This is a genomic window from Hymenobacter koreensis, assembly GCF_039541855.1.
In the GTDB taxonomy this organism is placed as follows: domain Bacteria; phylum Bacteroidota; class Bacteroidia; order Cytophagales; family Hymenobacteraceae; genus Solirubrum; species Solirubrum koreensis.
Map to the genome: position 1 here is coordinate 56644 of NZ_BAABHA010000007.1, position 57671 is coordinate 114314.

The 57671-nt window shown below is 60.2% G+C and carries 48 protein-coding genes, 1 tRNA gene and 1 pseudogene (2 of these 50 only partly in view); 34 read left to right on the forward strand and 16 right to left on the reverse strand.

Features of this window, described 5'->3' with window-relative positions; translation table 11 throughout:
* Positions 1-367 carry the 5' portion of a double zinc ribbon domain-containing protein gene (locus ABD903_RS11915; RefSeq protein ID WP_345224481.1) on the reverse strand. It extends 284 nt beyond the left edge of the window, so the window shows 367 of its 651 coding nt (coding positions 1-367); it begins with the start codon at positions 365-367; the stop codon falls past the left edge of the window.
* Positions 368-637: 270 nt separating this feature from the next.
* The gene (locus ABD903_RS11920) at positions 638-2029 is read right to left on the reverse strand and encodes an amidohydrolase family protein (RefSeq protein WP_345224483.1); all 1392 of its coding nucleotides are present in this window, start codon (positions 2027-2029) and stop codon (positions 638-640) included.
* Positions 2030-2303: 274 nt separating this feature from the next.
* On the opposite strand from ABD903_RS11920, the pseudogene ABD903_RS23265 reads away from it, so the two are divergent.
* Both ABD903_RS23265 and ABD903_RS11925 read left to right on the forward strand, forming a co-directional pair.
* Positions 2304-2465 (forward strand): annotated as a pseudogene (locus ABD903_RS23265) (transposase); the annotation flags it as partial.
* 283 nt (positions 2466-2748) lie between these two features.
* Entirely contained in the window at positions 2749-2880 is a 132-nt protein-coding gene (locus ABD903_RS11925) for a hypothetical protein (protein ID WP_345224485.1), read from the forward strand.
* Positions 2881-3241: 361 nt separating this feature from the next.
* Here the strand turns inward: ABD903_RS11925 and ABD903_RS11930 are convergent, their stop codons facing one another.
* Entirely contained in the window at positions 3242-4666 is a 1425-nt protein-coding gene (locus ABD903_RS11930; protein WP_345224486.1) for a serine hydrolase domain-containing protein, read from the reverse strand.
* Positions 4667-4907: 241 nt separating this feature from the next.
* Here ABD903_RS11930 and ABD903_RS11935 point away from each other — a divergent pair, with 241 nt between their 5' ends.
* The 4 genes from ABD903_RS11935 (at position 4908) to ABD903_RS11950 (ending at position 7823) form a co-directional block, all read left to right on the forward strand.
* The gene (locus tag ABD903_RS11935; RefSeq protein ID WP_345224488.1) at positions 4908-5453 is read left to right on the forward strand and encodes an RNA polymerase sigma factor; all 546 of its coding nucleotides are present in this window, start codon (positions 4908-4910) and stop codon (positions 5451-5453) included.
* A 30-nt stretch (positions 5454-5483) separates the two neighbouring features.
* Positions 5484-5963 (forward strand): hypothetical protein, encoded by a 480-nt coding sequence (locus ABD903_RS11940; RefSeq protein ID WP_345224489.1) that lies wholly within the window; start codon positions 5484-5486, stop codon positions 5961-5963.
* A gap of 18 nt (positions 5964-5981) precedes the next feature.
* Positions 5982-6491 (forward strand): hypothetical protein, encoded by a 510-nt coding sequence (locus ABD903_RS11945; RefSeq protein ID WP_345224491.1) that lies wholly within the window; start codon positions 5982-5984, stop codon positions 6489-6491.
* 126 nt (positions 6492-6617) lie between these two features.
* Positions 6618-7823 carry an aspartate aminotransferase family protein gene (locus ABD903_RS11950; protein WP_345224493.1) on the forward strand — a complete coding sequence of 402 codons (1206 nt, stop codon included), beginning with the start codon at positions 6618-6620 and terminating at the stop codon, positions 7821-7823.
* Positions 7824-7899: 76 nt separating this feature from the next.
* Here ABD903_RS11950 and ABD903_RS11955 read toward each other — a convergent pair whose 3' ends face one another.
* From ABD903_RS11955 to ABD903_RS11965, 3 genes are all read right to left on the reverse strand, one after another.
* Positions 7900-8364, reverse strand: coding sequence for a tellurite resistance TerB family protein (locus ABD903_RS11955; protein WP_345224495.1), 465 nt, complete (start codon positions 8362-8364; stop codon positions 7900-7902).
* Positions 8365-8714: 350 nt separating this feature from the next.
* Positions 8715-9623: a tRNA (adenosine(37)-N6)-dimethylallyltransferase MiaA gene (gene miaA / locus ABD903_RS11960; protein WP_345224497.1), complete on the reverse strand. Its 909-nt coding sequence runs from the start codon at positions 9621-9623 to the stop codon at positions 8715-8717.
* Complete coding sequence (locus tag ABD903_RS11965) at positions 9620-10750, reverse strand: glycosyltransferase family 4 protein (RefSeq protein WP_345224498.1); 1131 nt, start codon at positions 10748-10750, stop codon at positions 9620-9622. The genes miaA and ABD903_RS11965 overlap by 4 nt, the downstream gene beginning before the upstream one ends.
* A gap of 146 nt (positions 10751-10896) precedes the next feature.
* Here ABD903_RS11965 and ABD903_RS11970 point away from each other — a divergent pair, with 146 nt between their 5' ends.
* The 3 genes from ABD903_RS11970 (at position 10897) to ABD903_RS11980 (ending at position 16328) form a co-directional block, all read left to right on the forward strand.
* Positions 10897-14994, forward strand: a complete 4098-nt coding sequence (locus ABD903_RS11970) for a PAS domain S-box protein (RefSeq protein ID WP_345224500.1) — start codon at positions 10897-10899, stop codon at positions 14992-14994.
* A 71-nt stretch (positions 14995-15065) separates the two neighbouring features.
* Positions 15066-15443: a response regulator gene (locus ABD903_RS11975; protein ID WP_345224502.1), complete on the forward strand. Its 378-nt coding sequence runs from the start codon at positions 15066-15068 to the stop codon at positions 15441-15443.
* Between the two features lie 117 nt (positions 15444-15560).
* Entirely contained in the window at positions 15561-16328 is a 768-nt protein-coding gene (locus tag ABD903_RS11980) for an MBL fold metallo-hydrolase (RefSeq protein WP_345224504.1), read from the forward strand.
* 5 nt (positions 16329-16333) lie between these two features.
* Here ABD903_RS11980 and ABD903_RS11985 read toward each other — a convergent pair whose 3' ends face one another.
* Positions 16334-16813: a hypothetical protein gene (locus ABD903_RS11985; protein WP_345224506.1), complete on the reverse strand. Its 480-nt coding sequence runs from the start codon at positions 16811-16813 to the stop codon at positions 16334-16336.
* Positions 16814-16965: 152 nt separating this feature from the next.
* Between ABD903_RS11985 and ABD903_RS11990 the strand changes: the two genes are divergently transcribed.
* Positions 16966-18534, forward strand: coding sequence for an NFACT RNA binding domain-containing protein (locus tag ABD903_RS11990; RefSeq protein ID WP_345224507.1), 1569 nt, complete (start codon positions 16966-16968; stop codon positions 18532-18534).
* A 339-nt stretch (positions 18535-18873) separates the two neighbouring features.
* Here the strand turns inward: ABD903_RS11990 and ABD903_RS11995 are convergent.
* Positions 18874-18955 (reverse strand) — tRNA-Leu (locus ABD903_RS11995).
* 228 nt (positions 18956-19183) lie between these two features.
* On the opposite strand from ABD903_RS11995, the gene ABD903_RS12000 reads away from it, so the two are divergent.
* Positions 19184-19669: a low affinity iron permease family protein gene (locus ABD903_RS12000; protein WP_345224509.1), complete on the forward strand. Its 486-nt coding sequence runs from the start codon at positions 19184-19186 to the stop codon at positions 19667-19669.
* 122 nt (positions 19670-19791) lie between these two features.
* Here ABD903_RS12000 and ABD903_RS12005 read toward each other — a convergent pair whose 3' ends face one another.
* Positions 19792-20523 carry a Dps family protein gene (locus tag ABD903_RS12005; RefSeq protein WP_345224511.1) on the reverse strand — a complete coding sequence of 244 codons (732 nt, stop codon included), beginning with the start codon at positions 20521-20523 and terminating at the stop codon, positions 19792-19794.
* Positions 20524-20668: 145 nt separating this feature from the next.
* Here ABD903_RS12005 and ABD903_RS12010 point away from each other — a divergent pair, with 145 nt between their 5' ends.
* From ABD903_RS12010 to ABD903_RS12060, 11 genes are all read left to right on the forward strand, one after another.
* Positions 20669-21376 (forward strand): VIT1/CCC1 transporter family protein, encoded by a 708-nt coding sequence (locus ABD903_RS12010; RefSeq protein ID WP_345224513.1) that lies wholly within the window; start codon positions 20669-20671, stop codon positions 21374-21376.
* Positions 21377-21733: 357 nt separating this feature from the next.
* Positions 21734-22288 carry an MOSC domain-containing protein gene (locus tag ABD903_RS12015; protein WP_345224515.1) on the forward strand — a complete coding sequence of 185 codons (555 nt, stop codon included), beginning with the start codon at positions 21734-21736 and terminating at the stop codon, positions 22286-22288.
* Positions 22289-22446: 158 nt separating this feature from the next.
* Complete coding sequence (locus ABD903_RS12020) at positions 22447-23640, forward strand: PAS domain-containing sensor histidine kinase (protein WP_345224516.1); 1194 nt, start codon at positions 22447-22449, stop codon at positions 23638-23640.
* A gap of 404 nt (positions 23641-24044) precedes the next feature.
* Positions 24045-24191 (forward strand): hypothetical protein, encoded by a 147-nt coding sequence (locus ABD903_RS12025; protein ID WP_345224518.1) that lies wholly within the window; start codon positions 24045-24047, stop codon positions 24189-24191.
* Positions 24192-27512, forward strand: a complete 3321-nt coding sequence (locus ABD903_RS12030) for a class I SAM-dependent DNA methyltransferase (RefSeq protein ID WP_345224520.1) — start codon at positions 24192-24194, stop codon at positions 27510-27512.
* Between the two features lie 118 nt (positions 27513-27630).
* Positions 27631-29292, forward strand: coding sequence for a T9SS type A sorting domain-containing protein (locus tag ABD903_RS12035; protein WP_345224522.1), 1662 nt, complete (start codon positions 27631-27633; stop codon positions 29290-29292).
* Positions 29293-29498: 206 nt separating this feature from the next.
* Positions 29499-30038, forward strand: a complete 540-nt coding sequence (locus tag ABD903_RS12040; RefSeq protein ID WP_345224523.1) for a hypothetical protein — start codon at positions 29499-29501, stop codon at positions 30036-30038.
* A gap of 508 nt (positions 30039-30546) precedes the next feature.
* Positions 30547-30954 carry a hypothetical protein gene (locus tag ABD903_RS12045; protein WP_345224525.1) on the forward strand — a complete coding sequence of 136 codons (408 nt, stop codon included), beginning with the start codon at positions 30547-30549 and terminating at the stop codon, positions 30952-30954.
* A gap of 169 nt (positions 30955-31123) precedes the next feature.
* Positions 31124-32311, forward strand: a complete 1188-nt coding sequence (locus tag ABD903_RS12050; protein WP_345224527.1) for a tail fiber domain-containing protein — start codon at positions 31124-31126, stop codon at positions 32309-32311.
* A 402-nt stretch (positions 32312-32713) separates the two neighbouring features.
* Positions 32714-37150 (forward strand): DUF4394 domain-containing protein, encoded by a 4437-nt coding sequence (locus ABD903_RS12055; RefSeq protein ID WP_345224528.1) that lies wholly within the window; start codon positions 32714-32716, stop codon positions 37148-37150.
* 80 nt (positions 37151-37230) lie between these two features.
* The gene (locus tag ABD903_RS12060; RefSeq protein WP_345224529.1) at positions 37231-37449 is read left to right on the forward strand and encodes a PID-CTERM protein-sorting domain-containing protein; all 219 of its coding nucleotides are present in this window, start codon (positions 37231-37233) and stop codon (positions 37447-37449) included.
* Positions 37450-37588: 139 nt separating this feature from the next.
* On the opposite strand, the gene ABD903_RS12065 is transcribed toward ABD903_RS12060, so the two are convergent.
* The 3 genes from ABD903_RS12065 to ABD903_RS12075 form a co-directional block, all read right to left on the reverse strand.
* On the reverse strand, positions 37589-39031 hold the full coding sequence (locus ABD903_RS12065; protein WP_345224531.1) for an RtcB family protein: 1443 nt from the start codon (positions 39029-39031) through the stop codon (positions 37589-37591).
* 365 nt (positions 39032-39396) lie between these two features.
* Positions 39397-40800 carry an RtcB family protein gene (locus ABD903_RS12070; RefSeq protein WP_345224533.1) on the reverse strand — a complete coding sequence of 468 codons (1404 nt, stop codon included), beginning with the start codon at positions 40798-40800 and terminating at the stop codon, positions 39397-39399.
* A gap of 1288 nt (positions 40801-42088) precedes the next feature.
* Entirely contained in the window at positions 42089-43618 is a 1530-nt protein-coding gene (locus ABD903_RS12075) for a TROVE domain-containing protein (RefSeq protein ID WP_345224535.1), read from the reverse strand.
* Between the two features lie 1010 nt (positions 43619-44628).
* Here ABD903_RS12075 and ABD903_RS12080 point away from each other — a divergent pair.
* Complete coding sequence (locus ABD903_RS12080; RefSeq protein WP_345224537.1) at positions 44629-45594, forward strand: histone deacetylase family protein; 966 nt, start codon at positions 44629-44631, stop codon at positions 45592-45594.
* Positions 45575-46597, forward strand: coding sequence for a J domain-containing protein (locus ABD903_RS12085; RefSeq protein ID WP_345224539.1), 1023 nt, complete (start codon positions 45575-45577; stop codon positions 46595-46597). Before ABD903_RS12080 ends, ABD903_RS12085 begins: the two co-directional genes overlap by 20 nt.
* A 51-nt stretch (positions 46598-46648) precedes the next feature.
* Here ABD903_RS12085 and ABD903_RS12090 read toward each other — a convergent pair whose 3' ends face one another.
* On the reverse strand, positions 46649-47581 hold the full coding sequence (locus tag ABD903_RS12090; protein ID WP_345224541.1) for an alpha/beta fold hydrolase: 933 nt from the start codon (positions 47579-47581) through the stop codon (positions 46649-46651).
* Between the two features lie 70 nt (positions 47582-47651).
* The gene (locus tag ABD903_RS12095) at positions 47652-48245 is read right to left on the reverse strand and encodes a TetR/AcrR family transcriptional regulator (RefSeq protein WP_345224543.1); all 594 of its coding nucleotides are present in this window, start codon (positions 48243-48245) and stop codon (positions 47652-47654) included.
* Positions 48246-48355: 110 nt separating this feature from the next.
* Here ABD903_RS12095 and ABD903_RS12100 point away from each other — a divergent pair, with 110 nt between their 5' ends.
* Positions 48356-48775, forward strand: coding sequence for a DUF3592 domain-containing protein (locus ABD903_RS12100; RefSeq protein WP_345224545.1), 420 nt, complete (start codon positions 48356-48358; stop codon positions 48773-48775).
* Between the two features lie 26 nt (positions 48776-48801).
* Here the strand turns inward: ABD903_RS12100 and ABD903_RS12105 are convergent, their stop codons facing one another.
* Together ABD903_RS12105 and ABD903_RS12110 are read right to left on the reverse strand one after the other, a co-directional pair.
* Positions 48802-49269 carry a MaoC family dehydratase gene (locus ABD903_RS12105; protein ID WP_345224547.1) on the reverse strand — a complete coding sequence of 156 codons (468 nt, stop codon included), beginning with the start codon at positions 49267-49269 and terminating at the stop codon, positions 48802-48804.
* Between the two features lie 68 nt (positions 49270-49337).
* Positions 49338-50108, reverse strand: coding sequence for a helix-turn-helix domain-containing protein (locus ABD903_RS12110; RefSeq protein WP_345224549.1), 771 nt, complete (start codon positions 50106-50108; stop codon positions 49338-49340).
* 175 nt (positions 50109-50283) lie between these two features.
* Here ABD903_RS12110 and ABD903_RS12115 point away from each other — a divergent pair, with 175 nt between their 5' ends.
* From ABD903_RS12115 to ABD903_RS12155, 9 genes are all read left to right on the forward strand, one after another.
* Positions 50284-50682 (forward strand): YbjN domain-containing protein, encoded by a 399-nt coding sequence (locus ABD903_RS12115; RefSeq protein ID WP_345224550.1) that lies wholly within the window; start codon positions 50284-50286, stop codon positions 50680-50682.
* Positions 50683-50726: 44 nt separating this feature from the next.
* On the forward strand, positions 50727-51446 hold the full coding sequence (locus tag ABD903_RS12120) for a PspA/IM30 family protein (RefSeq protein ID WP_345224552.1): 720 nt from the start codon (positions 50727-50729) through the stop codon (positions 51444-51446).
* 52 nt (positions 51447-51498) lie between these two features.
* Positions 51499-51744: a PEP-CTERM sorting domain-containing protein gene (locus tag ABD903_RS12125; protein ID WP_345224554.1), complete on the forward strand. Its 246-nt coding sequence runs from the start codon at positions 51499-51501 to the stop codon at positions 51742-51744.
* 74 nt (positions 51745-51818) lie between these two features.
* Positions 51819-52445 (forward strand): hypothetical protein, encoded by a 627-nt coding sequence (locus tag ABD903_RS12130; protein WP_345224556.1) that lies wholly within the window; start codon positions 51819-51821, stop codon positions 52443-52445.
* A gap of 23 nt (positions 52446-52468) precedes the next feature.
* Positions 52469-52873 (forward strand): PH domain-containing protein, encoded by a 405-nt coding sequence (locus ABD903_RS12135; protein ID WP_345224558.1) that lies wholly within the window; start codon positions 52469-52471, stop codon positions 52871-52873.
* A gap of 1 nt (position 52874) precedes the next feature.
* Positions 52875-53012 carry a hypothetical protein gene (locus ABD903_RS12140; protein WP_345224560.1) on the forward strand — a complete coding sequence of 46 codons (138 nt, stop codon included), beginning with the start codon at positions 52875-52877 and terminating at the stop codon, positions 53010-53012.
* A 64-nt stretch (positions 53013-53076) separates the two neighbouring features.
* Positions 53077-55242, forward strand: coding sequence for a flotillin family protein (locus ABD903_RS12145; RefSeq protein WP_345224562.1), 2166 nt, complete (start codon positions 53077-53079; stop codon positions 55240-55242).
* Between the two features lie 146 nt (positions 55243-55388).
* The gene (locus tag ABD903_RS12150) at positions 55389-55817 is read left to right on the forward strand and encodes an endonuclease domain-containing protein (RefSeq protein ID WP_345224565.1); all 429 of its coding nucleotides are present in this window, start codon (positions 55389-55391) and stop codon (positions 55815-55817) included.
* Between the two features lie 84 nt (positions 55818-55901).
* A protein-coding gene (locus tag ABD903_RS12155) for a DNA repair ATPase (protein ID WP_345224567.1) crosses the window boundary here: on the forward strand, positions 55902-57671 show its start. 3261 nt of this gene lie beyond the right edge of the window; 1770 of the gene's 5031 nt are visible here — the first part of the coding sequence; it begins with the start codon at positions 55902-55904; the stop codon falls past the right edge of the window.

The following is a 57671-nucleotide window of genomic DNA, read 5'->3' on the forward strand; positions in this document are numbered from 1 at the left end:
CGGGGGCGCAGGTTTCGCAGAGGCCGGCTTTGCTGTTCCAGCACACATCGGGGCACACCCACTGGCCGCAGCGGTTGCACTGGTTAAAGTGCTGCTTGCCCTCAGCCACGGCTTTTTCCAGGGCTTCGTCGTGGGCTTTGCCACCAATAGCGCGCTGCACGTGGTAGGCCGCGTTACCGGCCTGCGAAAAGTAACCGCCGAACAAGCTGCCGGCCGCACGCACCAACTCGCTGGCAATGCCCACGGCATTCGGCTGAAACCGCGACATGTGGCCGTTGCGGCATTTGTCGCAGTAAAACTTAAACTGAAAGCCTTTGTCGGTGGAGAGGTCGTCGTGGTTAGCTACGAACTGGATCAGGTTGCTCACGGTAGTTGGGCAGATGAATTTGGGTGTAAATATCACATTCTGCCGCTTCTAGGCGCAATAGCACATAGATGTGAGGCAAATCAGCATGCAGACCTAATAACACGCATGATTACAATTTCTAAATTAATTATCACCTAACATTGTTAAACTATATGCAGCAATAATATTTACCGTTATAAAGTATACCATTGCAAATAATACCATTAACCATATTTTTGTTTAAATCCATTTTCAAAGTCGTTAGTGCATAAAAATAATTTACTACAATGATTATTTACTTTTTCTCGCCTTTTCTCTTGCTTCTATCAATAAACTATCCAAATCATTGCGTTTCAATAGTCTTCCATTTACAACAACCATATTTATTTTTCTTGTGTTGGAAATATTCTCTAATGGATTTGCATCCAGCAAAACCAGATCTGCAAGCTTGCGTTCTTCTACTGTCCCCAAATCCTTATGTTTCTTCAAAAAAGTTGCTGGATTAATTGTAGCAGTACGCAATGCTTCTGCGGGTGATAAGCCACCTTCAACGAACCAATAAAGCTCATCGTGTAACGACATCCCCGGTGTGCCTATGTCTTCAAATTGGGTTCCTGCAAGAAGCGGCACACCTCTTTTGCTTCCTTGCAGAGCAAAGTATACTTGTGGCGAGGCTGCTTTTGACCTTGCAGCTGATATTTGGCTCATTTCCTGCTGCATGAGGGCAAGCTGCTTTTTTTGGGCAGGTAATCGGAACTGGTTTCTTGAAGAATCCCCTATTTCAAATTTTACCTTTGAAGGCATGTGACCAGCAAAATTAGTGCAGATCCAGGTGTTGTTATTTTTTAGCGTATTTACAAGAGTATAGAAGTAAGCAGTATCTACTGCACCTAAGGATGGTAGAACACGGTTATAAAATTCAGGTACTGAAACAAAGCGCATACTATCCGCTTCTGAGAACTGAAAGAGCTTTTTTCTTCCTTTTGAAGCTACCCGCCACAGGTCGGATGGATGTGTAAAACCATCGACTCCATCCTCTGAGGCTTGGATCCAGTCACCTGAAAAACGTGCAAGCACTTTTATCCCTTTTTGATGAGCTCTATTCGTAATAGCTTGCAAAATAGACCGGTTTAATATAGTCCGTATATCAATTACATCTGCTCCATAAAAAATCATTGAATCAACTGCGTGCTCTGCCTCAACTATAGAGTTAACCAACAGAGATTTTGCCATGTTTTCCGATTGAAACGGAATACGGTCTATTAGTGTTTTACCCGACAGATATATTCTGGGTGCAAGGCTATTTTCTTTTATCAGGTTATATCTAAAAGCAAATATTTCCTTCAGCGTTTGTGTTGGCTTCAAGTCACGTACGGAAGTAACTCCGTTGGCAAGTAATAAATTAAACGCGGGGGCACCTGCATATTCATAATTTAAAACTTCTGCATTAAAGTCGCATAAGCCTGGCATCATAAACTTCCCAGTGGCATCTATTACCACAGCCTCAGGATGGGTTATAGACTTTGTACTTATCTTTTTTATTCGCTGGCCTACAATGAGTAAGTGTCGGTTTTTTAATGCTGTACCTTTTTTCACATCTATTATCGTCAGATTCTTAAAAACTATCGGACGTTGTTGGGCAAAGAGTTGCAAGGGCAATAGCAACATGAACAAGTACTTCATAAGCGTCTTAAGTTTTTATGCTGTGCGACTAGTTACCGTTAACATCTGCATTAGCGCTACTCTGGGCCTGCGCGAATTAGCACCTCCCCTTAGTGTACAGAGGTTGGTAATGACAATCTAACTACGTCGACTACATTGTCGCTACATAGAGCGTGTTGGGGATTGAGGGGAACACAAAAACGAGCACGTGAGGTGAATAGGGTTGTCCAGGCCTTATCAATAAGGTTGAGTGCTTCCAACCGCTCACGGACGCGCAGTGGCAAGGTAAGCGCCCGTGGCTGCGGGGCCACGCAAACGGCGCCTGTGCTTGCGCCAGGTCGTCAATGCCTTGCGCTACATCTGCCGCACGGGTTGCCGGTGGCGCGGCCTGCCGGCCGGTTTCCCGACGTGGACGGCGGTGCACTATTACTACCGCCGTTGGCAGCAAGACGGCACGCTGCCGCGCCTGAACCGGGCCCTGACGCAAGACGACCGCATCCGGCACGGGGGCGCCCCGACGCCGGCCGTGCTGTGCCTCGACAGCCGGAGCGTCAAGCTCGCCCCGCGCATCTCCGAGGCCCGCGGGCTCGACGCGCCCAAACGGGTGAACGGGCGCAAGCGGCAGCTGCCGGTGGACACCGGCGGCCGGGTGTGGGCGTGCCGCGCACCCGGCCGCGCACTAGCACGAGGGCAGCGGCGCCGCCCCGCTGCTGGTCGAACGCCGGCCGTGGGGGCCGCGCTTGCAGGCGATTGTGACCGACCAAGCCTACCGCGGCCGCTTCACCGAAGGGCTGCTGGCGCGCGGGCTGCGACACGAGCTGGCCAGCCGCCCGCCGTCTACCTGGGGCTTCGCGCCCGTGGCCCGGCGCTAGGTCGTCGAGCGGACCTTCGCCTGGCTCACCTGCTGCCGACGCCTCGTCGTCGACTACGAGCACCTGCCCGACAGCCATGCTACCTGGACGTTGTGGGCTAACGTCTCACTCTGCTTGAATCACATCACCTAATTTCCCAACACGTTCTTAAAGGGGCAATAACATGATTATGTGATGGGGCTTAAACCAATTTGACATCACGGTCCTGCTTTAATAATAAAAGCTACGCTTGTCAATAGATTTAGATGATACATAACTAAGGCTTAAGAATATTATTCATTAAATTTTAACATAATATATTTGCGTCCAGAAACTTTTTTTTAATAAATCATGAATATTTAAGAATATTTCAATGCAAATTCTATTGTATCGAAAGTTCGTTTATAACACCTTTTTTATCGAAGATAAAATTATAGAACAAAGTGCCATTCTTAAAATCTACCATAAATGTATGCCTGACACCAGATTTTTCTCTTACAGTATAAACACATTCGATATTATTAACACCCCCGTAGTAACTAATTTTTCTCTTATAATCAGTCAAAGCAAGTGTCAATTTCTGAAAAAAATGCGTCTCAAACAACGAACCATCAGGTTTACCCTCCTCAAGCTGCATAAGAATTGATGTCACACTCGAGTCGTCACAAGGCTTATTAATCATACTAGAACTATTTGTTTCCTCACCCAAGTAAAAAGACGCAATCTGTTTTGCAAATGCATTCGGACTAAAAACAGGACGATAAGTAAGGTTAGTAAGCAGCAATACACTTAATTTATCATCTGGAAACTTTGTAATGGAAGTCCCTGTAAAACCACTATGATAAACAACATTCCTTCCCCGAAAGCGACCAAGCTCCCAGCCGTATCCATACGAAGCATCCGCGTTAAACAATGTTCGTTCATCAACCAATGAGGAGACAACCCTATTATCTTTAACAGTAGCTGGCGTCCACATCAATTGATATGTTTTTCTCTTTAACAATTTATTATTATTAATAGCCACATCGTACTTTACCATGTCTTCAATTGTTGTTCCTATGTCTCCAAAGTGCGGACCCATGCTAATTTGACGAAAATTATTGATCAAAATTCTCCCTTCTTTGCTTTTATAATAACTCACTGAACGACCTTCCACCACTTCTACGGGATTTAATATCCTTGTTTTACTCATCCCGAGTGGAACAAAAATATTTTCATTAATAAAATCCGGATAATAATATCCTGAAGCTTTTTCAAAAATTCTTTGCAAAATAAAAAATCCAGCATCACTATATAAGAACTGCTGCGAAACAGGATTAATTAATTCTTGTTTTCTAATATATTTATAAATATTTTCACTGGTATATCGATCAAATCCCCTGCCGTTAACATTCTCCAATGGATCATCCCCTAAACCGGATGTATGGGATAAAAGGTGTTTGATTTTAACATTCTTCCATGAAGCAGGAATAGAGTCCAAATATTTATATACAGGATCTTCAAGACTTAACTTACTTTGCTCATGCAGCATCATGATACATGTAGCAATAATTTGTTTGTCAATCGATGCTAGTGGAAAAACAGTTTTTGTCGTAACCGGCACAGCATGATCAAGGCTTGCGTAACCATAGGCTTTCATCTGTATTACCTCGTTATTCTTAATAACCGCAAATACCAAACCAGGAATACCCTTCTGCTTCATTTCTTTCTCTACAAATGCCTCCACTCTCTCAGCACGCCCGGTTTGGGCCCACACCGGACGCCAAAGGCATATCATACTAATCGCACAAATAATTAAATGTTTCATTTTACAAGGACATTATCGTTGATCCAAACATTATGTTCAATTTCACCTTATCCGCTGCTAAAATTTTCATGTACCGACAAAATTTAATGTTAATATACATTTTTCCAGTACACATATATCATAAACACTATTAATTTCATACACCCGAACTACAAACAAATTTCGGCCCCGTATTAAACTCTGCCCCTCCGCCAGCGTCTAACCTTCACGCCATCCGCCTCCACCTACTCCCCTAGCCTGCTTGGAAGACCAGGAGATACTCGCCCTGTTCGGCGACCCCAGCTCACGCAACCTCGCCTTTAACCAACTGGTGCGCAAGTACCAGAGCAAGGTGTATTGGCACGTGCGCAAAATGGTGGTCGACCACGACGACGCCGACGACCTAGTGCAGGAAGTCTTCATAAAGGTGTGGAAGCACCTGGAAAACTTTCGGCAGGACGCTTCGCTTTACACCTGGATCTACCGCATTGCCACCAACGAGTGCCTGAACTTCCTGCAAAGCAAGCGGCGCAAGTTTTTCCTGCCCATTAACGACGTAAGCGCCGAGCTGGCCGAAAAGCTGGAAGCCGATGAGAACCTGGCCGGCGACGCCGTGGAGCTGAAGCTGCAGCAAGCCATACTGCGCCTGCCCGACAAGCAGCGCCTGGTGTTTAACCTGCGCTACTACGACGAGATGCCCTACGAGCAGATGGCGGAAGTAACCGGTACCAGCGTGGGCGCTCTGAAAGCTTCCTACCATCACGCTGCCAAGAAGATAGAACAGTACGTAAACGAAGCCACCGATTAAACTTCGCGGCCCCAGCCGCCTCTAATGGATATGAAAACACCTTTTCGTTTGGACGACCACCCACGGCGCCCCCAGCCGCTGGCCCCGCCGCCCGACGCGTACTTCGATAAGCTCCCGCTGCGCATTATGCAGCGCGTGCAGCCCGCCGAAACCACTCCCGCCTTCGGGTGGCTGCTGGCTTTATCGGCACCGCTACGCACGGCCCTGGCTTCGGTGGTGCTCCTGCTGGGTTTTGTGGGCGCGTTCTGGCTTACGGGCGCCCCCCAACGGGTGTCTCGTCCGGTGGCTGAGGCTGCCCCCGCAGCTTCGGCGTCGCAGGTGCTGGCGCAGGTTCCGCAGGCCGAAGTGGCGCAGTATCTGCTTTCCGACGCCGCTCCCCAACTCGCCCTCCTCGACCTGGCCGAAACCTCCGTGGCCGACCAGGATCTGACCCACGCGTTTCTTCCGGGCTCGGCCGACGATATTCGCGCCGCCCTTGAAGACCAGCCCACCGAGGATATTTACCTATAAGTTTTCCTGCTCTTTCCCATGGCAATCCTTCCCATAAACAAACGTTTTTCCCCGGCTCATTTTGCGTGGGTATTCTTGCTCACGTTGCTGAGCCTGGGCCAGTCCGCTCAGGCCCAACGCCCCGCTGGCGGCGGGCACGGCGGCCCTCGCTCCGAGCGGCTGGAAGCGGCTCGCGTGGCGTACATCACCGAGAAGCTGGCCTTATCAACCGAACAGTCGCAGCGCTTCTGGCCGTTGTACAACGAATTCACCGACAAGCGTCGGGACCTGCGCAAGCAGGTGCGGGGTGAAATGCGCAATCAGGACATTACCGCCATGAGCGACAAAGAGCTGCGGGAATCCATGAACAAGCAGTTTACCATGCGCCAGAACGAGCTGAACCTGGAGAAAGACTACCTCGACAAGTTCCAGAAAGTAATTACCCTGCGCCAGGTGGCCCTGCTGTATCAGGCCGAGCGCGACTTTACCAAGGAGCTGCTTAAGCGCCTTAACGGCCGCCCGGCCCCAAACCCGACGGTAGAGCAGTAAGCCTTGTGTTCAACACTTAAAAAGCCCGCCTTCCGGCGGGCTTTTTTGTGAGTTATGCCGAGGCTTCGGCCCGGATGCCGGCAATTAGCGCCTGACTCTTTCAGCCGGCGGCGGTACTTTTGCCCCATGCTTACGCCCCGTCAACTCTTCCTCCGTCATCAGGCCCAAACTTCCGACACCCCGTTGCTGCTGGAAGTGGAGCGGGCCGAAGGCGTGTGGATGTACGGCCCCGAAGGACAGCGGTACCTCGACCTGATTTCGGGCATTGGCGTGAGTAACGTGGGCCACCGCCACCCGCGCGTGCTGGCCGCCATTCAAAACCAGCTCGATAAATACCTGCACCTGATGGTGTACGGTGAGCTGGTGCAGGCCCCTCCGGCCGAACTGGCCCACGCCCTGCACCAAACCTTACCTCCGCACCTCGACAGCGTTTATTTGGTGAATTCGGGTACCGAAGCGGTAGAAGGCGCGCTGAAACTGGCTAAGCGCCATACCGGCCGCACCGAACTCATCAGCTGCCACAATGCCTACCACGGCTCTACGCACGGCGCCTTGTCGGTAACGGGCTCCGAGAACTTCAAGCGCAGCTACCGCCCCTTGCTGCCCGACGTGCGCCACATCCACTACAACAATGTGGCGGACCTAAACCAGATAACCGAGCGCACGGCCGCCGTTATTGTGGAAACGGTGCAGGGCGAAGCCGGTATTCGGGTGCCCGAAAACGACTACCTGCGCCACCTGCGCCGCCGCTGCGACGAAGTGGGCGCGTTGCTTATCCTCGACGAAATTCAGTGTGGTTTCGGGCGCACCGGTACTTTCTGGGCTTTCGAGCAATTTGGCATTACGCCCGACATTCTACTGTGTGCCAAGGGCATGGGCGGCGGCATGCCCATCGGCGCTTTCATTGCGCGGCAGGAAATGATGCACGGGTTTAAATCGGCGCCCATGCTGGGGCACCTCACTACGTTTGGCGGGCACCCGGTATCGTGCGCGGCGTCGTTGGCTACGCTGCGCGTTATTCAGGAAGAAGGGTTATTGGCAGGGGTGGCGGCAAAAGCGGCGCGTTTCCGGCGGCAGTTGGTACATCCCGCCATTCGGGCCGTACGGGGCCTGGGCCTACTCATGGCCGTGGAATTCGATTCTTACGCCGTCCTGAAACCCATCATCGACCGCGCATTAGCCCACGAAGGAGTGCTGACGGACTGGTTTCTGTTCTGCGACAACTCCCTGCGGCTGGCGCCGCCACTTACCATCAGCGAATTGGAAATTGACTGGGCCTGCGCGGCTTTGCTGCGCGCCATTGAACACGAAACCGGGCTTAAACAACAATAGCGCGGTCTGAAAAGGCGGCGCTATCGTTACAATGTCAGCCGGCGAAGGAACACACCGGCGGGCTGGCGTATGGAACTTACAAACCGGCGCCGTGGGCGGGGTAGCTAGTGTTCTGGTAGTTTAGGAAAGACTCCGATTCGGTTTTGATTTGCTCGCGGGGAAGTCCATCGCGCACGCCAATCGAAATTTTGCGAACGAGCACGCCCACAATGGCTTTGCGGAAACCCAGCTTCTCGGCCATGTCGATGCAAAAGTCCATTTCGTTGTCGTCCACCACGCCGTCGGCCAGCATCATGTCCACCAGGTCGAAAATCTGATCGAACCGCTCGGAGTCGTTGTCGGGCACCGTTAACACGGCTTGGCTGGAGTTGGCCACCACACCGCGTACATCGTTGGCATTCAGTCCGTTTTTCTTGCCCACTGCTACCAGAAAGTTCATTTCGCGCTCGTCGATGTGGCCATCGACGCGGGCCAGGGAAGCCAGGTTCTGGATGTGGCTACGAACTTTTTTACTTTGCTCGCTTTCGAAGAAACCAAACATAGATCGGGCGGGGAAAAACGGTGAAGAGGAAGGATGCAGGACGATACCGGGGTAGCACGGGTTGTTAAGCCGCTAAAGGCCCCGGCAGACGATGTTAAGATATCTTTTCGCCCACGAGTTTCAATACGCGATTCGCAAAAAAACTGCCAGCTTATCGACCATATTTCCACGGAATGAGCTTGCTCACCCGGTTTTACCGATAACAAAATACCGGTCTAATCAGCCTGAGCCGTTGCATTAGCCTAAGAATGTATAAAACGACTGGGGTACTGTTAAGGGCATTGTGCTACCACTTGACTTAGCAGCAAGCTTAAGCTGCTACCGCGGGCAGCGCATTCATTTTGCCGCCTCTACCGCTCGTTGATGATTTGTTGGAACGCAGCCTCGGGATGCAGCCACTCGTAAGCTGGGTCACGACGCAGCCAGGTGAGTTGCCGCTTGGCATAGCGGCGAGTATTGCGCTTGAGTAGACGCACAGCCTCGGGATAATCATATGCACCGTCGAGATACCCGAATAGCTCCTGGTACCCTACGGTTTGCAAGGCCTGGGCTTGGCGGTAGGGCAGCAGACGGCGTACTTCCTCCAATAAGCCCTGCTCCAGCATCAGGTCTACTCGCCTATCGATGCGTTGGTACAGCTCTTCTCTTTCGCGGCTTAGGGCAATTTTACGTACCTGAAAGGGCCGGGCTGCCTTGGGCACGCTGCCATGAAAGCTGCTGAAAGGTTGGCCGGTACTCATTGTTACCTCCAAAGCCCGGAGCACCCGCACGTGATTCTGCCGGTCGATGCGGGCATAGCTCACCGGATCTAGATCAGCCAATTGGGTCAATAAGGCAGGCAAACCCTGCTCTTCGAGTTGCTGCTGCAAGGCGGCGCGCACGGCAGCATCGGCGGGCGGCAGTTCGTCGAACCCATCGGTAACAGCCTGCAGGTATAGCCCCGAGCCGCCGGTTAATATCACCACGCGGTGTCGTTGGAAAAGTTGATTCAGCAACGCCAGGCAATCGGCTTCGTAACGGCCGGCGCTGTAATCATCTGTTACCGAGTGGGAATCGACGAAGTGGTGCGGAACGCCCTCCATTTCGGCGGGCGTGGGCTTGGCCGTGCCAATGCTCATCTCCCGAAAAAACTGCCGTGCATCGGCCGATACCACTTCGGTTTTGAAGTGCTGAGCCAGCTGCACACAGAGTGCAGTTTTGCCCACGGCCGTGGGGCCGGCTACGGTAAGCAGCAGCGGTTGGTCGGAAGAAAGGCTCATGGGGAAACGGGTTCAGCGGATACAGGCCACAGGCTGGCGTACAGGCGCAGCAGCTCGGTTTCTTCGTGCTGCCAGTTTAGCTCGGTGCGCGCCCGGAGGCAATTGGCGGCCAGCTCGGCGTAGCGCGCCCGGTCGTCGCGCAGGAGGCGATTGAGGGCGGTGGCCAAGGCAGCGGGCGTTAACTCGGGCACTACTTCGGCTACGTGGTAGGTATTGTTGAGGTGGCGGTATTCGGGAAAGTCGGAAATCAGCTGCGGCACGCCCGCGTGCAGGTAGTCGAAAAACTTATTAGCCAGGGAGTAATAGTAACTCAGTCCCAGGTTTTCGAGCACGCTGATGCCCACAGCGGCGCCCTGAGTTACCCGACGCAGCTCGGCCGGCAATACAAATCCGCGGAATTCCACCTTCCCGCTTTCCAGCAGCCCCAGTTCTGCGGCCCGGCTCCGCAACGCCTCCGACAGGTCGCCTTCGCCGCAGAGCACCAACCGACCCGCCACCGCGGGCATGGCCTCCAGTAATGCCTCAAGGCCCCGGCCGGCGTTAAGGGCTCCTTGGTAAAGAATGTAGCCGGTGCCGGTCACTGCGGCGTTCGGGGTTTCGTGCTGCAGCACGCTAATGTTGCGCACGGTGCCAAACGACCGGCCGTAGCGCTGCTCAAACAACTGAGCCAGTGCCGGGCCCACCGTATACGCCAGCGTGGCGCGCGGCACTATAAACCGCTCCACGGCCAGCCACAACCGCCTGATGGCAGGCCGCGCCGCCACCTCGGGCACTTCGGTAAACAATTCGTGGGCATCGTACACGAAGGGCCGCCCGGCCAGGCGGGCGCGCAGCCAGGTGGGCAAGGCCGCATCGAGGTCGGCGCAGCCGTAAGCGTCCCAGCCGCGCTGGCCCAGCAGGTACAGCAGCAGGCGCAGGTTAAACTCGAGGTAAAACAGCTTGCCCTTGCTAAACCAGCAGCGCAGCCGGTGTTGTTCGAAGGCTTGCGACGTGAGCGGCCGGGAGCTGGGCCATTCCCGCCCCACCAGCCGCACGCGGTAGCCCCGGCGCGCCAACGACCCGCAAATGCGCTGCATGCGCTGGTCGTAATTCAGGTCGGTGGTAACGGCGAAAAGGAGGCGGCGCACGTAGTAAGAGAAGTCGTTTTGTTGGCAATGCCGAACGCAACGTTGTTTTCGGGTTATTTTTGACAAATTTAGACGTAAAACCTGCCGCCGCGTTTGGTTGGCAGATCCTGGCCGGCACCGCACCCCCCGGACAGCTAATGCTGCGCATGGCTACCCCAACTGCACTGGAACCTGCGGCTACCGAAGCCGCTACCTACCGCGCCTTGTTCGACAACGCGTACGACGCCCTGCTGCTCTACGACGAGCGCGGCCACCTGGTCGATTGCAACCACACGGCCGTTCAGCTGTTGGGCACCACCCGCCCCTTGCTGCTGGCGGCCGGCTTAATGGGCTTTGTTCGGCCCGATGCTGCCGCCCGCAAGCAACCCACCTGGCTAACCGAAAATGATTTGCTGGAAGCCGTGGTGCACACGGCGCACACCGGCGAATCGTCGGCCTGCTGGTGGTACGGGCAGCGCGCCAACCGCACGGTGGTAGACGGCTGGCTGACGCTGCACCGATTTGAGTCGCCGGCCGGGCGCCGCGTGCAGCTTACCCTACGCGACGTAACCCAGCACCCGCAAGCCGGAACCTCGCCAAACGAAGCCGTGCAGCTGCAGGCCCAGGTACAGGAGCACACCTCGCGGCAGCTGCGCGACGTGCTCAGCCGGGCCAACCTCTGCTATCTGCTGCTCGACGAGGAAGCCCGGGTGGTGGATTTCAACGACTACTTCGCCCACCTCACCGGCTACTCCCGCGACGAGCTGTTAGGCATGGATTATTTCGAGGTATTTGCGCCTCCCATGGAGCGTGAGCCGCGGCGCTATTCCTTTAAAAAAGCGTGGCAGGAAGGTCGGCTGCAGGATTTCTTCGAGCGTTCCTTGCACTCCCGCGGGGGCAAGCAGCACACGCTGTACTGGTACTCCGAATTCGACCGCGACGCCTCCGGTGCGCCTACCGGCGTGCTGTTTGTGGGCCGCGACCTGAGCGAAGGCCAGGTGGTGCAGCGCGTGATTACCGACAACCGCACCCGCCTGCAGGACTTCCTCGACAATGCCCACGACCTGATTCAGAACCTGAGCATCGACAACCACTTCCTGTTCGTGAACAAGGCGTGGAAAGAGAAGCTGGGTTACGACGACGACGAGGTGCCCAACCTCACCCTTTCCGACGTAGTGCACCCCTACTACAAGGCCAAGCTGATGTACCAGCTGCGCAACTTGTACAAGGGCGAAAAGGTGAACAAGCTGGAAACGGTGTTTCTTACCAAAACCGGCAAGCCGGTGCACCTGATCGGCTCTATCAACTGCTCCTGGGACGACGGCGAACCGGTGAGCACCCGCGCCATACTGCACGACATCACGGACCGCATCAAGGCCGAGCGTTTGCAGAAGGTGTACTACAGCATTGCCAACCTGGCCATCAGCTCCAAGGACCTGCATTCCTTGTACGGCGCCATTCACCGGGAGCTGAGCAAGATCATCGAAACCAACAACTTCTACATTGCCCTGACCGACGAGAACCGCACGCAGCTGCAGTTCGTGTATTTCATCGATCAGAATACGCAATACGAGAAGGGCACCACCGCCCGGCCGTTTTCCACGGGTGTCTCGGAGTACATCATTCGCACGGGCAAGCCGCAGTTCCTACTTAAGCCCGACCTGCAGGCCCTCATTGCCGACGGTACCATTACGGCGTACGGACTGATGCCGGAAGTCATGCTCTGCTCCCCGCTGAGCGTGGGTGACCGGATCATCGGCGTTATCACGGTGCAGGATTACGCCCGCCCCGATGTGTACGCCCCCGGCGACCTGGAAATCCTGCACTTCATTTCGAACCAGGTGGCGCTGGCTATTGAGCGGAAGCGCAACGAGGTGCAGATTAACAAGCAGAACGCGCGCCTGAACGCCATTTTCGAAAGCGGCACCCACTTGATGTGGTCCGTGGACATGAAGTCGCGCCTCACCTCGTTTAACCGCAACTACGCCGCCTATTTCCTGCGCCGCAACGGCGTACACCCTTCGCTGAACGTGAACCTCTGGCAAGCCGACCTGGCCATGATGGAGGAAGACGCGCGTCAGCTGTTCGTGGAAAATTACAGCAAGGCGTTTGAGGGCGTACCGCAGCGCTTTGAGGTGCGCCTGCGCGACGTGCGGGGGCAAGACACCTGGCGCGAAATCTACCTGAACCCGATTTACCTCGACGACGGTACGTTCGAGGAAATTTCCGGCATTGCCCACGACATCACCGACAAAAAACGCGGGCAGTTGGAGCTGGCGGCGCAGGAGGAGAAATTCCGCGCCATTTTCGAGTCGTTCCAGGACGTGTACTACCGCACCGATGGCAAAGGCGTGCTGACCCTGGTGAGCCCCTCCGTGCTGGATATGTTGGGCTACACGCCCGATGAGGTAACCGGCACCCCCATTGCCAACTTTTACCTTAACCCCGCCGAGCGCGAAGGCCTGCTGAGCGCCGTACGGGAACACGGCGAAGCGCGTAACTACGAAGTAGCCATGCGCCACAAAGACGGCCACGCCGTGAGCGTGCTGGTAAACGCGCGCATGGTGCAGGACGGCCCTGCGGGCACTGAGGGCATTGGGCGCGACATTACCGAGCTCAAGAAAATGCAGGACGATTTGCGCCGCGCCAAAGACGAGGCCGAAGCCGCTCTGCACGCCAAAACGCAGTTTTTGGCCAACATGAGTCACGAGCTACGCACGCCCATGAACGGCATCATTGGCATGATCGACCTGCTTCACCAAACGGTGGCCTCGGAAGAGCAGGAAGAATATGTGGACACCCTGCGCAAATCCTCGGACGCGCTGCTGGCCATCCTGAACGACATTCTGGACCTCTCGAAAATCCAAGCCGGCAAAATGGCGCTCAGCGTGGAAGGCATGGACCTGCACTACACGCTGGAGAAAATCCACTCGCTGTTTGCCAACCGCGCTACCCAGAAAAACCTGCGTTTTACCTACCGCGTGGCCGAAAACGTGCCGCGGTTTATTCTGATGGACGAAATGCGCCTGCTGCAGGTGCTTTCCAACCTTACCTCTAACGCCATTAAGTTCACGGCGCAGGGCACGGTAAGCATCATCGTATCAGGTACTCCCGACGACCACGGCAACTGGATCATCCGCTTCGCGGTGCAGGACTCGGGCATTGGTATTTCGGAGGAAAACGAAAAGCTGCTCTTCACCAACTTCACCCAGCTCGACACCACTCCCACCAAGTCGTTTGGTGGTACAGGACTGGGACTGGCCATCAGCAAGCAGCTCACCGAACTCATGGGCGGCACCATCGGGCTGTACTCGAACACCGGTGAAGGGTCCACGTTCTGGTTTACCATCAGCTGCCAGGTAGCCCACAACAAGGAGGACATTCTGCGCGAGCGGCAAGCCTCGCGCGACCGGGCCCCGGAAATCCTACGGTTCGAAGACGCGCCCAAAGTCCTGCTCGTCGACGACAACCCCATTAACCAGAAGGTCGCCATTCGCCTGCTCGACAAGCTGGGCTGCGAAACCGACCTGGCCAGCGACGGTTTCGAGGCCATTGGCAAAGCCACCAGCGGCAAGCACTACGACCTCATCTTCATGGACATTCAGATGCCCGAAATGGATGGCATCACGGCCATGCGCGAAATCCGCCGCCGTTTGGGCCCAGTATGCCCGCCGGTGGTAGCCATGACGGCCTATTCCATGAAGGAAGACGCCGAGCGGTTCGTGAACGAGGGCATGGACGACTACGTGGCCAAACCGGTAAAAAGTGCCGACCTGTTTGCCGTGCTGCGTCGTTGGCGGCCCACCCCGCGCTTGGTTACCACTGGCCCGGCGGTTGCCGAGCCGCATGAGCTACAACCCGCTCCAGCGGCGGCCGGTACCCCCGCACCCACCGAGGCCGAGGCTACCGAGCAAGACACCCGGCCCATTATCGATACCGAAACCATGGAGCAGCTGCGTCAGCTCGGCGGGGCCGACTTTGCCGCCGGATTATATGCCGATTTCGAACAGGAAGCCACCCCGCTGCTGCAAGAGGCCGAGGAATTGGTAAACAACAGCAAGTTCACCGATATTCTGCCTCACCTCCACCAACTGAAGGGAACCGGCTTTACCTTAGGCCTAACGCGCCTGGCCGAGCAGGCCAAGCACCTCGAACACGAACTCAAACAGGGCCGTATCGAGGACACGCCGCGGGACTTTCAGGTGCTAATGCGTTATTTCGCACAATTCAAGGCCGAATATCCCGGCTTTACCAACGCTTCCTAACCGAAGCTTTTCCTTCGTCATACTCCGCGCACTCTCCTCCTTCTCCAAACCCTAATAACTGGCCTTCAGACATGTCCGATTCTAAAACCATTCTGATTGCGGAGGATAGCTCCGTAATTCTGAACCTTACCAAGAAAATTCTGGAGCTCCAGAAGTACCGCATTGTGTCGGCCAAAAACGGCGGGGAAGTGGTAAAACAGCTCGAAGCCCAGCCCATCGACTGCATTTTGCTCGACATCAACATTCCGATTAAAGACGGCATGACGGTAGCCCGCGAAATTCGTCAGCACGACACCGAGAGCATCCGCAAGGTGCCCATCATTGCCATTACCGGCAACGCCAACAACTACTCGATGGACGATTTCCGCGAGGCCGGCATTACCGACTATCTGCCCAAGCCGCTCGATTTCGACGCCCTCGTGCGCACCGTGAAGCAGCACATTGGGTAAGTTATAATTATGAATTAATAATTATGAATTCTGAATTACGCACCCAGCTGGTAAACCGGCCGACGTGTGCATTTTAGAATTCATAATTATTAATTCATAATTCATAATTCCAACGAAGTGGTAATCACCTTCCTCGGCACGGGCACGTCGCAGGGCGTACCCGTAATCGGGTGCGCCTGTCCGGTGTGCAGTTCGCTCGATTTCCGCGACCAGCGCCTGCGCGTGTCGGTGCACCTGCAGGTGCAGGGCCGCAGCATCATCATCGACTCGGGTCCCGATTTCCGGCAGCAAGTGCTTCGCGCCCGCATCGACCACCTCGATGCCCTCGTGTTTACCCACGAGCACAAGGACCACACGGCCGGCATGGACGACATTCGGGCCTACAACTTCAAGCAGCAGCAGGATATGCCCGTGTACGCCGAGCCGCGGGTGCTGGAGCAGCTTAAGCGCGAGTACGCCTACATTTTCGCCGAGAAACGCTACCCGGGCGTGCCCCAGGTGCAAACCTTTCCCATTCTCAGCGACACTGCCAGCTTCGAGGTAGAAGGCATCGAGTTCCAGCCCATTCGGGCGCTGCACTACAAGCTGCCGGTGCTGGGCTTTCGGGTGGGCAATTTCAGCTACGTAACCGACGCCAACCACCTCTCGCCCGAGTCGCGGGAGCGGCTGCGCGGCTCCGAAGTCTTGGTGCTGAACGCCCTGCGCCACGAGCCCCATATTTCGCATTTTTCCCTCGCCGAAGCGTTAGAGGTTATTGCCGATGTACAGCCCAAACGAGCCTACCTAACGCACATCAGCCACTTGCTGGGCAAGCACCGCGAGGTGGAAGCCACGCTGCCGCATAACGTGTTCTTGGGCTACGACGGACTGCGGCTGGAGGTGTAAATTCTCTACCGATTGGTCTTGGCTACCCGAAAGCGGAGGGCAAAATCGGCGCGGTGTGGCATTTCCCGAACGGCCAGTTTCCGCGTTACCGACCACCCGGCATAGGTAAGCAAATACCGACGGCCGTTGGCAACCACACTGGTGGTATCGAGCCACGCGGGCGTGTACTCGCGCACCCGGTTAGCGGGCAGCTTCACGCGCCGGGTTTGGCCTTGAGCATCGGTTACATCGAGGCTGGGCCATGCCATGCTGGGCGCAAAACAAGTCACGCCTTCGGGGCAGAAGCTGCAGTCGAGTTCGGCTACCCGCAGCGTCAGCTCGGGCTGCTGGGCGGAGGTTAAGAACGCCTGTTGCCGGTAATGCAGCGTGAAGTCCTGGTCGAAAGGAGCCTCAATGGCTTTGGGTGTTGCATTGGGGTCGGCGGTAGTTTTTTGGCACGATACGAGGCCCATACCAATGGCCATAAACAGTAGCAATGACTTCATAAAGGGCGTGCTAACGTGACGATTACTGCTTTTCGGAGCATGCTTAGGTAGCTGTGAGAGTTCGGCGTGATGCGCAGAAGTTGCATCGGCCAATCGTAATTATTTTGGCAGCTTAGCCATTCTCTCCGTACGCTGCGTTTCTGCTCCCGCTTATGCATAACAACTACTACTTCCTGCGCCAGCTGGCCCCGGCCCTCACCCGCCAGCTGCAAGGCTACCGCGTGGTCACGTGCTTTTCGCAGGAAAAAGACGAGCTGGTTATTGGCCTCACGAACGGCCAGGCCGAGTTCTGGCTGAAGGCCCAGCTGGCCGGGAGCCAGCCGTTGCTGTCGTTGCCCGAAAGCTTCCACCGCGCCCGCCAGAATTCAGTGGATTTACTGCCCGATTTGCTGGGCCGCACCATCGCCACCGTGGGTGTGCTCCCGCACGACCGCGTGCTGCGGTTCCTGTTTCTCGACGGCGCCGGGCTCTGGCTGAAGCTGTTCGGGCCGCGCCCGAACGCCGTGTTCCGCCCCCGCCCCGAGGCGCCCGCCCAGCTGTTTCAGCAGCGCGTAACCGACGATGCCACGCTCGGTCAGGGGCCGCCCGCCGTGGCGCCCACGCAGGAGGAGCTGGCCGCCCATCCCGATCCGGTCCGGCTGTTTCCCACCTTCGGCGACGTGCCCCGGCACTGGCTCCGTGACCACGGCTACGAGGCCGCCGCGCAACCCCAGCGGCTGCGGCTGGTGCATCAGGTGCTGGCGTTGCTGGAAACCCCGGCCGCTTTTTACGTTGTGCAGCACGAGGGCCGCACGCGCCTGACGTTGCTGCCCGTGGGTGACGTGGAGCAAACCCTGCCGCCCGACCCCATAGCAGCCCTGCGCGCGTTTGTGCCGCTGCTGCTAGGCCGCCGCGCCTACGAAACCGAGCTGCGGCAGCTACGTCAAACCCTGGATAAGCGCGCCGACGAAGCCACTACCAGCGCCGCCCACGCCCGCAAGCGCTTGTACGCCCTGGAGCACGGTGCGAGCTACCGCCAAACCGCCGACCTGATCATGGCCAACCTGCACCAGATTCCGGCCGGCGCGGCGCAGGTAGAGGTGCTGGATTTTTACAATGCCGACCAGCCGCGCCTAATTAAGTTGAAAGCCACCGAAACGCCCCAGCGCACGGCTCAGAACCTGTACCGCAAGGCCAAAAACCAGCAACTGGAAACCCGCGAGCTTACCGAGCGCGCCGACCGCCGCGAAACCGAGGCCTTGTGGTGCCTGGAGCGACTGGAAGAATTGCCCGCCCTGCAAGACCTGCGCAGCCTGCGCGCCTGGCGCAAGCAGCACGGCCTCGACCCCGCCACACAGGCCAAAGCCGCCACGGAATTACCCTTCAAAGTTTTCGAGGACGGCGGCTTTACCATTCTGGTTGGCCGTAACGCCCAGAATAACGACTTGCTCACCCAGCGCTACGCTCACAAAGACGACCTCTGGCTGCACGCCAAGGATGTAACCGGCTCGCACGTGGTTATTAAGCAGCGCCCCGGCCACGCCGTACCCGAGGCCGTGGTGGAGCGCGCCGCCCAGCTGGCGGCCTGGTACTCGCGCCGCCAGAATGATTCGCTGTGCCCCGTTACCGTTACGCCCAAGAAATTCGTGCGCAAGCCCAAAGGCGCCATTGCCGGGCAGGTAGTGGTGGAGCGCGAGCGGGTGGTGCTGGTGGTACCGGCCAATCCGTTTGAGCGGGTGTAGCGGCAGTACGCCAAGCTCTCCTCCTGTTCGAAGCGTAGGTCAAGCCTAGCCAGGAAAACTGTGGTTGCTGACGCTTAGAAACAACCCAAACGTAAAGAACCGTCATGTCGAGCATGTCGAGACATCTCGCGTGCTGACGCCGGATAGCGTACACTCCCCTCTCCACGATGTCGCGCATCAAGCGAGGTGGGCCGGGGGTGAGGTTCCAACGACGCGAGCGAGATGTCTCGGTCCCTTGCTTGATGCGCAACATGCTCGACATGACGGTCTTTTCCAGTGACTCCACCGAAAAGCAAAAACGGCCGGCTCCTGTGCAGGAACCGGCCGTTTGGTAGTACGTGCGCACGGGGAGAGTCGAACTCCCACACCCGAAGGCACCACCCCCTCAAGATGGCGTGTCTACCAATTTCACCACGTGCGCGAAACTCGGAAGAAACGACGCCGCTGGGACGTCCCTCCGCCGTCGAGGGCGGCGAAGTGGCGACAAAAGTAGGACTTCGGTTTCGTAGCTGCAAGCACTGGCAATAGCTTTTCGCGTGCTGTTGGGCTAGGCGCAAGGGTTTCAGGCACTAATGTTGCCTTGGCGGGCAACTTTCGTTTCGATTTTGCCATTTGCAGCGGCTTGCCGGTCGCCTCCACCCTACCACACATGACTACCAAAGAAGCTTTTCAGCATATTTCCCGCAGCCCGGCCCGCGGCACCCGCTTGCAACAGGTGGCCCAGGGCATTACCCAGTGGTCGGGCTCGTCGTGGGCGTTTGGACTGGCCCTGACGACGGTTCTGGTATGGGCTGTTTCGGGGCCGTTCTTCCGGTTTTCGGCCACGTGGCAGCTCGTCATCAACACCGGAACCACCATTGTTACGTTTCTGATGGTGTTTCTTATTCAGCGGGCCCAAAACAAGGACTCCCTGGTGCTGCACCTCAAGCTCAATGAGTTGATTGCGGTAACCAAAGGCGCCAGCAACCGCCTGATTAACGCCCAGGACTTCACCGAAGAGGAAATTGCCCTGCTACACAGCTTTTACTGCCTGCTAGCCGAAAAAGCCCAGAAGGATAACGACCTCGGCAAAACCCATTCGGTGGAAGAAGCCGAAGAAAACCACGCCGAGAAACGCCACCAACACTGGGCATAATGCCCCATGAGGACTGCTCTGCATTAAAACGGACTGGCCTTACCCACCCACAACGTAAAAGGGCCGCATCCTAACCGGATGCGGCCCTTTTGCATTTGGTATTCGATGAATTTCGGTGGGTGCTACGAGCGCACCAGCGGGGTATCCACGAGGTGCTCGGAGAGAAACCACACCTGCATTTCGTTGGTGCGCACCAGCTCACTTACGATCAGGTCGTTCGTGCCGTCGTCGCCGGCATCGTCGGCCCGGCTGGCGTAGTCGTGGCACTGCTTGAGGATGATTTCGTGAGCCTGCAACAGGCGCGACACCTGCACCGGCGCTTCTTCCCGGTCGCGGGGCGGGCGTGGCACGTTGGTGGCTTCGGCCACGTCGGCGCCCATAGCCAGGGCAATACCGCCCAGGATCTGGATGCGCTCGGCAACACTATCCACCAGCTCGCTTTGCTCTTCGTAGTGCTTGTCGTAGAGCAGGTGCAGCTGGTAGAACGTGGGCCCCACTACCTGCCAGTGGTGCTTTTTGTACATGTCGCGCAGGCAGATGGTATCGGCCAGCAGTTGGTTGAGCATTTCTACGCTTTGCAGGCGCACCTGCTCGTTCAGGCCAATGGGCAGGCGCTGCGATACGGTGCCGAAGCGCTGCAGGGCACGGGGGGCGTTTTCCTGTTGGTTGAGAATGGGCTGAACGGCCGAGGCGGCACGGCGGGCCGGTACGGCAGAATCGTCCTGGGCCGCCGATTTGCCATTGGCAGCGGCGCCCTTGGAGGCAGTGCTTGCTTTGGAGGTAGACGACGACGCGGCTTTCGGAGCAGAAGCCTTGCTGGCGGCGGGATTCTTGCCGGTTGCTTTGGTTGCCATGGTGTGGAAGTAGTAGATACGAAGCGGAGCCTGACCTTGACCGGCCGGCTCCGGGGCCAGCAGTTGGCCCATGACTCGGCATACGCCGGGGGAAGGCCGCGGGTTGGCATTGGGCGCTATATTTAGCCTTCGCCGCTTTACTTCCATGACGCCCCACCACCAGCATCCGCACCCCGAAGAGCACCTGACCAGCTCGGCGCTGCTGCAGGACATTGTCATTGGCCTGGCCGATGGCCTGACGGTACCCTTCGCGCTGGCTGCCGGCCTGAGCGGGGCCGTCGATTCGTCGTCGTTGGTAATTACGGCGGGGCTGGCCGAAATCGTGGCCGGGTCCATTGCCATGGGCCTGGGCGGCTACCTGGCCGGCCGCACCGAGCTCGACCACTACGCCGCCGAGCTGCGCCGCGAGTTTCGCGAGGTAGACGAAGTGCCCCACGTGGAGCGCGCCGAAGTGCAGGAGCTGCTGGCCGACATGGGCCTCTCGCCTGCCACCCAGGAGCTGGCCATGCGGGAGCTCACCGCCGACCGCGACCAGTGGGTGAAGTTCATGATGAAGTACGAGCTGGGCCTGGAGGAGCCCGACCCGCGCCGCGCCCGCAACAGCGCGGCCACCATTGGGCTGGCGTACGCCGTGGGAGGCCTGATTCCGTTAACGGCTTACTTTTTCACCGCCACCCCGGCCGAGGGACTGGTTTGGTCGGCCGTAATTACCCTGCTGTGCCTGCTGGTTTTCGGCTATTTCAAAAGCCGGCAAACCGGTCAGCCCCCGGTGGCGGGCGCCCTGAAAATGGCCGGCATTGGCGCGCTGGCAGCCGCCGCGGCTTTCGCGGTAGCAAAGCTGGTAGGCGGTTAAGCTGTTTGTTTTATGTTGTTCGTTTTTCGTTGTTAGACCGACCCTTAAGCGGAGCTGACAACGAGCAACTTACAGCGGTTTTCAGATCGGTATACGGGCCGCGCTGCCGTTGGACCCCACCCCCGTCCCCTCCCCAAAGGAGAGGGGTGCCAGCCATCAGCAACGATGTCGTTGTTTAGCAGAACGCACCCCTCTCCTTTTGGGGAGGGGACGGGGGTGGGGTCCTCTACCTCGCTGAAAGGAAGAATTTCAAGGCACACGCAGCACCGCCACCAACGGGCTTCGCCACGCATTCTGCTTCTAATGGAACCAGCTTGCCGGGCGCAGCCTTACTTTGCAGCACCTTACCCGCTACGCATGGCCTTTCCCTTCTTCGGCGACGATAAATCTGTAATTGCCCGCTTGCTGGCTACCCTGCCGCAAACCGGCCGCGTGGAGTGGATTGGCGTACGGCCAAAGCGCCGGGAGCCGCTGCTGGCCGTGCCGGAAGTAGAAGTGCTAACCGATGCCCACCTGGTGGGCGACCACGCCCGCATTAAGCCCGGCGGCAAGCGGCAGGTAACGCTGGTGCAGCACGAGCACCTGGCGGCCGTGGCCGGTTTTCTGGCCTTGTCCGAACCCGTAGACCCCGCCCGCTTGCGGCGCAACCTGGTTATCAGCGGCCTGAACTTGCTGGCCCTCAAGAACCGGCAGGTGCGCCTCGGCGACGAGGTGGTGCTGGAAATTACCGGCGAGTGTCATCCTTGTTCGCGCATGGAGGAAGAGCTGGGAGCCGGCGGCTACAACGCCATGCGCGGGCACGGCGGCCTCACGGCCCGCATTGTGCAGGGCGGCACTTTGCGGGTGGGCGACGCGGTGCGGGTGGTTGCAGTGGAGACCAACGCGGCACCGGCGCCCGGGGCGAGAAGCTAACTACCAGCCGCACGCGGCCTTTGCCGCTGGCTTGCCGGCCCGGCCGCCCGGCGTAAACCGCAGAAACGGCCGTGCCAACCGTGAAAGGCTTACCTTGGGTTTTTCACCCGAATTTCCGGCCGCTGCTTTTCGGGTCGGTTGTTGCGTCAGCCGCTTTTATGCCAGCCCCCTCCACGCCTGTGCCCGAGCAAAACGCTCTGGAAGCGGAACTCCAGACCCTGCGCGCCGAAAACGCTCGTTTAAAAGCTGCTCCGCCCGCACCCGCCGCCACCGAGCAAAGCCAACTGCGTTTCCGCACGGTATTCGAGAATTCCCCGCTGGGCCAGAAAATTATCGACCCCGACTTGACCATTCGGCAGGCCAACCGGGCACTGGCCCTGATGCTGGGCCTCGGGCAGCCCGAGGAGCTGGTGGGGCGACGCATCATGGAATTTGCCCACCCCGCCCACCTCGCCGACTGGACCAATCTCCAGGAACGCCTGTGGGCCCACAAGGAGCCCAATTTTCAGCTTGAAACCTGTTTGGTACGGCCCGATGGCAGCTCGTTCTGGTGCCAGGTAACCTCGGTGCTTTTCCCCGACGACGGCGCCGAGCTGGGCTATACCACCCTGGAGGATATTTCCGAGCGCAAAAAACTGGAAGCAATTCACAAGCGCCTCTACGACGCCCAGGAAACCATTCTGCACCTGGCCGCGCACGATTTAAAAAGCCCTATCAGCAACATTAAGCTGATGGTGGACCTGCTCCAGCGCGACCAGGCGCTGCAAGGCCTGGAGCCGGCCGAAGACCTGGCTTCCATTAACCAGCTTCTGGAGCTCATTGAGCAGGCCTGCGACGAAACCAGCATTACCCTGCAGGACCTGCTGTACCTGGGCCAGCTGGAATCGACCAAGCTGCAAAAGCACCGCACCGACCTGGGCGCCTACCTCGACGAGCGGCTGGTGGTATTTCAGGTGGTGGCCAAGGACAAGGGCATCGACATGGAGCTGGATTTACCCAAGGAGCCGCTGTACGCCAACATCCACGCCGATAAATTCGGGCGCATCCTGGATAACCTGCTCACCAACGCCATGAACTTCACACCCGCCGGCGGCCGTATTTGCGTGCGCCTGCAGCCGCACGAAGGCCACGTGCGGCTGGTGGTGCAGGACACCGGCCTGGGCATTCCCGAAGAGCTGCAGGGCCGGGTGTTCGACAAGTTCAGCACTGCCTCCCGCTCCGGCCTCTACGGCGACACCACTACCGGCCTGGGCCTGTTTATTACCAAGCAGATTGTGGAGCTCCACGAGGGCAAAATCTGGCTGGAAAGCAAAGAGCAGGAAGGCACCACGTTTTTCATTGACCTGACGTAGGGCAACACTTACGGCCCTTACCTCCGGCCCCTGCCATAGCCTCTGCCTTGTGACCCTCACCCGTGGGCCTCACCCCCGGCCCCTACCTCGCTTGATGCGCGACATCGTGGAGAGGGGAGCCTGACGAAACAAGACCTCGGCTTACCAGCCGAGGTCTTGTCGTATGGGGCAATACCGTCAGTTGGTAGCGGCTTCGAAGGCGCGAGCCGAAGAAGCTGCGCCGGGCAGCGCGTCAGGCTCCCCTCTCCACAGGAGAGGGGCCGGGGGTGTGGCCACGGGAGAGGGTGATTGTGGCTACAGGGCTGCGGCCCACAGAAAAGCCCCCACCAGCCCCCACGCAACCCGTATTTCCCCCTATCTTCCCACCCTAATTCTTAATTCTCAATTCTTAATTCATAATTGAATTGACCTACCCCGACTTCGCCGCCCGTTGGCAGAAATCCGGCGGCGCCGAGCGCGCCAACTACGGCCTCTTCCTGCAAGACCTCTGCGACCTGCTGGGCGTGCCCAAGCCCGACCCGACCACCGACACTGCCTCCCAGGACCAGTAAGTGCTGGAGCGCGCCGTTACCTTCAACGACGGCCCCAAAAAGAGCACCGGCCGCATCGACCTCTACAAGCGCGGCTGCTTTATCCTGGAAACCAAGCAGGGCACCGACTCGCCCGACTCCCAGCAAAAGGCCGAAAAAGCCGACCGCGCCGAGCTGGGCCTGGCCGCCGAGAAGCGCCGCAAGGGCCACGCCCTGCGCGGCTCCGTGAAGTGGGAGCAGATGATGCAGGCCGCCCGCCAGCAGGCCCTGGGCTACGTGCGCGCCCTGCCCCCGGACGAGCCCCGGCCCCTGTTCGTGCTGGTGGTGGACGTGGGCTACTGCATTGACGTGTACTCGAACTTCGCCGGGGTCGGCGACTCCTTCGTGCCCTTCCCCGACCAGGCCCGGTTCCGGCTGCCGCTGTCGGCGCTGGCCGACGAGGGCACGCGCACGCTGCTGCGCGGCATCTGGCTGGAGCCCCGCGAGCTGGACCCCTCGCGCCGCGCCGCCCGCGTCACGCGGGAGCTGGCCGGCTACCTGGCCGGCGTGAGTGCCCAGCTGGAGCGGGCCGGGCACGCGCCCGAAGTGGTGGCCCAGTTCCTGATGCGCTGCCTGTTCACCATGTTCTCCGAGGACGTGGGGCTGATTCCCAAAACCTCCTTCACGGGCATGCTGCGCACCTACTCCACGCCCGAGATGCGCGAGTTTCTGCCCGATGCCCTCAGCGGCCTGTGGCACACCATGGACACCGGCGGCTTCTCGCCCGACCTCAAGGCCCGCCTGCGCCGCTTCAATGGCAAGCTTTTCCACGACGCCACCGCCCTGCCCCTCACCCCCGACCAGATGGCCCTGCTGCTCAAAGCCGCCGAAGCCGACTGGACCGAGGTGGAGCCCGCCATCTTCGGCACCCTGCTCGAGCGGGCCCTCGACCCCAAGGTGCGCCACAGCCTGGGCGCCCACTACACCCCGCGCCGCTACGTGGAGCGCCTGGTGCTGCCCACCGTGCTCGAACCCCTGCGCCGGGAGTGGACGGCCGCCCAGGCCGCCAGCGCCCGCCGCCTCGACGAAGGCCAGCCCCGCGAGGCCCGCCAGGAGCTGGTGCGCTTCCTCACCCGCCTCACCTCGCTGCGCATCCTCGACCCGGCCTGCGGCTCCGGCAACTTCCTCTACGTCACGCTCGAGCACCTCAAGCGGCTGGAGGGCGAGGTGCTGGCCGCCATCAACGCCTTCGGGCAAACCGGCCTGCTCGACCTCGGCGGGGGCACCACCGTGAGCCCGCGGCAGCTGCTGGGCCTGGAGCTGAACCCGCGCGCCGCCGCCATTGCCGACGTGGTGCTGCGCATTGGCTACCTGCAATGGCACCTGCGCACCCACGGCATCACCCAGCTCTCCGAGCCCCTGCTCGATGAGTACCAGAACATCCGCCAGCAGGACGCCGCCCTGCGCCACGACGCGCCCACGCCCCGCCTCGACGCCCACGGCCAGCCCGTGACCCGCTGGAACGGCACCACCCGCCCCCACCCCGCGACAGGACAGCCCGTGCCCGACGAAACCGCCCGCACGCCCGTGCTGGACTACCCCAACCCTCAGCCCGCCGAGTGGCCCGAAGCTGATTTCATCGTGGGCAATCCGCCGTTTGTGGGAGACAAGCGAATGAAGGAATTACTAGGTGTTGGCTACGTTGACGCATTACGAAAAGCTTACAGAGGCAGAGTTCCTGAATCAGCCGATTTTGTAATGTATTGGTGGGATAATGCGGCTGAATTAGTGCGCTTAGGCAAAACAGAACAATTTGGGTTTATCACTACAAACTCAATATCGATGACTTTCAATAGGCGTGTTGTTCAACGTCATATTGAAGATGAAAAGGCACCACTTTCTATTGTCTATGCTATACCTGACCATCCTTGGGTGGATTCAGTTGATGGAGCAGCGGTGCGAGTTGCTATGACAACAGCACAAGCTGGTAGCACTACTGGTTTGCTGGCAAGGGTAACGAAAGAAACACCTGCAAAAGATGATGCGCTGGACGTTGAAGTAACTTCATTTAGTGGTGAAATAAACGCTGACCTGACCATCGGTGCAGATGTTGATTCCGTGGAGGTGTTAAAATCGAATAAGAACCTTTCAAATGGAGGCGTCGGAATTTATGGCTCTGGCTTCCTAGTTACTCCCGCTAAAGCAGCTAAGCTAGGCTTGGGCACTATTGATGGTTTGGAAGCTAGAATACGGCCGTTTCTGAATGGGCGTGACTTGACGCAGAAATCCAGGGGGCTACTCGCGGTTGATATGTACGGTCTGCAACCTGCTCAGCTACTAGAGCAATACCCACAGGTTTACCAACACATATTAGAAACTGTCAAACCCGAAAGAGACCAAAACAATAGGACCTCTCGACGGGAAAAGTGGTGGATTTTCGGCGAACCAAATCCAAAACTGCGCGATATGACGACTAACATAAGTCGTTATATTTCAACAGTTTACACATCTAGGCACAGGATTTTTTCTTTCTTGCCTGCGGACACAATTCCTGACTCGACCATTGTGGTAATTGCGTTGGAGGACGCCTACAGTCTTGGTGTACTTTCAAGCAGATTTCATGAAATTTGGGCTCTAGCACTGGGTAGCACTTTAGAGGACAGACCTCGCTACAATAACTCCCGCTGCTTCGACCCATTCCCCTTCCCCGCCGCCACGCCCGCGCAGCAGGCCCGCATCCGCGAGCTGGCCGAACAGCTCGACGCCCACCGCAAGCGCCAGCAGGCCCAACACCCCACGCTCACCCTCACCGACCTCTACAACGTGGTGGAGAAGCTGCGCGCCAATCAGCCCCTCACGCCCAAAGACCAGACCGTGAATCAGCAGGGCCTCGCCTCCGTGGTCCTCAGCCTCCACCAGCAGCTCGACGCCGCCGTAGCCGAGGCCTACGGCTGGCCCCCCGCCCTGCCCGACGCCGAGATTCTGACGCGCCTCGTGCGCCTCAACCACGAGCGCGCCCGCGAGGAGCAGGCCGGCCACGTCCGCTACCTGCGCCCCGCCTACCAGGCCCCCGACCAGCAGCAAGCCGTCCTGGCCCTGCCCACGGAAGCCAGCAATACCAAGTCGTCCGGCTCCCCCTCTCTTTTGGAGAGGGGGTCGGGGGGTGAGGTATGGCCCACCGAGCTGGCCCCGCAAATGCAGGCCCTGCGCGACGCCCTCCAGCAAGCCGCCCAGCCCCAAACCGCCGCCCAGGTAGCCGCCCGCTTCAAGCGCCTCAAACCCGAAAAAGTGGAGCCGCTACTAGCCACCCTGGCCGCCCTGGCCCTGGTGCGCCAAACCCCGGAAGGCGCCTATGTAGCCTAGCCGAACAACCAGCTCCCCTCCTCAGACGAGGAGGGGATGTTGCCGCTTTAGCGGCGACGGGGGTGGTTGACCGCCGCCCGCGCCGTTTGTCCCATTGCTCATCCTTCTTTTCTTGCTTATGCCCTTATCTACTCTGCTTTCCCGACTCACGTGCCTGCTTGCGGCGGCGGGGCTCAGCTTCGCGGTCCAGGCCCAAACGGCCCCGTCCTGGCTGGGTGCCACCGCCCTGGGCAGCGGCCCCAATTTCACCGGTGCCGCCGTTGTCGATGCGGCCGGCAACACCTACGAAGTAAGCGCCTTCAACGCCCCCACCCTCAGCCTGGGTGGCACCACCCTCACCAACGAGGGCAGCAACAACTCCACCGACGCCATTCTGGCCAAGTACACGCCCGCCGGCACGCTGGCCTGGGTGCGCCAGATTGGCTCGGCCGGCTCCGAATCGGCCCTGGGCGTGGCGCTTGATGCGGCCGGCAATGCGTATGTCGTCGGCGACTTCGGCGGCAACATTGACCTTGGCAACGGGGTTCAGCTTAACACAGGCAGCGCTACCAACGCCCGCCGGTTCTTTGTGGCTCGCTACTCGCCCCAGGGCACGGCCACCTGGGCCCAGCAAAGCACCACCTCAGCGGTGGGTGGCGGAGTTGGTGTTGATGCCGCCGGTAACGTGTGGGTGGGCGGGTATTATTCCACTTCGCTGACCATTGGCTCGGCTTCCATCAGTTCGACTTCCCCGGGCCGGCCGGGCACTTTCCTGGCCCGCTTTGCTGCCAGCACCGGTGCCTTACAGTCGCTCTACAAAGCGTTTGAATACGGGCCGGCTTCGGGTTCAGCCGCTTATTATTACCCGACCCTGGCCGTAGCGCCTAGCGGCGAAACGTACTTGATCAACGACTTCAACCAACCCGCCGTCTTCAGCGGCACCAGCCTCACGAGCCGCGGCGGCATGGATGTTCTGGTGGCCAAATACAGCGCCCAGGGCACGTTTGAGTGGGCACAGCAGCTTGGCGGCCCGGGCGATGAGCGCGGCCGCGCCGGCACCTGCGACGCCACCGGGCACCTCTACCTCGCGGGTTTTTTCGCGGGTTCGGCCGCGGCCGGCACCACTCCCCTGACCAGCGCCGGCGACGTCGACGGCGTGCTGCTGAAATATTCGCCGCAGGGCTCTTTGCAATGGGCCCAGACCAGCGGCGGCCCCGGCCCCGACGCCCTTGGCTACGTGGCGCTCGACGCAGCCGGTAACCCGTATGTGGTAGGTAACTTCAGCGGCACCGCCCGCTTCGGCACGGCCACCCTCACCAGCGCCGGCGACCGGGATATGAGCGTGGCGGCTTACACCGCCCAGGGCCAGCTGCGCTGGCTGCAGCAGGCCGGTGGCCCCGGCTTTGATTCGGGCAGCTACCTCGGCCTGGATGCCCGGGGTGACGTCTTCGTCCGGGGTGCATTTGCGGGTACCTGTGCCTTCGGCCCCATTAACCTCGCCTCCGCGCTGCCCCGGGAAGTTTTTGTAGCCCGCCTGGGCAACAGCGCCCTGGCCACCAAGCCAAGCAGCCCCACGGCCCTGGCCTTCTACCCCAACCCCGCCCACGCCGAGCTGCACCTACCCGCCCTGCCCGCCGGCACCCGCCTGCACGTGCTCGACGCGCTGGGCCGCACCGTGCGCGAGACCCAAGTGACGGGCGCCGCCCCGGTATCCGTGCGCGGGCTGCGGCCGGGCCTCTACACCCTGCGTGCCATCGACGCCCAGGGCCGCTCTTATACCGGCCGCGTGCGGGTGGAGTAGCCCCGGCCGCCGAAGCCACCGCCGAAACCCAACGCCACTTCCCGGACCGGGAAGTGGCGTTTTTTCTGTCGCTTTGCCGCGTTTCTCCGCCGCACGGCCCTTTTGCTTACCGTTTTTTTACCTCCCCGAAAACGGTAAGCAAAAGCCTTTCTATTTTGCTTACCGTTTTTAGAGCCTCGGAAAAACGGTAAGCAAATTTCTGCGCCATGCCCACCCCCGCCGCCCCGCCCTTGTCGCCCAACCTGCTTCGCCGGCTGCGGGCGTGGTTTGGGCTGAGCCTGACCGAGCTGGGCGCCTGCCTGGGCCTGAGCAAAGCCATGACCTTGCAGGTAGAGCAGGGCCTGCGCGGCCTGCCCCTGCACGCCGAGCTGCCCCGGCTGGCCCTCGATCTGGCCCAGCAGGCCACCCCCGCCGCGCCCGCGCCCGAGCCCCCCGATGCCGCCGCCCTGCGCCGCCACCAGCGCGCCTGTGAGCTGCGCGCCGATGCTCTGGCCCACCGGCTGGCCGCCCTGCCCGAGCGCGCTACCTGGGCCCGGCGGCGGCTGGCGGCCCTGCCCACCATTGCAGCCACCCTTGCGGCTGCCGGTGCGCCCCCCGCCCCCTGGCCCGAGCCGTTTGCGGCCGGGGCCCGCGCCGAGCTAACCCGCAGCGGCAGCACCGCCCAGGCCCTGCTGCAAGCGCGCCTGGCCGGGCTGCGGGCCGAGGCCGCCGAAGTAGCCCGGCTGCTGCCCGCCGCCGACGCCTAGCGCCCGACCGAAGCCAGCAGACAGCCCAAGAGCGCGGGGTTGGCCCACGGGTTCAGCCCAGGCATAGCCCCGAAAACCCTTGCGCACTTGTTAGAAGCAGTTCTCAGGTTTGAGGACCCCACCCCCGTCCCCTCCCCCGTAGGGAGGGGTGCGTTCTGACAGTTTTGTCGTCTGGCACCCCTCCCTACGGGGGAGGGGACGGGGGTGGGGTCCGACGGCAACGCGGCCCGTGCACCAGCCTAAGAAATGCTCTAAACAGCTGCTTACAGCGGTTCCCCGGTTCGTGGCCCCCAATGGATACCGTACTCTCTTTTGGATGTCGCGCATCAAACGAGGTGGGCCAGTGGGGTCGAACGACAACTGCCGGGGGCGCCTGGAATCCCGGGCGGGGGCCTGGCGCTGAACCGACCCTTTTTCCGGTGGCAGGTATTTTTTACTGTCGAGCTTACGTGTATGTTAGGGCCACGGTACGGGCCGCTATTCTTCTACTATTATTTCTCTCAACATCATGGCATTTTCAGTTAACCTCCTCACGACCGTCGCCCAGTGCGACCAACTGCTCGCCGACAAGCAGCGCGAGCGAACCGGTTTGGTCAACCGGCTCAACAACCTCACTTTTCAGCTGGCCAACTGGGACACCGTAACCACCGCGCAAGCCGAGCTGACGGCCACCCAGGCCCTGATTGCGGGCCTCTCGCCGGTGGTGGCGGCCCTGCCCGAAGGCGACGACAAGCGCCGCAACCAAAATCAGCTCAACCGCTACGAAACCCGCGTTAACAACCTTGTGAGCAAGGTGGAAAACTACGGCCCCGAGGCCCGGCTGGAACGCGAGCTGGACCGCGACGAAGCCACCTCCGACATTGCCGTGCTCGACACCTTTATTGAGGCCGTAACCACGCGCCGCGCCGCACTGTAATTCGTTGTTGTTCGGCGGCCCGGCCGGGCCTCCTTCCCCGCCGGAAGGAGGCTTTTTTATGCCCGGCGCCCCGGCGGCGCGTGTTTACCGAAGAATAGCAGTTGTGCGATATCCGCCGGACGGGCTACCTTTGGGTTGGGCGGCTCTGCCCTCCTTCCTACCCTTGCGTATGCCCCACTTCTCCACCTCTTTGCAGGCTGCTCTCATCGGCCTGAGCCTGCTGCCCGCTACCGCCCTGGCCCAAGCCCCCGACAAGCTCGTGGACGTGAAAACCGCCGCCGGCGTGTCGCGCTTCAGCGTCGACGTGAACGGCGGCCTGCTGGGCGGCGGCGAGTTCAGCGGCTTTTCCGCTCTGGCCATTCCCGCCGAAGGCAGCGGCACCCGCCTCATGTGGTACCCGGACAAAGCCGCCTTCCGCGCCGGCTCGATTAACGGCACCCAGTGGGACGACGCGAACATCGGCCTGTACTCCATGGCGTTAGGCGGCAACGTGCGGGCCAGCGGGGACTACGCCTTTGCCAGCGGCAACTCCACCGCGGCGGTCAACGTCGGCTCCACCGCCATGGGGCAGTACTGCACGGCCTCGGGCGCGGCCTCGGTGGCGTTGGGCAACTACGCCCACACCAACACCCGCCAGGGCAGCTTTGTGTTTGCCGACCGCTCGGTGGTAGACGACGGGAATAGCCTTTCCGACGAGTCGTTCCGGGCTCCCAACAACCACTCCGCTTTCTGGCGCGTGACGGGCGGCTTTCGCGTGGTGACGGGTGGCACCGGCAACACCTTCGGATACGACGCTACCCGAGGCGTGAGCATACTGCCCGCCTCCACCATTCTCGGCAGCAGCACCACCAACTGGGGGCAGTCCACCGCCCTGATTGCCACCTCCAGCGGCGCCTACCTCTCCGACGGCGGCGTATGGACCAACGCCTCCGACCGTAACAGAAAAAACCGCATCGAGCCCGTTTCGGGCGAAGACGTGCTGCGCCGCCTGCGCCAGGTGCCCATTACGCGCTGGAGCTACAAGACCGACCCCGCCACCGTGCGCCACCTCGGCCCCATGGCCCAGGACTTCCGCCGCGCCTTTGGCCTGGGCCAGGACAGCGTGAGCATCGGCACCGTGGACGCCGACGGCGTGGCCCTGGCCGGCGTGCAAGCCCTGGATGCCCGCACCCAAACCCAGGGTGCCCAGCTGGCCGCGCTTCAAGCCGAAAACCAAGCCCTGCGCGCCCGCCTCGCGGCCCTGGAGCAACGCTCGGTGGCGGCGGCCACCAGCCCGTGGAGCGGCGCCAGCCTGCCGGTGGCGGCGCTGCTGCTGGCCAGCGTGGGCGTGGGTGCATTCTTCGTGCGCCGCTCGTAACCCTGGCGCAGTCGGCGGCCGTTTCCCGTTTCTGCTTTTCCTGCCGCCGTCCGGACTTTTCCGGGCGGCGGTTTTTTTGTACCCAGCCGGGATGTTAAGGGGGTGCCGGCCGGGAGGTTTCGGAGAAAAACGCGGTGCGTAAGCCCGGCCGCTGCCGCAGCTTGAGCGGCTGTGTTTTCGCGGCGGCTGTGCGGGTAAAGGCATTTTTGCCGCGCCTAACCGGGCAGGAAAAACGGCAGGTAACAGGCAGCGCTTGCGCCTTCACTCATTAATGTTAATTTAATCACCGATAATCCAATCCAAAGCCCGGTTGCAACCGTACCTGCTTTCGTTGCTGCCTTGCGGCTTTGGCCGCTGGCGCTCTGCCTGTTTGTTCACTTACCTTTTACCTAACAGTCGAGTATGAACACAGTAGTACCTATTACCACCACTTCCGGGTTCTGGCGGCGCACCTTTGGGGTGCTGGCCGTGGCGTGCCTGGGCTTGGGCGCGGCCACCTCGGCCCAGGCCCAAACCGTGTACGGCCTGTCCGGCTCCGATCTGACCTCGGTTAATTTAGCGGCCCCGTTCACGTCGCAGACCCGGCAACCCATTGTGGGCCTGCCGGCCGGCCGAATTTTGGTAGGGCTGGATTTCCGCCCCGCCACCGGCCAGCTGTACGCCCTGGGCTACACCCCGAACGCGGCCGGCCTGAACGCCCGCCTCTACATTCTTAGCCAGAACACCACCGACGCCACGGCCACGGCCACTCCCGTGGGCACCACCGACATTCTGCTGAACTTCGGCGCCGGCAACGAGCGAATTGGGTTCGATTTCAACCCCACCGTGGACCGCATTCGGGTGGTGGGTACCAACGACGTTAACTACCGCCTGAACCCCAACGACGGCAGCATTACGGCTACCGACACCAACCTGGCCTTTGTGGCCGGCGACGCCAACGCGGGCCAGGACCCCTTCGTGGGCGCGGCCGGCTACACCAACTCGTTTATCGGGTCCACCAGCACCACCCTCTATTACATCGATGAGCAACGCTCCCTGCTGCTGCGCTCCGACAACCCCAACGGCGGCAGCCTGGCCACGGTAGCCACCATTACCCCCGTAGCCGGGGGCAACCCCACGCCCATTAACGCACCGGGCGCCAGCACCGATCTGGACATCTACACGGTGTCGGCGGGGGCTGAAAACGCCTACCTGAACGTAAACCAGGTGAGCGGCGGCAGCTTCGTTTCGCTGCTCTACCGCATGGACCTCACCACGGGTGCTACCACCCTGGCCGGCGCCGTGAACGGTACGGGCGTGGGCATTACCGACATTGCCGTGCGCATCGACCGCACGGCGCCGGCGCCCAGCGGCCAGCTGCTGTACGCGGTGAATACCAACAACACCCTGGTGTCGTTTTACTCGGGTACGCCGGGCTTTATTAACTCGGCCGTAACGCTGAGCGGCGTAACCGCCGGGCAAACCATCGTGGGCACCGATTTCCGCCCCAATACCGGCGAGTTGTTCGGCCTGGGCTACAACCCCACCAACGGCCAGTCGCGCCTCTACACCATTAACCTCACCACGGGCGTGGCTACGCCCGTGGGCGCCGGCCCCGTTACCCTGAACCTGGGCAACACCGCCGACGCGTCCAACGCCATCGGCTTTGACTTTAACCCCACCGTGGACCGCATTCGGGTAACGGGCATCAACCAGAGCAACTACCGCCTGAACCCCAACGATGGCTCCTTCATCACCGACGGCAGCCTGAACTTTGCCGTTGGGGCCACGGGCTCCCCCACCATCGGGGCGGTGGCTTACACGAACTCGTACGCAGGCAGCACCAGCACCACGCTCTACGACATCGACGACAGCCGCAACCAGCTCTTCATCCAGACCAACCCCAACGCGGGCGAGCTGACTCCTGCCGGCGCGCCGGGCCTGATACCCAATTACAACAACGTAAATGTGGTAACCGACCTGGATTTCTACTTCGACGCCGCGGCGCAAACCAACCGGGGCTTCGTCGTGACCAACGCCGACAACTTTGCGCCGGGAGCTTCGCAGGCGGCCAGCCGGTTGTATACCCTGAACCCCATGACGGGCGTAACGCTGGTGGGCAGTGTGGGCCAGGGCGTACTGGTGCGCGACGTGGCAGCTTTTGTGGCACCGCTTTCCCAGCCCACTTTGGTGGGCCGCCTGCTCTACGGTGTGGCGGGCAACACCCTGATTTCGTTTGACTCGGGCAACCCGACCAACGTGCGCTCGGCCGTGAACATCTCGGGCTTGGGCACCGGGCTGACGCTGGTGGGCACCGATTTCCGCCCCGCCAACGGCCTGCTGTATGCCCTGGGCTACAACGCAGCCACGCAGCAAGGGCAGCTCTACACGCTGAACGTTGCTACCGGCGCGCTGAGCACTGTGGGCGGCTTGCAGGGTATGCCGCTGGGCACCACGGCCGCTAACATCGGCTTCGATTTCAACCCCGTTCCCGACCGCATCCGCATTACGTCGGCCTCTACCCAGGCCAACTTGCGCATGAACCCCGTTGACGCAACGTTCATCACCGACGGCACGCTGAGCAACCCAAGCGGGACGCCGGCTCTGTCGGGCGTGGCGTACATCAACAACGATAACAACGCCAATACCGGCACCGCCCTGTTCGGCTACGACCAGACCCGCAACGTACTGCTGCGCTCCACCGATGCCAACGCCGGCACCTACGTGGACCAGGGCACCACGGGCATCAGCGTGAACCCCGGCGTGGAGTTCGACGTGTACTCGGATATCACGAACCCGGCCGTGCCGGTTAACACGGGCTTCCTGGTGGCCAGCCCGGCCGGCGGCAGCACCGATAACCTTTACACCGTAGACCTGACCTCGGGTGCCGCTAACCTGGTGGGCCGCGTGGGCAGTGGCTCCACCCTCACCGGTCTGGCCGCCTTCCTGACGCCCGGCCCCGTTATTACCGCCGGCCTTACCTGGACCGGTGCCGTTAGCACCGATTGGGGCACGGCCGGCAACTGGCTGCCTACCCAGGTACCGTCAGCTACCGACAACGTAACCATTCCCAACGTAGCCAACGACCCGGTGGTGAGCAACGCCCAGCAGGCCAACAACGTGACGCTGGCCAGCAGTGCTACCCTCACCACGGCCAACGGCGGCACGCTTACGGTAAACGGCAACTTCACCAACAACGGCGGCACTACGCTGGGCGCTGGAACGGGTACCGTAGCGTTTAACGGCACTTCGGCCCATACCATCAGCGGCACTACCACCTTCTTCAACAACCTGACTGCCGGTCCGGCCGGTGTGCGCGCCGCGGCTCCGGTTCAGGTGCAGCGGGTGCTGCTGCTCAACGGCAGCCTGGCCTCGAACGGCAACCTGACGCTGCTCTCCAACGCCGCCGGCACGGCCCACGTGGTGAACGTGGACACGGCCCGCGTACGCGGCAGCGTCACGGTGCAGCGCTACATTGACCCCAGCCAGAACTCTGGCCCGGGCTACCGCCACTACAGCTCGCCCGTGAGCGGCTCCACCGTGGGCGACCTGGCCACCGCCGGCTTCGCTCCTGTGGTGAACCCTGCCTACAACTCGGCCCCGGTCCCCAATAACGTGACGCCCTTCCCCACCGTGTTCGGCTACGACGAGCAGCGCGTGACCACCAGCGGCAACCCCGCGCCGCTCGACTTCGACCAGGGCTTCTTCTCCCCCAACACGCTCAACGACCCGCTGGTGGTGGGCCGCGGCTACACCGTCAACATCCCGGCTTCCGAGACGGTGGACTTCGTGGGCACGCTCAACAACGGCCCCATCATTGCGGGCGGCCTGACGCGCGGCTCGCAAACCGAATCGGGCTGGCACCTGCTGGGCAACCCCTACCCCTCGCCCATCGACTGGGACTTGGTGGGCCGCTCGAACGTGGACGCGGCCGTGTACGTGTACCGTTCCACCGGCCAGTACGCCGGCACCTACTCCAGCTACGTGGCCGGCGGCACCGGCACCAACGGGGGCACCGCCCAGATTGCGGTGGCCCAGGGCTTCTTCGTACGGGTGAGCCTCACGCCCGCCACGGTGATTCCGCAGGTGTCGTTTAGCAACGCCGCGCGCCTGACCACCTACGCCAACCCCACGTTCCAGCGCGGTGCCAGCACGGCCCCGCTGGTGCGCCTGGATGTGCGCGGCGCCACCGGTCCGGCCGACGAAGCCGTGGTTTACTTCGACGCTACTGCCACAGCCGGCTTCGATTCGTTGCTGGACGCCTACAAGCTCGTGGCCGGCAACGGCCCGCTGCTGTCCACGGAACTGGCCTCGGGCCAGCCGCTCTCGATTAACGCGCTGCCCGCCCTGGCCGCGGCCGACGTGGCGGTGAACCTGCGCGTGCAGGCCGCCCAGCCGGGCACCTACACGCTGCGCGCCGCCGAGCTGCTGCGCCTGCCGGCCGGCACCGTCGCCTACCTGCGCGACGCCCAGACCGGCGCCGTGGTTAACCTGACTACCCAGCCCAGCTACAGCTTCGCGCTGGCCGCGGGCGCCCCGGCCACGGGCCGCTTCTCGCTGCTGCTGAGCCAGCGCCAGGTGCTAGCCACGGCCCCCGCTTCGCTGGGGCAGCAGGTGGCCGTGTACCCCAACCCGGCCCGGGCCCAGGTGGCCATCGGCCTGCCGACCCAGCTAAGCAAGCAGCCGGTGGAGCTGACGCTGGTCAACACGCTCGGCCAGGTCACGCTGCGCCGCACGCTGCCCGCCGCCCGCACCGCCGATGCCCACACGGTGTCGCTGGCGGGCGTGGCCCCCGGCGTCTACACCCTGCGCCTGCAAACGGCCCACGGCGTGGTCAACAAGCGTTTGGTCGTTGAATAAATACTAAGCAATATTGGGGGCGGACAATTAGCTTTGCCCGCCCCCAGTAGCTTGGCTGAATTTTCTACTTCATCCCGAATATGACAAACCTCTCCATTTCGCTGCGCCTCTTCGTAGGCTGTGTTGTTTTTCTGCTGGCCCTTTGCGCGGTGCCGGCGTTGGCTCAGGGCCCGGGCTCGGGTGGCCCCCAGCCGGGTGGCTCGCCCACGGTAATTCCCATCGACGGCGGTGCTTCGCTGCTGCTGGCCGGTGGCGCGGCTTACGCCCTGAACCGCCTGCGCAAGCGCAAAACAGCTTAACAAGGGCTCCTGTACTTACCAAACGGCCCGGTCTGCACAAGCAGGCCGGGCCGTTTGATTTCTGGAATAGCAGGTGGTTTGCCCGCATCAGCCTTGGTGCTGCTGTGGCTTCTCGTCTGGGTACCGCCCAGGGCACCGATTACTCGCCGCCGTACTTGCTCTTTCCCCCGCCTCCACCTGCGTCCATACGCACAATTTTGGGGGTAAACGAGCCGAGCACGTCCACTAAGTCGCGCTGGTGGGCCATAACCTGGTGAATGTCTTTATAGGCCATGGGGGCTTCGTCGAGGCCGCCGCCGATGAGTTCCACGCCTTGGTCGCGCAGCAGCCGGCGCAGCTCCCCTTCGCTCACTTGCAACTTGGCCTGCGTGCGCGACAGCCGCCGCCCCGCCCCGTGCGAAGCCGACTGAATGGAGTCCCGCTCACCGCGGCCGCGCACGATAAAGCCAGGCGCCGTCATGGAGCCGGGGATTACGCCCAGCACGCCTTGGCCGGCCGGGGTAGCGCCCTTGCGGTGTACAATGGCTTCGCGGCCATCGGCCAGGGTTTCCTTCCAGGCGAAGTTGTGGTGATTTTCAACCTTAGCCAGGGGTTTTTCGCCCAACGCATGGCTCAGGCGGCGGTGAATGTCGCGGTGGCAGGCTGAGGCGTAGTCGCCGGCCAGGTTCATGGCCGCCCAATACTCCTGGCCTTCCTGCGTATCGAGGTCGAGCCAGGCGAGGTAGCGGGCTTCGGGTGGCAGCGGGCGTTTGTTCATGGCCACTTTGGTGTAGTGCTGCGCAATAGCGGCACCCAAACCGCGCGAGCCGCTGTGCGAGAGCAGCCCCAGGTATTGGCCCACGGGCAGGTTTAGTTCGGAGTCTTCTTCGGTGATGTCCACCACACCCCATTCCACAAAGTGGTTGCCCGAGCCGGACGAGCCCATTTGCTTAATAGCGGCTTCGTGTTTGCCGCGCACTACGCCTATTTCCTTGAACTCGGGGCGCTCCAGCACCGGGTCGTCGGCGGGACTCTTGAACACCTCTTTGTTGCCGAAGCGGGTGTGGTTGTGCAGCAGTTTCTTGAGCTCCTGCATGCGCTGCTCCAGGTAGCGCGGCGGCACGTCGAAAATAGAAAGGGCCATGCGGCACCCGATATCCATGCCCACGCCGTAGGGAATTACGGCGTTGTCGACGGCCAGCACGCCGCCGATGGGCAGGCCGTAGCCCTGGTGGGCATCGGGCATGAGGGCGCCGTCGATGGTAACGGGCAGCTGCATGGCGGTGTCCATTTGCTTGCGGGCCCCGTCTTCGATGAAGGCCTCGCCGTAGCGGCGGTAGTCTTTGATGTTGGGGTTCAGGGCTACGTCGCGGTTGGGCTGGGGCACCAGTTCCTGCGCCAGCGGCCGCCAGGTTTGGTCGCGCACGTACTGGAACGGGTCGTCTTTGATTTGCTTGAGCACGGCCAGCGCGCTGCCTTTGTCGAGCCGGCGCAGCTCGCGCGAATTGAGAATATCCAGCGCGATGCTGATGGCCTTGTCGCTCTCGTAACCGAGCTGGCGCAAGTCCTTGCTGTGCAGTTTAGTGGTTGATTTGGTTGCCATACGGGGGAAGCAGAAGGATGGAACAGGGTTTACCGGCAGGCACGGGCCGCGGGTTACACACTGCTTCCGGGCAGCTCGGCAATTAGGACGGGGAATTACTGCCCAGAGCGTGATAATATGGACCGATATCCTGTAGGCAGACCTAGCAGGGTCCCACTGAAAATTCGGCCTCTTTTAAAAGAAACCTGAGCAAGGATTGCGGCTTACGTCGCTCCTGGTTCATGCTTGCAGCCGAACGAAAAAAGCGGGGCCGCCGAACTCTTGTTCGGCGGCCCCGCTGTCGTTGAACGAAATCGTTGCTGACGTTTCGCTCTTCCGAAAAATGCTTGGTCCGCATTTCTCTTTGGAGCGGGTGTTGGGAGTGATTACGCCCCACCTTCCATGCGCACGATTTTCGGCGTGAACGTGCCCAGCACGTCCACCAGCTCCTGCTGGCTTTCCATCACGGCGAAAATGTCCTTGTAGGCCATCGGCGCTTCGTCAATACCGCCGCCAATAAGCTCCACGCCGTGCGCCTGCAAGTGCCGGCGCACTTCGGCTTCGCCCAATTCGGCCTTGGCCCGCGTCCGAGACATCAGCCGGCCCGCCCCGTGCGAGGCCGAAGCCAACGACTCCGGCACACCGCGGCCACGCACGATAAAGCCAGGCGCCGTCATGGAGCCAGGAATAACGCCCAGCACGCCTTGGCCGGCCGGTGTGGCGCCCTTGCGGTGCACAATTACCTCCCGGCCGTCGGCCAGGCGTTCCTTCCAGGCGAAGTTGTGGTGGTTTTCCACTTTGGCCAGGGGCCGCTCGCCCAGGGCTTTGGCCACGCGCTGGTGAATCTGGTGGTGACACGCCGAGGCATAGTCGCCGGCCAAATTCATGGCCGCCCAATACTCCTGGCCGCCTTCCGAGTCCAGCGTCAGCCAGGCGAGGTGCTTGGCTTCGGCGGGGAGTTGGCAGGTGTCCATGGCCAGCTTGGTGTAGTGGTTAGCCACCCCGGCGCCCAAGCCGCGGGAGCCGGAGTGCGAAAGTAGCCCCATGTACTGGCCTACGGGCACGCCCATTTCGTTGGTCGGGTCGAGGATTTCTACGATGCCGAACTCCACAAAGTGGTTACCCGAGCCGGAGGTACCGATTTGTGCCGCCGCCGTTTCCTGCTTGTTGCGCAGGAAAGGAATGCTGCGAAACTCGTCGCGCTCCAGCACCTCGTGGCCCAACTTCTGCCCGTGCCGGAACACGTCGCGGTTGCCGAACTTGGTGGTGGCCATGAGCACGTTTTTCAGCTCCTGCACGCGCTGCGCAAGGAACTGCGGCGGCATGGGGAAGATGGACAAGGCCATCCGGCACCCGATGTCGACGCCCACGGCGTAAGGAATTACCGCGTTATCAGTGGCTAAAACGCCGCCGATGGGCAGGCCGTAGCCGTGGTGGGCGTCGGGCATGAGGGCACCGCCCACGGTAACGGGCAGTTTCATGGCCGTTTCCATCTGGTGCACCGCGCCCGGCTCAATGTACTCGGCCCCGAAGGTGACGTAGTCTTTGCGCGGCACTAGCTCGATGTGGCGGTTGGGCGGCGGCAACAAAGCCGCCGCGGTGTGGCTCCAATCGAGGTCGGTGAGGAAGTTATGTGGGTTGTTGATGAGAACCTTGAGCAACGCCAGCTGATCGGTGTGGGATAACCGCTTTAAGTGCTTGCGCTGCAGTTGGGCTAATGCCAGCCCAATGGCGCGGCCTTCCGGGAAACCTAGTTCCCGCAAGTCGTTGCCGCGTAGTTGTTGTGCCATGTTGTTGAGAAATCAGGAGTCAGAAGCTGGGAGCAAGAAGTTGAGGACGAACTGCTCCCGGCAAGTGGGAACGAACTCCCCTCCTCAGCTGAGGAGGGGTGCCCGCAGGGCGGGGTGGTTGACCAATTGTTGCGCCGTTGCACAACGCTGATCCTTCAGTAAGCCTACAGCGTCACCTGAACACGTGCATGCGCGTCAGCGACTGAAACATCCACCTCCGAAAAAAAATGGATCGGGCAATAAGGCGCGCAGCCCTTTCTCTTCTTGCTTTACCACATCAGCCACGGTTGGTTTACAACACAACCGGCGGGAGTCGAACCCACATCCAGAAGTTAACACGAAGTAAGGCTGCGCTACGGCACCGATCAGAAAACCAAAACTGCTTACCGGAGCAACACGCGGCTGGCGTTGCTGACGCTCCTGGCAGACCAGGGCATCACTTGCGGCCGGGGCCGCAAGCTGCGGGATTTGAACCCGCTCATTCCGAAGAATTCACCGAAGTAACGCCGTCCTACGGCATCCGGTAAGCAGTACTAACAAACCGTTGGGGCAACTGAGCGCCCAGCCAACTGTCCTGCTCTAACCAACTGAGCTACCGCCGGCCCGAAGACCGACGAGCGGGACTCGAACCCGCGACCTGGGCGTTAACGGCGCGAAGTAAGGCTGGACTACGGCACCCAACGGTGCACTTTCATTCGGGGCAACAAGTCGGAGCGCCCTATACACGGCCGCGTCTACATTTCGCCACCCGCAACCTATGGGTTACGGGGCAGGAGTTGAACCTGCACGCCTTGCGGCAACCGTTCTGAGCGAAGGAATGCGCCCCTACGGCACCCGAATGAGAAGCACAAAAATATCCACCGGGGCAACCAGGCGAGAAGCGTACAGCCCGAGGGCTTTCTGCTCTACCAACTGAGCTACATTCTCCGTGCGGTAAACGATGGGAGAACGGCAAGACTCGAACTCGCGACCCGAAGTAGCGCTGCTCTACGACACCCGGCGGGGTGCATTTTGTTTTCATTTAGCCGAACCACTTGCCAGGGCTACAGGCAACAAGCGAAACGTTTTCGTTCACCGACACTGGGCCGGCAGCAGGATTCGAACCCGCGCGATGCAGCAACCGTTGCGCTGCACCCGAAAACCAAGCCACGAAGTAGCGCCCGTTTACGGCACCCGGCAAAGTGGTTGGCTGAAGAAGAAAAGTGAATTATGTACGTTTCATGACAAGAAAAGCTAGTCGACGAGGGAGCGGCAACCCGCTATAATTGTTGCCGCCCCCGGCCGCGTTTTACAGTTCTATTTTTTCGATTTCCGTGAGGGCCGAGCCGCCGTTTTCCAGCGCCTGCAGCACGTCGAACACTTTGTCCGACCAGCCGGCAATCAGGGCCACGCCGTCCTGCTCGCGCACTTCCACCGGAGCCGCGCCGTGGCCGGCCAGGTCGAAGAGGTACAAGCGGGCCTGGGGCGCTACGGTGCGGCGGTATTCGCGCCATTCCTGGGCCAGCGTGCTGTGCCGGCCGGTGCTGTCCCAGAGCTGGCAGTCGGTGAACAGCATCACCTTGTCTACCTGCTCCTGCTGCTCGCGCAGTTCTCGTACCACCAGGTGGCCGTTCGTGCTGTAGCCTACCTCGCCTTCGCGGCGGTAAAACTCCTGCACGTTGCGCAGCACCTGGCCTTTGGGCAGAGCCACCCGCTTCCAGGTGTCGCCGAACATGCCGGTTACCACATGGCTGCAGCGGCTTTGCAGGAGCATGCCCAGCACCAGACCAATGTCGTAGAGCAACACTTTGCTGCGCTGCGACACCGGCTGCTGCATGGAGCCCGACACGTCGCAGGCCACTACCACCCGGGTTCCGGGGCCGAAACAGCGCAGGTTTTCGATGGAGTGGCCAATGGCCGTTTCCAGCGCCGCCAGCACGGTGGGCACGAAGCCTGAACGCACTTGCAGCAACTCGCGGTACGCCGCCAGGTAGCGGAAGGGCAGCTGCTTGCTGCGCGCCACTGCCACGCGGTCGGTCAGCGCCGCGCACACTTGTTCCACCGCTCCGGCCGATACCTCGGCTTCCAGGATGTTGCGCAGGTTGCGCAGCAAGGCCATGTAGCCCAGCTTGCGGCTGCCAATCAGCTCCACCCACTTCTGGCGAAAGGCCGTCTGCCGTTCCGTTGCGTCGGTGAAAGTTTGCTGACCCAGGGCCGACAATTCGGTTTCCCAGGTGTAAGGCGTGGGTAACTCGCCGCGCACCAATTGGTCGAACAGGGCTTGCTGCTCGGCGTTTTTGGCGTTGGGGTGCACTAGAAACAAGGCGTCGCGGAGGCGCACCTGGCCGGCCCGGTCGTACTTCGCCAGCTGGTAGCCATCGAAGCGGTTGAAGCTCAGGGCCAGACCCTTCTGCAGCTGCTTAGAGAGGCGGTTGAGCGTTTTCACGCCCTGCCGCTGGTTGGCCACGGCGTAGAACGCCAGCAACTCGGTTATTTCATCGGCACGTTGCACCACGCGGGCCACCAAGCAGCTCACGAGGTTGTCGCCGCGGTGCACCTGGGCCAGCTCCACGGCCAGCACCAGGGGCACCGAACGCAGGTAGAGCTGTTCGCGGGCGTACACCGCCAGCTGCGCCACAAACCGAGGGTCGTTTTGCGCCACCAACGCACGCAGCCGCTTGAGGCGCGTATCGGCCATTTCGTAAAACTGGTCGCTGAGCGCAGCGGTGGCCACGGCGGCGTACAGTTCCAGGGCGGGCGTGAGTTGGTAGGCGGGTGCGCCCTCGTGGTTCACCACTTGAGCAGGCTTGTTTTTGCGGAAGCTGAAGTTGAAGCGCATAGCAGTAAGCAATAGGCAGTGAGGAAAGGATGAGCTGAAAAGCTGATTAAAAGCGGTGTTCGGAGTTTGGAGTGTACCTGAACAATGGGACTTGCTCAATTCGCCACGGGGTTTGGGACAAGCGTTTGCAGCGGCTTTTCCTCGGTTTGGAATTGCTGCTTGGCAGAATTACCGATGGCCGCACAGAGCGCAGAGGGAGGTACGGGCTCGGTATATTGGATCAAGAGTCTGAAGCTTTCGTACATGCAGAGGGTTGTAAAAAGGGCGCAATTATCCGTTCGACAATTCCAGTCGAATTAATTATTTCATTACAGAAAGCATCCAATTAAAAATACAGGCAATATTATCCCATGTCACTAATTACTAGTGACCAATCAAGAATTATAATCTGTATTTTACGTTGGTATTATGCGCTACCGAACGTTATTAACTCGGAGGCTGCCGCTGCGTTTTCGGTCGCGCCGTTGCTCTTGAATTATCGACCCGATGCCAAACCAACTGAACGGCGCGGGCATGCAGCAGCAGGCAGCGGGGCGAAGCAGAAGAGGGTTATGAAGCATCATGGCAGTAGATGAATTAGAAAGCAGTAGAAAAACAAAACGCCCGAATCGGGTGGGATTCGGGCGTTTCGCACTGGAAGCTTCTATGGTAGAAACATCACGTCGTGGGCTGCGCGCCGAATCCCGGCTGGGATTTATCCTCCCGGCTTGGCATTCCTAGATATTGGTTAAAGTGGCGGCGCATGGCGAGTGAAGTCAGTAGACTTATATTGGTTTTGGGCTTTGAACGGGTCAAAGGTAGAAAGGTTATTTGATGCAGCGCAATATTCATTCAAATATTTTTTAATTTATTTTCAGGAAACTCAATTAAATAACTCCCTTCGCTCAGTTGACGCATTTACAACCTCTATTTAGATCAATTCAACTCATTAATTGGTTGCATTAAAGTTCGAACATCGGCCATCATTGCCCTTTAACGTACTATGCCTTATTGCTTCCCCGCTGTCCAGTATGCCCTGCCTTGCTACTTCTGAACGCTACACGCTTGACCTGCCGACGGGCCACCGCTTTCCCATTGCCAAGTACGAGCTGATTCGGGAGCAGCTGTTGTGGCAGGGCATTGCGCCGCCCGAGGATTTCTACGACCCCGGTTTATGTCGGGAGGAAGACGTGCTGCGCGTGCACACCGCCGAGTACTGGCACAAGGTGCGCGACCTGCGCCTCTCCCCTGCCGAGGTACGCCGCCTGGGCCTGCCACAAAGCCCACGGCTGGTGCAACGGTCCTTGTGTTCCTCAGCCGGCACCTTGGAAGCCGCCCGCCACGCCCTGCGCGACGGCGTGGCCCTGAACCTGGCCGGCGGAACCCACCACGCTTTTGCCGACCGCGGCGAAGGTTTTTGCGTGCTCAACGACATAGCCATAGCGGCCGCTTACCTGCTGCATCACGGCCTGGCACGGCAGGTATTGGTAGTGGATTTAGACGTGCACCAAGGCGACGGCACGGCCAGCATTTTCCGCCACGAGCCGCGTGTGTTCACCTTTAGCATGCACGCGGGTGCTAATTACCCGCTGCGCAAGGAGCAATCGGATTTGGACGTGGAGCTACCGTTGGGCATGACCGACGACGCCTACCTCACGCAGCTAGGCAACACCTTACCCGCGCTTGTGGAGCAGGTCCAGCCCGATTTTATCTTCTACCAAGCCGGTGTGGATGTGCTGGCCACCGACAAGCTGGGCAAGCTGGCCCTCACGCCTGCTGGTTGCCGGCAGCGCGACGAGTTGGTGCTGGGCCTGTGCCACCAACGCGGTCTGCCGGTAGCCGTGAGCATGGGCGGCGGCTACTCCGAGCGCATTGCCGACATCGTAAATGCGCATTGCAGCACCTTTGCCGTGGCCTACGGCTTGTGGGGTCACGCACCCTGCCGACCTTTGCCCGCTCCTGTTGAAACCCGCCCCCATGCCGTTACCCGCGTTTGAAGAATTCGACTCGCGCCACACCCCAACTACCCAGCGCGGTGTAAGCCGTGCCGGTGAGCCAGAGGCGGCCGGAACGCCCGCGCAACAGGCGTTCCGTCAAGCCGTGCAAGACGTGGAGAACCTGCGCGAGCAAGTGCAGGAGCTGGAAAAAGCCCAGCGGGAAGCCAAAAACAAATATTGGAGCCAAGTAGGGCCGCTGGCCAGCGCGGTGGTGGCCGCCCGTCGCGCGTTGTTCGAGCCACTGGAACAGGCCCTCACCACCGGTTACTTTAGCCGCGGCGAAGAACAGCGCATTGAGGAATTGCTGTGGCGCAATGTGCTTTCGCTGCAAGACCGTTTTGGCGAAGACGTAGCCGATCTACTCCACCGTTACGGCCCCAAGAAACGAGCCGCGGAACGCGAGTCGTCGGACCCCAAACGGGCTGATACAGCCTCAACCCATCAGCCCCACGAACACCATCACGCGCACCAGCACGGCAAGCGCAAAACCAAAGCCGAACGCGAACAGGAAGCCGCTGCCCGCGCCCTGGCCGCCGATCAGCAGCGCTTGCAGGCCGGTGCCAAGGCGGTATACCGTCAACTGGCCCGCGCCAACCACCCTGACTTGGAGCGCGACCCGGAGCTGGCACGGCAGAAAACCGAGCGCATGCAGCGAATCACCCGCGCCTACGAAGCCGACGACCTCTACGCCCTGCTTCAACTGCTAACCGAGCACACCGCCATCGACGTGGATACCGAATCGGATGAGATGCTGGCGCGCTACACCCGGGCTTTACAGCAGCAGCAAACCGAACTGAAGCTGCGCCTGCAAGAGTTAAAGTACGGCGACAAAAACGCGTTTATGGGTACCGGCAAAAAGCAGGAAGCCGAGCTGCGCCAAATCAAGCGCGGCCTGCGTGGCGAAGCCGAATACCTGGAGCTGGTGCAAAAAGCCATTCAAGAGCCCGAAAACCTACGGCAGCTACTGCGGGAACTGGACGCCGCTGGTCAGGATGCTATATAAAGGCTTCTGCCATGCTGGAGGCGGTTAGACTAACAGTTCCTGCTCTTACGCCTATCCTTCTGGCTGCAGGAAACCCACTACGGTACGAATCACATCTTGGTCGCGCATGATGCGGTTGTGCCCCAGGCCGCTGGTGGGGTGAAACCGCAGGCCCGGCCAGTTGCGGGCTACCTGTTGCGCCTCCGAGAAAGGCACCGATTCATCCTGGCAGTCGTGCAGCAATAGTACTTGCTCTGCACGTACATGAGGCGCGGCTTGGGTCAGGCTGAAACTCTCGGCGTCGCGGCCGTGCTGCTCGCGCACGTGGCGAGCCATGCGCGCCATGACCGTGGGCGGTAAGTGCAGTAAATCGGCGAAGCGCTGGGCCACGGCGGGCGTACTGCCGGGCGCGCTCATCAGCACCAGGCGGGCCAGCCCCTGGCCCTGGTTGAACTGCACTGGCAACCCGGCTGTGGTAGCCGCGCCGAAGGAATGCCCCACCACTGCCCACACCTGCCCCAGGTAATCGGCTACGGCTTGGGTAGCGCGGCCAAATTGCGGCAGCGTGGTGCTGCGGCCAGGCGAATCCCCGTGCGCGGGTCCGTCGAAGGCCACCACGCGGTAGCCGCCACGCACCAGGCCATCGGCGAAAACGCCCCAAAACGAGGCGCGGTGTTCCCAGCCGTGTACCAACAGCACCGTGCGCTGGCCGGCGGGGTTCCACTCATAAGCCGCTAGCCCACCACCTTCAAACGGCACCCGAAAGGCCCGTGCAGTAGCCAGGGTAGCATCTTCCCACTTCTTGCGCGGCAGCCGGCGCGGCGTACAAAACAGGCGCCACGCCTCCCGAAACGCCCATTCCGTGGAAACGGCTGCCAATACACGAAACTTCAGGCGCACAAACTCAATGCCGGGTGGCTCGGCGTAGCGAAACTCGGCGGGCGTAGCCGGCAACGGCTCACGGCGGGACATGCACTCGTACGCAGGGGAAAACGTGTTCATCATAACCTTGCAAACGCTAGGGTAAAACATCGGGCCGGCCAGGCCGCCCTCAATAACGTAGCGGCAACGTGGCTTACACCGGCTCCCGCAGCTCGGTGCGCACCTGCTCGATAATGCGTTGGCACTGCTGCTCATCGTGCACGCGTGCTACCTGCAGCGCACCGGCCAGGGTGGTAAGTACCTGCGCGGCTTTGCTCACCGGATGGCCCTTGTAGTGTAAAGTATTGGCAGCGCGGCCGGCGGCCAGCACGCTCGCCAGCCACTCGGTTAGCTCCACGTTTAGGGTGCGAAGTTCCTGCTGCATGGCCTCGGGCAGCGTCTGAAACTCGGCGGCCAAGGCTCCAAAAAAGCATACTTGACGCTGGGTAACGGCGCGGCCACGGTACACATCTACGAAGGCTTCGAACTGTTCGGGGGGCGTAAGTTCGGTTACGCGGGGCAGGTCGCGCCACTTGCGCAGGCGCATCAGCTGCCGGCGGATAATAGCTACGCCCAGGTCTTCTTTGCCGGGGTAGTGGTAATGAATGGCCGCTGGCTTCATGGCCAACTCTTTGGCAATATGCTGGTAGCTGAAGGCATTAAACCCACGGGAAAGCAGCAGGTCTTCCGCCAGATTCAGAATGCGGGTACGGGTATCGAAAGCCGTGGCAGGAGCAGGTGCTTGCATGGCAGCAAAGCTACTTACTTACTAGTAAGTAAGCAAAGAAAAAGCCTGCAAAGTGAGCAAATGTGCTTTTGCTGCCTTACAATAGTGGATTGTCTTTACGATACGCCCGTATGAGTTTAACCTTTCACGCCGAAGCTGTCATATTCCTGCTTATGGGCGTGTTCTTCACCATGGCCGCCGTGTATAGCAAGCGCAGCCAGCAGGCACGCCAGCAACGCGGCCTGAAAGCATTGGCTACTATTATTGCTCTGAAACCGTCCCGGCAGCTGTTCTCGCCGCAGGTTCGGTTCACGACTGCCGATGGGCGCACCATAGAGGCTGAAACCGAATCGGCCGCCGAGGCGGGGCAGTATGAAGTGGGCCAACAGGTAGAAGTAATCTACGACCTTAAAAACCCCGAAAACGTTGACCTGGCCGGCGTCAAGCCTTCGGGTTCGGGCTTTATGTTGTTGGTTGGTCTGCTGTTTACTGCCATAGGCGTGTTGCAGATCCTTGATATAGTGCCCGTCTTCGAGGAATACTGGCATTAGGCATAAAGCGGTACAGGCATCAGGATCTACTCCGTGAAGTGGTAGAGAAACGTTACGATGCCGGTAAAAGCGGGCTTTTTATTGCCCTTTATTTCTAGTATCACTTCAATTCGGGCTTTGGCAGTACCGCGTAGGTTGCGTACCGACAGCAGCTTAGCCAACAGGCGCACCTCACTATCCACCACCACGGCCTGATTGAAGCGCAGGGCCTCAATCTCGTAGTTCACCTGCATCTTCAGGTTTTCCAAAGTGGCAATTTGCGACCATAAATGCGGCAGCAACGCCAGCGTGAGGTAGCCGTGGGCAATGGTGGCCTGAAACGGCGACTCGGTTTTGGCCCTTTCCGCGTCGGTATGAATCCACTGAAAATCAAGCGTGGCGGCCGCAAAACTGTTGATTTGCTCCTGCGTAATGCGGTGGTACTCGGAGGCGCCTAGCTCCTGGCCTTCGTGCTGTTCCAGTTCGGCCAGGCTGCGGATGGTTAGTTGGCTCATGGGATATGGCGGTGCGTTGGGGGCTTACGTTACTTTAGTGAGCGGAAATATAGGTGCGCTGCACGAGGCTATTGCCGTGCTAATAACTCTTCTACCTGTCGCTCCAGCCGGGCTACGCGCTCTTCCATGGCTACCGGCGGCCGCAAGTGCGTGCTAAACACGGCTTTAACTTCCCATATTTCCAATGCCTGCGTTAGGTCAAAATCCTGGACGGTATAATCGATGTTGTCGGCTCGTAGTTTGAGCACCGGGCTGTCGAGGCGACGCTCGGCAAGGCGACGCACGAGCAGCCGGCTCTGGGTTACAAAAGCGTAAACCTCGCCCGTACGTAAGGCCGGCGCCGCTTTATCGATGCGGCAGCACAGGATTACGTCCTGGTGGCGCAGCGTGGGCTGCATGTCGGCGCCGGTTAATTCAAAGGCCCGCGTGGTGGCGCCCAGGTTATGCGGAAACGTGAGCGGGGGCAGGCCATCTACAAAAGCCGGGCTGTGATGCTGCACGATGTATTCGAGCATACGCGCGGCCGGTACCAAGGGTGTTACGTGGGGTTGCCTATCGGCCTCGGCTTGGGTTTCGGCAGCGGTTTTTTGCTGAATCTGCTGCTGAAAGATATCAAACCGGTGGAGGTCATTTACGGTAAGTTCTTTCGTTAGTAGCAGATCTACCGATAAGCCAAAATGTTGAGCAATCTGAATCAGCGTCTCCATTTTTGGCTCAGACCGTCCCTCCTCGTAAGCTCCTACGCTGGGCCGCGCCAAGCCAAATAACTCGGCAAAAGCGGCCTGGCTCAGCTTCTTGACGGTTCTTAGCTTTCGAATGTTGTTTCCGATGTGCGACATGACGCCGAAATATTTTTCGCTCAAAATTTGAGCTGCTCTAAAACTTTCAGTATTCTTGTGTCGTAAATCTACCACGAATAGCGGCAAAGACTACAGACGCCGCTATTTTTTTGAGCAACCAGGCCCGCCGGTCAGATTTCCTACCTTACCACAGCCAACCTCCTACCCCGCTTATATGGCCAACCGCTACTTCGCTACTATTCAAAACCACCTGCAAACCCTGGGATTCGACATCCGGCACGCCGATGCGCACGACGGCGTACTGGTAGTCGACAACCCCGCGCTGGGCATCCGCAACCTTGTGCTGGGCTGCGGCGACCCGCTCCTGATTCTGGAGCAATACCTGCTGGATCTGCCCGCGCCCTCGTGCGAGGTGTACGGCCGACTGCTGCAGAAAAACCGCGACATCATTCACGGCGCCTTTGCCCTGGATGAATCGGGCCGCAAGGTCATTTTCCGCGACACGCTCCAAATAGACACCCTGGACCTCTCGGAGCTGGAAGCGGTGCTGAACTCCCTGAGCTTGCTGCTCACTGAGTTTTCCGATGAGCTGATTGCCTTCTCGAAATCCTAGACCGGCGCGCCTGCCGCTCCGGTGCTACTCAACCCACCAAAGCCATGAACCTATTCGCCCGCCTCTTTAAAATCGGCCAGGCCGAGTCGCATTCCGCTGTCGACCAACTGGAAGACCCCATTAAAATGACCGAACAGGGCCTGCGCGACCTGCGTCAGGACCTCGACAAAAGCCTGCAGGCCCTGGCCGAAGTAAAGGCCATGGGCATTCGGGCCCGCAACGACGCCGAAAGCGCCCGCAGCAAAGCCCTTGATTACGAAAACAAAGCCGTGCTCCTGCTGCAACGCGCCCACAAAGGCGACCTGAACAGCACCGAAGCCGACCGCCTGGCTGGCGAAGCCCTGGTGAAGAAGGCCGAAAACGAGGCCCACGCCACCAGCGCCGCCGCCGACCAGCAGAAGTTTGAAGCCTCGGCCCAGCAGCTCGACCAGAACGTGCAAACGCTCAAGCAAACTATTGGCAAATGGGAAAGCGAGCTGAAAACGTTGAAGGCGCGCGTAACGGTGAGTACCGCCACCAAAACCATCAACAAGCAACTGGCCCAACTGGACTCCTCGGGCACGGTGGCCCTGCTGGAACGCATGAAGGAAAAAGTGGCCGTGGAGGAAGCCCTGGCCGAATCGTACGGCGAAATAGCGCAGGAAAGCAAAAGCATCGACCAGGAAATAGACAAGGCTTTGGGCCAGAATGCCGGCGGCAAAGCCTCGGCCGATTTGCAGGCGCTCAAGCAAAAGCTGGGGTTAGCTGGGCAACCGGAGGCGTAGCCCACCAACCGCCCACTAACCTCAACTTGCCCTGACCCAAACGCTACCAGCCATGAACACCTTCGAAAAAACATTCTACTACGCATCCATGGCAATGCTCTATGCGGCTGTAGTTCTGCATATTCTGCATATCATCGAGCCCAGCTTAGTTATCCTGCTGCTGACCGCGGGCATGGGACTCTTCGGCGTTGCCAACCTGCGACGTTTGCGGCGGCTGCAATGCCGGAACGCGGCCTTGGAAACCGAGCTGCGGAACCTGCAAGCGGCCTTTCGTCCCGGTGGGGTAACCGAAATTTAATAGAGCCCGGCAACGCGGTTCCGGTACCCAGCACGCGGCCTTTCGCTTATCTTTAAGCTGCCCTAGTCATGCTTATGACCGAACTCTTACACGCCGCGGTTTCTCCGCCCAATTTACTTGCCACGGGCCTGCTGGTTTTTGTGGTCCTGTACTGGCTGACGGTCATTGTGGGCGTGCTCGATTTTAAGACCCTGGACCTCCACCTCGATGCCGACCACGACGTGCACCACGCTCACGCCGGCGTGGAATGGCTGAACAGCGCCTTAGCCTTTTTTAACCTGGGCCGCGTGCCGCTGATGGTGTTTCTGGGCTTCGTGGCCCTGCCGCTCTGGGTGGGGAGTATTCTGCTGAATTACTACACGCACAACGCCTCGTTTGTCCTGGGGCTGTTGTTCTTCGCGCCGCTGCTGCTGGGTAGCCTGTTCGTTTCGAAAGTGCTGACCACGCCTTTCGTGAAGCTGTTTGCTACGCTGGAAAAAGACCAGGCAGGCAGCGTAAACCCCGTGGGCAAGGTGGGCACCCTCACGTTACCGGCCACCCGCGAGCAGCTCGGTCAAGCCGCGGTAAATGCCGATGGCGCTTCGCTGCTCCTGAACGTGCGCTCGGCCTCTTCCGACCTGCGCAAGGGCGACACGGCCCTGGTTATCGACTACGACGAACCGCGTCGCTGCTACTTGATTGAGCCGTACGACGCGCGCTAACCTTAACCTCATTCACTACCACTATGGCAACACAAGTTTTTCCAGCAAAAGTCAGCTGGTGGTTATTCGGTCCTATTCTAGCCATTATAACTGTTAGCGCCGGCTTTAACCTGTATTACGGCGCACCCGTTGGCGCGCTGGTGTCGTTGGGGGCCGCCGCTTTCATGGCTTACATAGTACTGGGCACGCGCTACACCCTAACCGATGGCGTGCTGAACATTGCCTCGGGGCCGTTTAGCTGGCGGGTCCCCGTTGACAGCATTAGCCGGGTGCAACCCACCAACAACCCGCTCAGCTCCCCCGCGCCTTCCCTCGACCGGCTGGCCATCAACTACAATAAGTACGACACAATTATGGTGTCGCCCCGCGACAAAGCTGCTTTTGTAGCGGCCCTGCAACAACTCAACCCCACCATTCAACTTTCTTAATATGCTAACGCCTCTGCACACTCTCTGGATATGGCTGGTGGAATTAAGCGCCCAACCGCTGCCCCACGGCTACTTCGATTCGCTGCTGCAAGCGGTGGAAAGCTTCATCAGCGCCATGCTCGCGGGTATGTTCGCCTGATTCGCCTAATACCTGAACTCTCTTTCCTTCCTGCTTACTGATTGCACTCTTACTTTTTACTTCCATGATTGAACAATTATCCCTGGCAGTGCTAGCCATACTGGGCGTGTTCCTGCTCGGCATCATTGCCATTATTGCCCGCATGTACCAAAAGGCCGCGCAAGGCGAGGCCATGCTCCGCACCGGCATGGGCGACACCAAGGTGTCGTTTACGGGCATCTTCGTAGTGCCCATTCTCCACCGCATGGAGGTTATGGACATCAAGCTAAAAACCATCATCATTGCCCGCAGCGGCAAGGAAGGTTTGGTGTGCAAAGACAACCTACGGGCCGACGTGAAGGTGAACTTCTTTGTGCGCGTGAACAAAACGCAGGAAGATGTGATGAACGTGGCCCAGAGCATTGGCGCCCACCGCGCCTCCGACCCCGCCGCCTTGGAAAACCTCTTCGACGCCAAGTTCTCCGAAGCCCTCAAAACCGTGGGCAAGCACTTCGATTTCATTGAGCTCTACAACTCCCGCGAGCAGTTCAAGCAGGAAATTCTGCGCATCATCGGCACCGACCTCAACGGCTACGTGCTCGACGACTGCGCCATTGATTACCTGGAGCAAACCCCGCTGAACGCGCTCAACCACGACAACATTCTGGACGCCGAGGGCATCAAGAAAATCATTGCCCTGACCTCAGAGCAAAAGATTCAGGCCAACAACATTGAGCGCGAAACCCAGAAAACCATCAAGAAGCAGGACGTAGAGGCGCAGGAAACCATTCTGCAGCTGGAAAAGCAGCTGACCGAAAACCAGGAAAAGCAGCGCCGCGAAATTGCCAGCATCCGCGCCCGCGAGTCGGCCGAAATTGCCAAGGTGCAGCAGGAAGAAACGTTGAAATCGGAGCGCGCACGCCTCACCACCGAAGAAGAAGTGCGCGTGGCCGAGCAAAACCGCGACCGGCAGGTGCTGGTGGCCGAGCGCAACAAGCAGCGCACCGACGCCATTGAAACCGAGCGCGTAGCTCAGGCTCAGGCGCTGGAAGCCAACGAGCGGGAACGTATTGTGGCCCTGGCCCAGATTGAGAAAGAAAAAGCCCTTGAAGAGGAGCGTAAGAACATTCAGGCCATCATCCGGGAGCGAATCACGGTGGAAAAAGCCACGGTGCAGGAAGAAGAAAAGATCAAGGACACCCGCGCCCAGGCCGAAGCGGAACGCTCCAAGTTGGTGGCCGTGACCAAGGCCAAGCAGGAAACCGACGCCTTAGCCATCAGCTACGTAGGCACCGCCGATATGGAGAAGCAAGGCGCCGAGCTGCGCGCCAAGCAGGCCTTAATCGACGCCGAAGCCGAAAAAGCGTCCGCCGAGTTCAAGGCCCAAGCCATTCGTACCCTGGCCGAAGCCGAAGCCTCGAAGGCGTCTGCCGTAGGCTTAGCCGAAGCGCAGGTGATGCAGGCCAAGGCCGTAGCGCGGCAGAAAGAAGGTGAAAGCGAAGCCAACGTGCTCCAGCTTACCGCCGCCGCTGAAGCCCAGGCCATTCAAACCAAAGGCGCCGCGCAAGCCGAAGCCGATGAGAAGCTGGGCATTGTAGCCGCTAAGGTGAGCCGCGAAAAGTCCATGGTGGAAGTGGAAGTAATCGACGCCATGGCTGATGCCCAGCAGAAGAAAGGCTTGGCCGAGGTGCGCGTAAACGAGGAGATGTTCGCGGCCGAAGCCAAAGGCATCGAAGCCAAAGCCGACGCGATGAAGAAGCTCGACGGCGTGGGCAAGGACCACGAAGAATTCAAGCTGCGCCTGGCCAAGGACCAAGCTGTGGAGCTGGCCGAAATCAGCATCCAAAAGGACATTGCCGCGGCCCAGTCGGGCGTCATTGCCGAAGCCCTGAAAGCCGCCAAAATCGACATCGTGGGCGGCGAGACCATGTTCTTCGACCAGATTATCGGCTCCATCACCAAGGGCAAGAGCATCGACCGCGCCGTGGGCAACTCGCAGGTGCTCACGACGGTGAAGGACACGTTTTTCCCGCTCGATGGCAACGGCGGCGACTTCAAGACCAATCTCACGCAGTTTGTGAACCAGTTCGGAATGAAGTCGGAGGACGTGCGCAACCTGAGCATTTCGGCCCTGTTGCTGCAGATGATGAACAAGGCCGGCGACGATGCCACGCGGAACACGATTACCCAGCTGGCCGGCACCGCCAAGATGCTGGGCATTTCGGACAAGGTAGTTAGTACGCTGAATTGACCCCACCCCCCGGCCCCCTCCCCTCCGGGAGAGGGGGAGCCAGACGCCAGCAACGATTCCCTTTACTGCTTCACAACTTTTCAACGTAACCACGCGGAACCGGCTCCCCCTCTCCCGGAGGGGAGGGGGCCGGGGGGTGGGGTCCCATGAGCGACGAACCAGAAAACCCCTCGCCTTTTCCGTACGGCATGTACACGACGGATGCCCAGCGCTGGAACAAGGCGCTGAAAGCATACGCCCGCACCAACCGGAAGAATCCCACACCGGCTGAAAGCCATCTGTGGCAAGAACTGCGCGCCCACAAGCTGGGCGTACAGTTCCGCCGGCAGCACGCCATCAAGCAGTTCATCGTGGATTTCGTGTGCCTCGCCGCTTGGTTGATAATCGAAGTCGACGGCAGCGTGCACGGCGACGCCAGCCAGGCCGAGTACGACGGCGGCCGCAGCCACGAATTGCAGGAGTGCGGCTTTCTGGTACTGCGTTTCACCAACGAGGAGGTGCTTTACCAAATGCCTAAAGTGCTACACAGCATCCACGAGCACCTACTACTGCTCCACCCTGCTTACCGGAAGTAGCACTAACCAATTACCACAAATTTAAATCCGCGCCCCCCGGCCCCCTCTCCCAGAGGAGAGGGGGCCGGGGGGCGGGGTCCCGCTATGCAACTCGAAACCGGCACCTACGAAATCCTGCGCAACCGCCTCAGCAAAGGCGGCTCCGAGCTGCGCGTGCGCCTCGACAAGCTCAACACCGCCCGCAAGCAGGTCTTCGGCGCCCTCGACTGGCAGCTGCTCGGCACCGGCCGCCTCACCACCGAGCACAACTGCGTGCCCATGGACATGGTGGCGCTGGGCGACAAATTCCTCTTCGGCTACAACGTGCTGCTGGGCCTCAAAACCGAGGTGGACTTGCAGGACGTGTTCGGAGTGTACCAGTACCAGCGGCCGGAGTTTCGGCCCGTGGGGCTGGCGCTGATTCAGGACAAGACCTTCCTGGAGGAGCTGCGCAACCTGTACAAGTTCTACAAGCAGACGCGCTTCGTCAAGTTTGCCCAGCGCGGCCCGCACCTGTTCATGGTCTTCCGGGTGGGCAAGACGGCCAGCGACGTCAAGACCTTTAAGTGGCTGGTGCAGGGCGAGACCTTGACTTACCTCGACAACCGCTCTGACCACGAGTACACCTTCCCGCCCCAGCACGAGTTTCAGTGGAAGCGCGCCACCCGCGACATGCACCGCGCCGGCAAGCACCCGCACGTGAGCATCGAGGATAAGGTGTTCGTGGAGACGGTGGGCGGCGATTTGACCATCAAAGTCGAGGACAACACCAAGACCGGGCAGGGCATCTACGCCGAACCCGTCGACAACAAGGACCAGACCCTGGACGACGCCGAGATTCACTACGCGGTGGTCGGCCAGCTGGTGCTGCTCAAAATCAAGCCCTACCAGGAAACCAGCTTCCGCTACTTCCTCTACAACACCAAGCTGCGCCAGGCCCAGCGCCTCGACGCGCTGGCCGACGCCTGCGTGCTGCTGCCCGACGGCCACGGCCTCATCTTCCCGCACGGCTATTACCTGCAGACCGGCGACGGCAAGCAGTTCGAAAACGTGCCCGCGGAACTGGTCTTCGAGAAGCGCGTGGCCTCGCCCAACGGCGAGGATTTCCTGTACGTGTTCTTCCAGAAGGACAACGGCCTGTACCTGCTGCTGAGCTACAACCTCATCAGCCAGAAAGTGGCCGCGCCCATCGTCTGCCACGGTTACGCCTTGTTCGAAAACGGCGAGCTGTGCTACTTCCGCGCCGACGACGAGCCCAAAAAGCACCACGCGGTGCAAATCTGGCAGACGCCCTACACCGCCCCCGACTTCCAGCTGCCCACCGTGCAAGACGGCTACCTCGGCAAGCTCGGCAACAAGGAAATCGTGCGGGCCATGGCCGAAGCCCAGGAAGTGCTGACGCTCATCGGCAAGGACGACTCCTACACCGGCCTCTACCTCGACCTGATTCGGCGCACGACCACCCTCTCCGATTCCTACCATTGGCTGGCCGAGCCCGGCGCCGAAAAGCTGGCCGAACCCCTGCACGACATCCGCCAGGCCGCCACTTCGGCCGTGGAGGAGTTCGACAAGGTGCAGCGCATCCGCCGCAACACCCAGGAGCAAACCCAGCAGGTGCTCACCCGCGCCGCCGACCTGCGCGACCTCATCAAGCGCACCGCCGACGCCACCGAAGTTCAGCAGTACGTGCAGCAGCTGGCCGACCTGCGCCAGGTGCGCGGCGAAGTCATTTCGCTCAAAGAGCTGCGCTACGTCGATGCGGCCGCCGTCGAGAAAGCCGCCGCGGAGCTGCAGGGCCTGAGCCAGGAAGTGGCCCAGCGCACCGTCGATTTCCTGCTGCGCGACGACGCCCTGGCGCCCTACGCCCAGCGCGTG

Excerpts from the sequence above, each read along its gene's own strand:
- ABD903_RS11920 (WP_345224483.1), bottom strand. The coding sequence starts at position 2,029 with ATGAAGTACTTGTTCATGTTGCTATTGCCCTTGCAACTCTTTGCCCAA.
- ABD903_RS11930 (WP_345224486.1), bottom strand. The coding sequence starts at position 4,666 with ATGAAACATTTAATTATTTGTGCGATTAGTATGATATGCCTTTGGCGT.
- ABD903_RS11940 (WP_345224489.1), top strand. The coding sequence starts at position 5,484 with ATGAAAACACCTTTTCGTTTGGACGACCACCCACGGCGCCCCCAGCCG.
- ABD903_RS11945 (WP_345224491.1), top strand. The coding sequence starts at position 5,982 with ATGGCAATCCTTCCCATAAACAAACGTTTTTCCCCGGCTCATTTTGCG.
- ABD903_RS11950 (WP_345224493.1), top strand. The coding sequence starts at position 6,618 with ATGCTTACGCCCCGTCAACTCTTCCTCCGTCATCAGGCCCAAACTTCC.
- ABD903_RS11955 (WP_345224495.1), bottom strand. The coding sequence starts at position 8,364 with ATGTTTGGTTTCTTCGAAAGCGAGCAAAGTAAAAAAGTTCGTAGCCAC.
- miaA (WP_345224497.1), bottom strand. The coding sequence starts at position 9,623 with ATGAGCCTTTCTTCCGACCAACCGCTGCTGCTTACCGTAGCCGGCCCC.
- ABD903_RS11970 (WP_345224500.1), top strand. The coding sequence starts at position 10,897 with ATGGCTACCCCAACTGCACTGGAACCTGCGGCTACCGAAGCCGCTACC.
- ABD903_RS11975 (WP_345224502.1), top strand. The coding sequence starts at position 15,066 with ATGTCCGATTCTAAAACCATTCTGATTGCGGAGGATAGCTCCGTAATT.
- ABD903_RS11985 (WP_345224506.1), bottom strand. The coding sequence starts at position 16,813 with ATGAAGTCATTGCTACTGTTTATGGCCATTGGTATGGGCCTCGTATCG.
- ABD903_RS11990 (WP_345224507.1), top strand. The coding sequence starts at position 16,966 with ATGCATAACAACTACTACTTCCTGCGCCAGCTGGCCCCGGCCCTCACC.
- ABD903_RS12000 (WP_345224509.1), top strand. The coding sequence starts at position 19,184 with ATGACTACCAAAGAAGCTTTTCAGCATATTTCCCGCAGCCCGGCCCGC.
- ABD903_RS12005 (WP_345224511.1), bottom strand. The coding sequence starts at position 20,523 with ATGGCAACCAAAGCAACCGGCAAGAATCCCGCCGCCAGCAAGGCTTCT.
- ABD903_RS12010 (WP_345224513.1), top strand. The coding sequence starts at position 20,669 with ATGACGCCCCACCACCAGCATCCGCACCCCGAAGAGCACCTGACCAGC.
- ABD903_RS12015 (WP_345224515.1), top strand. The coding sequence starts at position 21,734 with ATGGCCTTTCCCTTCTTCGGCGACGATAAATCTGTAATTGCCCGCTTG.
- ABD903_RS12020 (WP_345224516.1), top strand. The coding sequence starts at position 22,447 with ATGCCAGCCCCCTCCACGCCTGTGCCCGAGCAAAACGCTCTGGAAGCG.
- ABD903_RS12035 (WP_345224522.1), top strand. The coding sequence starts at position 27,631 with ATGCCCTTATCTACTCTGCTTTCCCGACTCACGTGCCTGCTTGCGGCG.
- ABD903_RS12040 (WP_345224523.1), top strand. The coding sequence starts at position 29,499 with ATGCCCACCCCCGCCGCCCCGCCCTTGTCGCCCAACCTGCTTCGCCGG.
- ABD903_RS12045 (WP_345224525.1), top strand. The coding sequence starts at position 30,547 with ATGGCATTTTCAGTTAACCTCCTCACGACCGTCGCCCAGTGCGACCAA.
- ABD903_RS12050 (WP_345224527.1), top strand. The coding sequence starts at position 31,124 with ATGCCCCACTTCTCCACCTCTTTGCAGGCTGCTCTCATCGGCCTGAGC.
- ABD903_RS12055 (WP_345224528.1), top strand. The coding sequence starts at position 32,714 with ATGAACACAGTAGTACCTATTACCACCACTTCCGGGTTCTGGCGGCGC.
- ABD903_RS12060 (WP_345224529.1), top strand. The coding sequence starts at position 37,231 with ATGACAAACCTCTCCATTTCGCTGCGCCTCTTCGTAGGCTGTGTTGTT.
- ABD903_RS12065 (WP_345224531.1), bottom strand. The coding sequence starts at position 39,031 with ATGGCAACCAAATCAACCACTAAACTGCACAGCAAGGACTTGCGCCAG.
- ABD903_RS12070 (WP_345224533.1), bottom strand. The coding sequence starts at position 40,800 with ATGGCACAACAACTACGCGGCAACGACTTGCGGGAACTAGGTTTCCCG.
- ABD903_RS12075 (WP_345224535.1), bottom strand. The coding sequence starts at position 43,618 with ATGCGCTTCAACTTCAGCTTCCGCAAAAACAAGCCTGCTCAAGTGGTG.
- ABD903_RS12080 (WP_345224537.1), top strand. The coding sequence starts at position 44,629 with ATGCCCTGCCTTGCTACTTCTGAACGCTACACGCTTGACCTGCCGACG.
- ABD903_RS12085 (WP_345224539.1), top strand. The coding sequence starts at position 45,575 with ATGCCGTTACCCGCGTTTGAAGAATTCGACTCGCGCCACACCCCAACT.
- ABD903_RS12090 (WP_345224541.1), bottom strand. The coding sequence starts at position 47,581 with ATGATGAACACGTTTTCCCCTGCGTACGAGTGCATGTCCCGCCGTGAG.
- ABD903_RS12095 (WP_345224543.1), bottom strand. The coding sequence starts at position 48,245 with ATGCAAGCACCTGCTCCTGCCACGGCTTTCGATACCCGTACCCGCATT.
- ABD903_RS12100 (WP_345224545.1), top strand. The coding sequence starts at position 48,356 with ATGAGTTTAACCTTTCACGCCGAAGCTGTCATATTCCTGCTTATGGGC.
- ABD903_RS12105 (WP_345224547.1), bottom strand. The coding sequence starts at position 49,269 with ATGAGCCAACTAACCATCCGCAGCCTGGCCGAACTGGAACAGCACGAA.
- ABD903_RS12110 (WP_345224549.1), bottom strand. The coding sequence starts at position 50,108 with ATGTCGCACATCGGAAACAACATTCGAAAGCTAAGAACCGTCAAGAAG.
- ABD903_RS12115 (WP_345224550.1), top strand. The coding sequence starts at position 50,284 with ATGGCCAACCGCTACTTCGCTACTATTCAAAACCACCTGCAAACCCTG.
- ABD903_RS12120 (WP_345224552.1), top strand. The coding sequence starts at position 50,727 with ATGAACCTATTCGCCCGCCTCTTTAAAATCGGCCAGGCCGAGTCGCAT.
- ABD903_RS12125 (WP_345224554.1), top strand. The coding sequence starts at position 51,499 with ATGAACACCTTCGAAAAAACATTCTACTACGCATCCATGGCAATGCTC.
- ABD903_RS12130 (WP_345224556.1), top strand. The coding sequence starts at position 51,819 with ATGACCGAACTCTTACACGCCGCGGTTTCTCCGCCCAATTTACTTGCC.
- ABD903_RS12135 (WP_345224558.1), top strand. The coding sequence starts at position 52,469 with ATGGCAACACAAGTTTTTCCAGCAAAAGTCAGCTGGTGGTTATTCGGT.
- ABD903_RS12140 (WP_345224560.1), top strand. The coding sequence starts at position 52,875 with ATGCTAACGCCTCTGCACACTCTCTGGATATGGCTGGTGGAATTAAGC.
- ABD903_RS12145 (WP_345224562.1), top strand. The coding sequence starts at position 53,077 with ATGATTGAACAATTATCCCTGGCAGTGCTAGCCATACTGGGCGTGTTC.
- ABD903_RS12150 (WP_345224565.1), top strand. The coding sequence starts at position 55,389 with ATGAGCGACGAACCAGAAAACCCCTCGCCTTTTCCGTACGGCATGTAC.